Raw genomic sequence first — 56624 nt, forward strand, 5'->3', positions numbered from 1 at the left:
TTGAACACATGCATCGTGCCGTCATCAAGCTTCCAGCAGACAACGCCTTGGCATTGTCCGTCTTCACTCATCACCAAATCAATCGCGAAGTATTCAACATAGAACTCGGCATTGTTTTTCAGCGACTGGCCGTAAAGCGTGTGCAAAATAGCATGGCCTGTACGGTCAGCGGCAGCACAGGTGCGCTGCACAGGAGGGCCATCGCCAAATTCTGTTGTGTGGCCACCGAAAGGCCGCTGGTAGATCTTGCCCTCTTCAGTCCGCGAAAACGGCACGCCGTAGTGCTCAAGCTCGTAAACCGCCTTGGGCGCTTCACGGGCGAGATATTCCATCGCATCCGTATCCCCGAGCCAGTCGGAGCCTTTGACCGTGTCAAACATATGCCACTGCCAGTGGTCGGGGCCCATGTTGCTCAGGCTTGCCGCAATCCCGCCCTGCGCCGCAACGGTGTGTGAACGCGTCGGGAAAACCTTGGTGACACAAGCAGTGCGAAGCCCCTGCTCGGCCATGCCCAATGTGGCACGCAAACCCGCGCCGCCAGCGCCCACGACAACAACGTCATATTCGTGTGTTTCGTATTCGTATTCAGCCATGGTCAAACAGTCCTCAAAGCGCGAGTTTGGCCAGCGCGTAAATCGCGGTCGCCATCATGAGATAGGTAAGAGCCGTCACAAAAATAATCAGCCCTTTGCGGGTCGTGCCCTGCGTGTAATCCTCGATCATAATCTGCGCACCCTTGCGCGCATGATTGAGGCCAACAAACAGTGTCAGCCCGACGATGATCACAACAAAGGGGCTCTGGAATGTGGCCAGCACCTCGGCGTGGCTGCTTCCCAGCGCGCGCCCGATGATGAAGATGAACGCAGGCACAACAAGCGCGAGGCCAACGGCACTCACTTGCATTGACCAGTGGTGCTCGGCTCCGTGATGGGCCGCACCCTTGCCTTCTGCGCGTTTGCGAGCTGTCAAATACCGCATGTCCCGCTCCTTATACTATGATCAAAGTGATTACGGTCAAAACCAGCGAGCCGATCAAACAGCCCCAGCCGAGCTTTTCCGCCGTCCCGATATCAAGCCCGTGGCCTGCATCAAAATAGAGGTGACGCAAGCCAGCAAGGTAATGATACCAGATGCCCAGAACCGAAAGGCTCATCACAAGGTCACCGAACCACGAGGTGAGCACACCGTTGGCAATATCGTAATACCCCGGGCCGGTAGCCGCCGCGAGCAACCACCATACAACCAAAAGCGCTGAAACAATCAGGGCGTTGCCCGTGATCCGCGTGAGGATCGAGGTGATGGATGTGAGTTGCGGTCGGTAGATCGACAAATGCGGTGAAAGCGGGCGCTCTACGGGTTTGCCATTGGCCATGTGAGTAGGTCCTCTTCTCGGATGCGCGCAGGTTCTATAGCCCTGCAAGCGTTACCCCTTTGATAACGGATTTGAAGGCAGAGTCACGCAAAGAGACACCGCTTTCATCTGTTTTTTTGTCGCAAACACCAAGAAAATCCGCTTTGTGATCACAGTTTTACAGAGCGTGATCACAAATCTACTGCAGGCTGGAGAGAACATCCGTAAGCTTCGTGTCAAAGTTCAGCTGGGCAATTTTCCACTCGCCCCTGATCGGAATCGCCAACAAATAGAGCGACATCGGGAAATCTTGGTCCTCTATCGTGAATGTGGTCACTTCCTGCACCAGCCCGCCAATGTCGCGCCGTTGCAGCACCGTGTCACACTGCGTGAACCCGTCAGGAAACAGCGCTTCCATGCGCTCGAAAGGCTTTTCAAGACTTTCCCGCGACGCGCCCATAATCTCGGCGGCAATATCGCCAAAGCGCATATACTCGCCCTTGAGAAACTCGGCTTTCGCCGCTTCCATCACAGGCAAAGGTTCGGCTCCGCGCATTTCACATACAGAGTCTGCCAATGCAGGACTGGCGGCGAAGGCAGCAATCAGAGCAAGTTTCTTCATAGCGGCATCAAAGCCCAGTAATCCAGATCAAGCAAGACATGCGGCAGATATTTTCCGTCCTCGCCCTTGAGCGTAAACGCGTCGCCTCCGCTTACGGCAACCAGCCGCAAACGCACAGCGCCGACACCGGGCGCAGATGTCTCGGCCTTGTCGAGCACCTCAGACCAGGCCTTCACAGTCAGCCCGCTGAAACAGGGGTTCGCATGAGCGCCGCCGTTGAGGCCGACAATCATCTGCGCATTCGCAAGCCCGTTAAAGCTCAGCGCCCGCGCCATAGAGATAATATGCCCGCCATAGATCAGCCGTTGGCCATCGGGGCGGAACGTCGCATCAAAATGCACTTTGGCGGTGTTCTGCCAGAGCCGCGTCGCCAGCATGTGCTCGGCTTCCTCGATGGTCACACCGTCGACATGGTCGATTTTCTCGCCAACAGCATAATCCCCCCAGCGGTGCGGCTCGCCTGCGAGGGCAAAATCATAGCCCGTAAAATCAAGCCCCTCAGGGATCATCAGATCTTCGGGCGCGATCACATCGGCAAGTTCAGGCACGTGGGTCGCTGGCGCTGGTGCCTCCACATTCCCTTTGCGCACCATAACCCAGCGCACATAGCTCAGCACCGGCTCGTCCATCTGGTTAAGCCCCGTGGTGCGCACCCAGACAACCCCTGTTTTGCCGTTCGAGTTCTGTTTGAGGCCAATCACTTCAGAGACAGCGCGCAGCGTATCGCCGGGGTAAACAGGCAAAAGCCAACGCCCTTCGGCATAGCCGAGATTCGCCACCGCATTCAGCGAAATGTCAGGCACAGTCTTGCCAAACACCACATGAAACGCAGCCAAGTCATCAATCGGGCTGCCTTCAAGCCCGCTCTGGGCGGCAAACACATCTGACGAGTAAAGCGCATGACGCGCGGGATAGAGCGCATGGTACAAAGCGCGCTCGCCCTCGCCCACAGTGCGCGGCACAGCGTGCTCGATCACCTGCCCAAGCGTATAATCCTCAAAAAAGCGTCCCGCGTTGGTTTTGCTCATGTTACTGCGCTCCCAGTTTCATATCGGGGTGGTAGTCCCCCTCCACATCCTTCGTCACAGCCTGCCCGCAGCGCATAACGCCCTTGGCCTCGTCAAACGCATAGGTCGGCGAGCCGTATAGCTCCCAGCCCTTACTCAAGGCTTCAGAGACCTTGTGGCAAAAGGCCGATGTGTCTTCTTCAGTCAGCAATCTGTAAAGTTTCATCTTTTCACCCAAACACCGCAGGCCCGACCCATCCGTGGATCAAGGCAATCACACCATAAACCAGCACCGTGCCGACCACAGCCATGATCTCTTTCTTCATCAGAGCAGGCGCAGGCCGCTCCCAGTCAGGCTCCGCACGGTTGATCTTGATCATCTGGAACACAGCCCAGCCCATGAGGCCACCAAAGAGCACAAAGCTCTCCACATCGCCGTTCACCAGCAAGTGCGCCAATGCCCATGTCTTGAAGCCGATCAGCATCGGATGACGCATTTTGCGCGCCAAAGCCGTTTTCATGCCCGAAGCCGCAAAGCAATAGACTGAAAACAGCATCAGCAGGTTGTTAATACCCACAGTCGCAGGGTGACGGCCCCAAAAGACAGAACCATCAGCCATTTTGTAGCCGATCACCATCAACACAACAGAACCAAAGAGAGCCAAGGCTACCAGCCCCTTACCTCGCTCGCCCATCGCGGCGCGCTTTGCAGGTGCCAGCCGCTTGAAAAGATGTGCAGCCGCCCAAAGCGCGACACCGAGTATAAGTATAAGCATAAAAGCCTCCAGTTACTTCGCAGCCACAGCTTCGGCGAGCGCCAAAATCTTGCGTGCCGTTTCAACATGCAGATTCTCAACGATTTTACCATCCACAACCGCAACACCCTGCCCGGAAGCTTCACTTTCCTCAAACGCCGCAATCTGGCGGCGCGCAAGGTCGATCTCGGCCTCCGAGGGCGAAAACGCAGCATTGCAGACTTCAACCTGCGCAGGGTGAATAAGCGTCTTGCCGTCAAACCCCATGTCACGGCCCTGCTCGCATTCCGCGCGCAAGCCGTCATCATCCTTGAACTGGTTGTAAACCCCGTCCACAGCCACAATCCCATGCGCCTTTGCCGCCAGAAGCATCATCGAGAGGCTGGTGATCATCGGCAATCTGTCGGCCCGAAACCGCGAGTTGAGCTCTTTGGCAAGGTCGTTTGTCCCCGCCACAAATCCCTTCATCTGCGGGTGCGCTGCAATCTCCTCGGCGCGCATGACCCCCATGGGCGTCTCGATCATTGCCCAGATGTCCTTGTCCTTGCCAATGATCGCCGCGAGCGCATCAACATCCGCCGCCGAGCCGACTTTCGGCAGCAGAAACGCATCTGCCTCCGCGTCCTTCATTGCCGCCGCATCGTCACGGCCCCAAGCACTCTCAAGCCCGTTCAAACGAATAATCCTGGCACGCGCGCCATAACCACCCGCTTTCAAGGCCGCCTTCAACGTGTCGCGCGCCTCAACCTTGGCGTCAGGCGTCACAGCGTCCTCCAGATCAAAGATGATCGCGTCCACATCAAGGCCGCGTGCTTTGTCCAAAGCGCGCTCTTTCGAGGCAGGAATATAAAGAACCGAGCGGTAAGGGCGGGGCATGTCCATGTGTCTCTCCAGTAATAATCTTGCGCAGATGTCGCATTTTTCGCCCGATTGCTTCAAGCCAAAACGTGCTGCAACGCAGAAATAGGCGCGATTTCAGGCGATCAGCTCGCAATCGCCCCGCAATCGCACGCAGCGTTAACCATTTATTCAGCGATTTTTCGGCATGATTTTCAGGACTCAGAGCAAAAACTCCGCCCCGCCAAAAGAGGACTGACCCGATGAGAAAGGTGAAACCGATGAAACATGCGGGTGCGCATATTGCCCTCGTCCTCGCGGCTCTTATGCCACACGTCCTCCTCGCCCAGTCGGGCCAGAACTGCGCCCCGCGCGACACTGTGCTTGAGCGTTTGGCCCAGCGTTACGGCGAAACGCGCCAATCCGTCGGCCTCGGAGCCAACAATGCCATGGTCGAAGTTTTCGCCAGCCACGAGAGCGGCACATGGACCATCACAGTCACAACGGCTGCCGGCCTCACCTGCCTCGTGGCCAGCGGTCAGGCTTTTGAAACACTCGCGGAGGCCCTGCCCGCCAAAGAGAGTGACGCTTAGGTCAACCCGTCCCAAATCAGCTTCGCGCCCGTCACCGTCAGCAAAACATAGGTGAGCGCAAAAAACACGCGCTCGCCAATCAGAAAATGCGCCTTCACCCCCAGCCACGCGCCAAACAGCGCAAAAGGCGCAAGCATGAGGTCAAGTTTCAGGGTTTCCAGCGTGAATATCCCCATAAAACCATAGGGGATCACCTTCACGATATTGATCAGCCAGAACACAAGCACCGTGCTGGCCTGATACTCGGTCTTGCTCGGCCTCCGCGAGAGCAGATAGACGGCCGCCGCAGGGCCACCCGCATGGCTGATAAAGCTGGTAAACCCCGCCACAAGCCCCGCAATCACCCCGCCCCAAGCGGGGATAGGCCGCTTGGCCGCGCCGATCAGCCCCGCGCGCCCCGCCATTTGCCAGGCCACAAACAAAAGCGCGACGCCGCCGATGATCAGGCGCAACGTGTCGGCATTGGCCCAAGCGTAAAACAGCGCGCCAAGGAGCACACCGGGAATGCCCGCCAGCACCAGAAGCCGCGCATCCTCCCAGCGCCAGCGGCCCCAATAGGGCTTGAGCGTGGCGAAATCGATCAGCATCAGCAAAGGGAGCATGATCCCGAGCGCCAGCCCCGGATCAATCACCAGCGCCAGAATCGCCGCCGCCGCAAAGGCCGCGCCCGAGCCGAAGCCCCCCTTGGAGATGCCCGCAAAGGTAACAGCCGCGCCAGCTATGGCAAAAAATGTGAAATCCAACGCGACCCCTCATAATTTACGTTATCTCAATCGCTTTAGCGCTATCTCTCCCCCTGAAACAAGCAAACCCTCGCACACGCCGCAGCGCAGCACCCTTGCGTTGAGCCAAATAAAAGCCTAGGCCATGCGCCAAATTCAACTCTCATTTGGAGAACCCTCATGGCCAGACCCAAAATTGCCCTCATCGGCTCAGGCATGATCGGCGGCACGCTCGCCCACCTCGCCGCACTCAAAGAGCTTGGTGATATCGTGTTGTTCGACATCGCCGATGGCGTGCCGCAAGGCAAAGCACTTGATATCGCCGAAAGCGGCCCAGTCGAGCGTATCGACGCCGCCATGTCAGGCACAACAGATTACGCCGATATCGCAGGCGCGGATGTGTGCATCGTCACCGCCGGTGTGGCGCGCAAGCCCGGCATGAGCCGTGATGACCTCCTCGGCATCAACCTCAAAGTCATGAAATCCGTAGGCGAAGGCATCGCAGCTCACGCGCCCGACGCGTTCGTGATCTGCATCACCAACCCGCTCGACGCGATGGTCTGGGCGCTTCAGCAGTTCTCGGGCCTGCCCGCCAACAAAGTCTGCGGCATGGCCGGCGTGCTTGATTCTGCCCGCTTCCGTCACTTCCTCTCGGAAGAATTCAACGTCTCCATGCGCGATGTCACAGCCTTCGTGCTCGGCGGCCACGGCGACACAATGGTGCCGCTCACACGCTACTCCACAGTCGGTGGCATCCCGCTCCCTGACCTCGTGGAAATGGGCTGGACAACACAAGAGAAACTCGACGCAATCGTGCAGCGCACCCGTGATGGCGGCGCCGAAATCGTTGGCTTGCTGAAAACCGGCTCTGCATATTACGCACCTGCAGCGTCAGCCATCGAAATGGCTGAAGCCTACCTCAAAGACCAAAAGCGCCTGTTGCCTTGCGCAGCACATGTTGACGGTGCCTACGGCCTCGACGGCTTCTACGTTGGCGTGCCAACAGTGATCGGCGCCGGCGGTGTCGAGCGTGTTGTCGAAATCAGCATGAACAAAGACGAAAAAGCCATGTTCGACAAATCTGTCGACGCGGTCAAAGGCCTCGTCAAAGCCTGTAAAGAGATTGACGGCTCGCTGGCGTAAGCCCCAAAGCACGAAAAGAAAACAAGGCGCGTCCCGACCATACGGGGCGCGCCTTTTTCATTCAGCGGTTGTGCTCCCCTGCCCCCCGCCTAAACTGCCTGCATGTTGCAATAGGTGCCAAGGCGTTTCCCATGTTCAATTTCTTCATCCGCACAGTTACCGCCCTAGCGCTCACAGGCCTCGCGGCCCCTGCTCTGGCCGCACCAAGCTTGCAAGAGCGCCTTGCCAACCCGCCTGCAAACGCCTTTGAACATGGCACATTGCAAGTGCTCCGCGCTGTCGAAACCTCGCTGCAAAGCCGCTATGAATATGGTCTTGGGGATAGCTTCTCGCGCACCCCCGTCATCCGCCTGCCCCTCCCCGGCGGGCCAAACCCGAGCCCGAAACAGGTCGCGCCCGACACCCTCAGCCATATCATCGACACGCTCCTGAGAGATCTCAACGCCGCCCGCGCCACGCTCGCCACTGCCAGCCCCGAGCCTTTCAACATGCCGCTTGCCGACATCTGGCTTGATTCCAACATGAACGGCACGCAAGACAGGGGTGAAAGCGTTGTCGAGCTACTGGGAGAAAGCCTCATGGGCCGCCGCGCCATGCGCGTGTTTTCATCCGACAACGTGGTCTTCAACCCGCCCACAATCCGCTTTGACGAAGCCGATCACGCATGGCTCACCGCCTACACCCACATGATCAGCGGCGCGCTCAACACCTACCGCGCCTATGATCCGGCCCCCGTTATGGCCGATTTGGCCGAAGCCCGCGCAGCCTTGCAAAATGTGCCCGAGCTGCCCGAATACTACGATCTGGATGCGATCCGCGCCAAGTTGGAAACCTTGCGCCCGCAATATAAGGAGGCGCAAGACAAGGCCGCAGAAACCAGCAGCGAGCAACGCGCCGCTTTCGATGCTCTGAACCAGCTCCGCGAAGACATCAAAAAGGTGGAAGCGTCAGATGCGGCTGACAAAGACGCGCGCCTCCTCATGCTCACCAAAGAACAATCACTCCTGGAGAAAACACGCGACATCGCACTCGAAAAATTCCGCGTCGCCAATACGCTACAAAACACCCTGCGCGCCGAAATACGCAGCCTCGAACAACAGCTCCCCGAAACCCGCCGCCGCGGTTTCGACCCGGGCGAGTTCTCTACCCAGATCGACACTGTTTACATCCTTCTCACCGCCCTCGCCCAACAGCCAGATCCGGCACGTATCAAAACGGCTGTCGCCCACTGGCGCCATATGATTGCGCAGAACCGTATCTTCTGGGCGCAGGTCGAGGAAGAAACCGACAATGAAAACGAGTGGATTCCCAACAGCCGCCAAACTTCGGCGCTGCCCTTCGAGGTGACGCCCGACATGGTCGAAACCTGGCAAACCATCCTTGCCGAAGGCGAAGCCCTGCTCGATGGCACACTGCTCGTCCCGCACCCGCTTCTGCCCGAAGGTCACGGCCTCAGCCTCAAGCTTTTCATCGAAGACCCAAGCCCGCTCGAGCTTGTCGGAACGGTGCATGGCCGCTCGCTGTATCGCTATGTTGTCAAAGGCCCGACCATGTCAGGCATCAACTGGTCGCGGTTTGCCCGCCTCACAGGCGGCAATGCGGGCGGCTTTGCGCTGTGGTTCAACTGAGGCTTTCCCAAAGCGCAGTATCCGCCGCGTAAAACACCTCTATCCTGTCTCGCAGCGCATCGCTCAGCGGCACGTCACCGCCCTCGCTCGGCAGCCTGTGCTCAAGCGGCGGGCCTTGTATTTCGCAGATTTTTTCAAGCCAGCTCGTGACAGCCTTCAATCCGTCTTCAAAGCGAAACAGCTTTGTCTGCGGGCGCACAAATTCGGCCTGCGGGCGGATGTGATTATCGAGAAAATAAGCGTTCTCCCCATAAAGCCGCATCGCCCGCTTGGCCCAGCGCTCGAACGGCGGCATCTCGCGTTTGCCTTTCTTTAACACCTGCGCACGGCGGTAGCGGTATTCGCTCACCATCCGCTCCAACGGGTCCCGGATCACCGCAAATTCGGCAACGGGCTCAAGCTCTTCCAAAAGCGGCGCATAAAGCTCGGCCTGCATGTGCTGCGGTGTGCAAAGCATCCCCTCAAGCGGGGTTTTACCGCGCAAAGTCAACTCGCCCACCTCAGCAAGCCAATGCTCAAGGCTGCTGCCTCCTGTCTTCGGAATATGGGCAAAAAACACTGCCCTGTCTTTGATCTGCACCAGCGGCATACCTTGCTCCCTGCTGTTTTGTATGCACATTGCCATCTGCCCCCCTGCGCGGCAAGCCATCGGCCCGCTTGCGACCCATCACATGCCAAATCCGTCATATGTCTGGAAGTGATTCTCCAAGCCCGTGGCACGCTGAATTTGTGATCACACTCACAAATCCTGTGATCACAAATAGCAGAAATATCACCCTCGCCCCGTCAAACAAGCAGAATATTCTTAGGTTTTACGAAACCTTGTGCGAGTAGAGGGCAACAGTAGCAACCAGACGGGACAGCTTTATGAACATCCACGAGTATCAGGCGAAGGCTCTGCTTCGCTCCTACGGCGCACCGGTTTCAGAAGGCCGCGTCGTCCTCAAAGCCGAAAATGCCAAGACAGCCGCAGGCGAAATGGACGGCCCCCTCTGGGTCGTCAAAGCCCAGATTCACGCAGGCGGCCGCGGCAAAGGCAAGTTCAAAGAAGCCGACGCTGGCGAAGCTGGCGGCGTCCGCCTTGCCCGCTCGGTCGAGGAAGCCGCCGAAGAAGCCAAGCGCATGTTGGGCCGCACTCTTGTAACGCACCAAACTGGCCCGGCTGGCAAACAAGTCAACCGTATCTACATCGAAGACGGCTCAGGCATCGAAACCGAACTTTACCTCGCCTTGCTGGTTGATCGCCAGACAAGCCGCATCTCTTTCGTCTGCTCCACCGAAGGCGGCATGGACATCGAGGAAGTGGCCGCTGCCACCCCCGAGAAGATCCTCTCTTTCTCTGTCGATCCCGCTACAGGTTACCAAGCCTTCCACGGTCGCCGCATCGCCTTCTCCCTCGGCCTCACCGGCGCGCAGGTAAAGCAATGCGTGGCGCTCATGGGCCTGCTCTACAAAGCATTCCTCGAGAAAGACATGGAAATGCTCGAGATCAACCCGCTGATCGTCACCGACAAGGGTGATCTGAAAGTGCTCGACGCCAAAGTCAGCTTTGATGGCAACGCAATCTACCGTCACGCCGACATCGCCGAACTGCGCGACACCACAGAAGAAGACCCCAAAGAGCTTGAGGCGTCAAAGTACGACCTCAACTATATCGCCCTCGACGGTGAAATCGGCTGCATGGTCAACGGCGCAGGCCTTGCCATGGCAACGATGGACATCATCAAACTCTACGGCGCAGAGCCTGCCAACTTCCTCGACGTGGGCGGCGGCGCGACCAAGGAGAAGGTGACAGAAGCCTTCAAGATCATCACCTCCGATCCCAACGTCAAAGGCATCCTCGTCAACATCTTCGGCGGCATCATGCGCTGCGATGTCATCGCCGAGGGCGTTGTGGCTGCGGTCAAGGAAGTGGGCCTCAAGGTTCCGCTCGTCGTCCGCCTCGAAGGCACGAATGTTGACGAGGGCAAAGCCATCATCAACAACTCGGGCCTCGATGTCATCGCCGCTGACGACCTCAAAGACGGCGCGCAGAAAATTGTAAAAGCCGTCAAAGGCTAATCGTCGGGTGGGTGCATCCCACCTCCCCAACGACCCTATCTAAGGAGCCAAACACATGGCAGTCCTCGTAAACGAAAACACAAAAGTCATCTGTCAGGGCCTCACCGGCTCGCAGGGCACATTCCACACCGAACAAGCAATCGCTTACGGCACCAAAATGGTCGGCGGCGTGACACCGGGCAAAGGCGGCACCAGCCATCTTGATCTTCCGGTCTTCAACTCCGTCCACGAAGCGATGCACGTCACAGAAGCAAATGCTTCCGTCATCTACGTGCCGCCCCCCTTCGCGGCCGACTCCATTCTCGAGGCGATCGACGCCGAGATGCCGCTCATCGTCTGCATCACCGAGGGCATCCCTGTGCTCGATATGATGCGCGTTCAGCGCGCGCTTGAAGGCAGCAAGAGCCGCCTGATCGGGCCAAACTGCCCCGGTGTCATCACGCCGGGTGCGTGCAAAATCGGCATCATGCCGGGCCACATCCACATGCGCGGCTCGTGCGGCGTTGTCTCGCGCTCGGGCACGCTCACATATGAAGCGGTCAAGCAAACGACAGATCTTGGCCTCGGCCAGTCCTCCGCCGTGGGCATCGGCGGGGATCCCATCAAAGGCACAGAGCATATCGACGTGCTCAACATGTTCCTCGATGACGACGAAACGCACAGCATGATCATGATCGGCGAAATCGGCGGCTCGGCCGAAGAAGAAGCCGCCGAGTTCCTCGCCGCCCAAAAGAAAAAGGGCCGCTGGAAGCCAACAGCCGGCTTCATTGCGGGTCGCACAGCCCCTCCCGGCCGCCGCATGGGCCACGCTGGCGCAATTGTTGCCGGCGGCAAAGGTGGTGCAGAAGACAAGATCGAAGCCATGCGCAAAGCGGGTATCGTTGTTGCCGACAGCCCTGCCACACTTGGCGAAGCCGTGATCGAAGCGATCGGATAAGCCATGCGCAGAGCCCTGCTCCAACTGATCTCTGTCTTTGTTCTCACGGTCGGGCTTGCGCTAAACGCGCAGGCCCAATCGGCAGGCCCCTTGGCTGGCAAAGTCTTTGGGGGCGGTAACGCAGGGCTCGTCGTTGTCTTGCACGGCGATGTTTCAAGCGGCGGCGCAGCCGACTATCACTATGATATTGCGCAAAAAATCGCGTCGCAAAACAAAGGTGTCACCGTTCTGGCCATGCTGCGCCCCGGCTATTCCGACGGCATGGGCCAAAAGTCCAAAGGCTCAAACAACCAGCGCCGTGACCATTACACCAAACAAAACAACAAGCTCGTCGCCCAGACCATTCAGGCGATGGCAAAACAGGTCGGCACCTCCAAAATTGTCGCCATCGGCCATTCAGGCGGAGCAGCCCAACTCGGTGTCATCATCGGAGCCTATCCAAATCTCGTTGACAGCGCCATTCTTGTCAGCTGCCCCTGTGACATCCCGCGCTGGCGCGCAATGAAGGGGCGCAAGAACTGGACAAAAAGCCAGTCACCGCACAAATTTACATCCAAAGTTCCTACCTCAACGCGTGTCATCGCGATTACAGGCAACAAAGACGACAACACCAATCCTGTCTTGGCACAGGATTATGTAGCCGCTCTGCGCGCCAAAGGCGTTCAGGCACAATTCATCTCTGCAAACGGCGCATCACACGGTTTTAACGCTATGGCATCACTGGTGGCCAAATCGGCCAAGCAGTCTCTGCGATAGAATGGGAGCCGGGCTATCGCTCGGGAAGCATCACATGACAGACCAATCCTCAAACGACCAATTCCACGCCTCCTCCTTCATGCAAGGCCACAATGCCGAGTATCTGGAACAGCTCTACGGCCAATACGCCTCCGACCCGAACTCGGTCGATGAAGCTTGGCGCACCTTCTTTGCGCAGCTGGGCGATGCCGAGCTTGACGTGAAAGCCGAGGCCAAAGGCCCAAGCTGGGCCCGCCCCGACTGGCCACCTGTGCCAGCAGACGACCTCACCCAAGCGCTGACAGGCGAGTGGAGCGAGCCCGAGGCCAAGGCAGCGACTGGCAAGATCAAGGCGGGCGCGGCCAAAGCAGGCGTTGACGCCACCGATGCCGCCGTGCGCCAGGCCGTGCTCGACAGCATCCGCGCGCTGATGATCATCCGCGCCTACCGAATTCGCGGCCATCTTGTTGCCAATCTCGACCCCCTCGGCATGGCCGAGCAGACGCCCCACCCCGAGCTTGACCCCAAGTCTTACGGCTTCACCGATGCCGACATGGACCGCCCGATCTTCATCGACAAAGTGCTTGGCCTCGACTTTGCCAACATGCGTCAGATCCTCGATATCGTGCGCCGCACCTATTGTGGCACCTTCGCGCTTCAATACATGCACATTTCCAACCCCGAAGAAGCGGGCTGGCTCAAAGAGCGCATCGAAGGTTACGACAAGGAAATCAAATTCACCCGCGAAGGCCGCAAAGCCATCCTGAACAAGATGGTCGAGGCCGAGGGCTTCGAGAAATTCCTTCATGTGAAATATATGGGCACAAAGCGCTTCGGCCTTGATGGCGGCGAAAGCCTGATCCCCGCGATGGAACAGATCATCAAACGCGGCGGAGCGCTCGGCATCCGCGAAATGGTCATCGGCATGCCCCACCGTGGCCGCCTCAACGTCCTCGCCAACGTGATGGGCAAGCCCTACCGCGCGATCTTCAACGAGTTTCAGGGCGGTAGCTTCAAGCCTGAAGATGTCGACGGCTCGGGGGATGTGAAATATCACCTCGGCGCAAGCTCCGACCGCGCGTTTGATGGCAACTCGGTGCACCTTTCGCTCACGGCCAACCCCTCACACCTCGAGGCGGTAAACCCTGTTGTGCTCGGCAAGGTCCGCGCCAAGCAGGACCAGCTCGGCGACAGCGAGCGCAAGCAGGTTATGGCGATCCTTCTGCACGGTGATGCGGCCTTCGCAGGTCAGGGCGTTGTGGCCGAGGGCTTCGGCCTCTCGGGCCTCAAAGGTCACCGCACAGGCGGCACGATGCACATCGTCGTCAACAACCAGATCGGTTTCACCACCGCGCCGCACTTCTCGCGCTCCTCACCATATCCCACCGATATCGCGCTGATGGTCGAAGCGCCGATTTTCCATGTCAACGGAGATGATCCCGAGGCCGTGGTGCACGCCGCGCGCGTCGCGACAGAGTTCCGCCAGAAGTTCGGCAAGGATGTCGTGCTTGATATCTTCTGCTACCGCAGGTTTGGCCACAACGAGGGCGACGAGCCCATGTTCACCAACCCGCTCATGTATAAAAAGATCAAAAAACAAAAGACCACACTCAGCCTTTACACTGAAACGCTGGTGAAAGACGGCCTCATCCCCGAGGGCGAGATCGAAGATATGAAAGCCGCGTTTCAGGCCCACTTGGGCGAAGAGTTCGAGGCTGGCAAAGATTACAAACCCAACAAAGCCGACTGGCTTGATGGCAAATGGTCTCACCTCAACCGCCGCGATGCCGAATACGAGCGCGGCGAAACCGCGATCAAACCCGAAACTTTCGCTGAAATCGGCCGCGCACTCAGCACAGCCCCCGATAGCTTGCCGATCCACAAGACAGTGGGCCGCCTGCTGGAAAGCAAAGGCCAGATGTTTGAAAGCGGCGAAGGCTTTGACTGGGCCACAGGCGAAGCCCTCGCTTTCGGCTCCCTGCTCACCGAGGGCTACCCCGTGCGCCTCTCGGGGCAAGATGCCACACGCGGCACCTTCTCGCAGCGCCACTCCGGTATCATCAACCAGGAAACCGAAGAGCGCTATTACCCGCTCAACAATATCCGCGCAGGTCAGGCGCAATATGATGTTATCGACAGCATGTTGTCCGAATATGCAGTGCTTGGCTTTGAATACGGCTTCTCGCTGGCCGAGCCAAACGCACTCACCCTCTGGGAGGCCCAGTTCGGTGACTTCGCCAACGGTGCCCAGATCATGTTTGACCAGTTCATCTCATCTGGTGAAAGCAAGTGGCTGCGCATGTCCGGCCTCACAGTGCTTCTGCCCCACGGCTATGAAGGCCAGGGGCCCGAGCACTCCTCGGCCCGCCTTGAGCGCTTCCTGCAAATGTGCGGTCAGGACAACTGGATCGTGGCCAACTGCACCACGCCGGCCAACTACTTCCACATCCTGCGCCGCCAGCTTCACCGCACCTTCCGCAAACCACTCATCCTGATGACGCCGAAGTCGCTTCTGCGCCACAAACTCGCCGTCAGCAAAACCGAGGATTTCACAACCGGCTCAAGCTTTCACCGTATCCTCTGGGATGATGCCCAATACGGCAATTCCGACACCAAACTGAAGGCGGATGACAAAATCAAACGCGTCGTCATGTGCTCGGGCAAAGTCTACTATGACCTGCTCGAAGAGCGCGACGCCCGCGGCATTGATGACATCTACCTCATGCGCGTGGAGCAGTTCTATCCTTTCCCCGCCCAATCTGTCGTCAAGGAGCTCACCCGCTTCAAAAACGCCGATGTAGTCTGGTGTCAGGAAGAGCCGAAAAACCAGGGTGCATGGTCCTTCATCGAGCCCAATATCGAATGGGTTCTGGGCCGTATCAAAGCCAAGCACCAGCGCCCCGCCTATGTCGGCCGCGCCGCGAGCGCTTCGCCCGCCACAGGCCTCGCCTCCGCCCATAAAGCACAACAAGCCGCTCTCGTTGACGAGGCGCTCACACTGAAAAAAGGGAAATAACCCATGACCGAAGTTCGCGTTCCTACACTGGGTGAATCCGTCACCGAAGCCACCGTTGCCACATGGTTCAAAAAGCCGGGCGATGCCGTTCAAGCCGACGAAATGCTCTGTGAGCTTGAGACAGACAAAGTAACAGTCGAAGTGCCCGCGCCCACGGCCGGTACTCTTGGCGAGATCGTCGCCGCAGAGGGCGAAACCGTCGGTGTCGATGCGCTTCTGGCCACAATCAACGCAGGCGAAGCCGCCGAGACAGCCCCCAAGGCCAAAACCAAAGACGAACCCGCCGCGGCCAAAGAAGGCTCGGGCGCCTCCGTCGATGTCATGGTCCCGACACTGGGCGAATCTGTCACCGAAGCAACCGTCTCGACATGGTTCAAGAAGGTCGGTGACACCGTCGCGCAAGACGAAATGCTCTGCGAGCTTGAAACCGATAAAGTCAGCGTCGAAGTGCCTTCCCCCGCCGCTGGCACACTCACAGAAATCCTCGCCGAAGAAGGCGCAACCGTTGACGCATCTGCCAAACTCGGCGTGATTGCTTCCGGCGAAGGTGCAGCCGCCGCTGCCCCCGCCAAGGCCGAAGAGGCACCTGCGAAAGCAGAAGCAACCGGCACAAAAAATGCCCCCGCCGCCGAGAAGATGATGGCCGAAAAAGGCATCAAGGCAGAGGCCGTGACAGGCACAGGCAAAGACGGACGCATCATGAAAGAAGACGTTATGAAAGCCGCAGCCTCAGGTGGCTCAAGTGCCCCTGCTCCCGCAGCGCAAGCGCCCCGTGCCCCCGTCTCGGCCGATGACGCCGCCCGCGAAGAACGCGTCAAGATGACCCGCCTGCGCCAGACCATCGCGCGCCGCCTCAAAGAGGCACAAAACACAGCCGCCATGCTGACAACCTACAACGAAGTCGACATGAGCGCCGTGATGGCCCTGCGCAATCAGTATAAAGACGAATTCGAGAAAAAGCACGGTGCCCGCCTCGGCTTTATGTCTTTCTTCACAAAAGCCTGCGTGCACGCTCTTAAAGAAGTGCCCGAAGTGAATTCGGAAATCGACGGAACCGATGTTGTCTATAAAAACTTCGTCCACATGGGCATTGCCGCAGGCACGCCCACGGGCCTCGTTGTCCCCGTCATCCGCGATGTCGACCAGATGAGCTTTGCGCAAATCGAAAAAGCCATCAGCGAAAAAGGCAAGCGCGCGCGCGACGGCAAACTCTCCATGGCCGAAATGCAGGGCGGCACGTTTACAATCTCCAACGGCGGTGTCTACGGCTCGTTGATGTCTTCACCGATCCTCAACCCGCCACAGTCGGGCATCCTCGGAATGCATAAAATCCAGGACCGCCCCTTTGCCATCAACGGCGAAGTCGTGATCCGCCCGATGATGTATCTGGCCCTCAGCTACGACCACCGCGTGGTCGATGGCAAAGGCGCGGTCACATTCCTCGTCCGTGTCAAGGAAGCTCTGGAAGATCCCCAGCGCTTGCTCATGGATCTGTAAGAAAAGCCCACGTTTTTTTCTTGCTGGAAATATCCCGGGGGTCCGGGGGCAGCGCCCCCGGTCCGCCCTCCAAATCAAGAGCCAAAGCCCTCGCGATGCGCGCACCCAGAGTCATCAAAGCCGCGGCCCTGATCGCGCTCGTTGTCGTCGCCCTCGTCGGCTACACAATGCTCATGGCGCGTATCGCGTCCGGCACACCGCCCGAAACGGCCGCGCCACAAAGCCGGGCCGATGAAATCCTCGTCATAAAAAGCACCCGTGAGCTCCGGCTTCTTAAAGACGGAACACCTTTCAAACGCTACAGCATTTCCCTTGGCGCCGCCCCGTCGGGTCACAAAACCGAAGAGGGCGACGAGCGCACCCCCGAGGGCCGCTACACCATTGACTGGCGCAACGAAAACTCTGTCGCCCACCTCAGCCTGCATATTTCCTATCCCAACGAAGCAGACACAGCCCAGGCCGAAGCCCGCGCGGTCTCGGCAGGTGGAAATATCATGATCCACGGCTTGCCAAACGGCTGGGGCACACTTGGCCGCATGCACCTTCTGCGCGATTGGACAAACGGCTGCATCGCTGTCACCAACGCCGAAATGCGCGAAATCTGGTCTCTCGTGCCCGATGGAACCCCGATCACGATTGTCGATACACTATGAACATCCGGTCCAACCCAATCAGGGATACACAGGTTTGCCCAGCCGCCTAGACAGCCTTAAATCTCAAGATCACCCGCTTCTGCGCCGTGCCGAAGGGCTTGTGTTCCGTGACGGTGTCTTCGCGTTCGGCCTGGCCGCAGCCATGGCAGCACTCTACATCGGCGCGCAGTCCTACATGGGCCAAGGTCTCTCGCTTCCGGCCTTGGCGCTCTTCAGCCTGCTCGCGCTCACCGCGTTGCTTCTGCGCCGTCGCGCCTCGGTTTCTGTGGCGCTTTTATGGCTCTGGTCGCTCGCAACCCTGCTCTGGCTTGCCCGCGCGGCAAAAATCCCTACCGAAAGCGCGCTCGGGCTCCTCCTCGGCTCCCCGCTCATCTGGGTCGCCTTAGGCGTCTTAGCCCTCATCACAACGGCCGCAACATGGCTCTGGCGGCTTGGCCGCTTTCAAAGGGCACTCTGATGAAACCCGCGCCGCACACAGCCCTCGCCTCCGCCATGCGCAACGAAGGCCCGCATCTCATGGAATGGCTCGCCTATCACAGCGTCATCGGCTTTGAACACATCCTCATCATCACCAACGATTGCACCGACGGCTCCGACACCCTGCTCGATGCCCTCGCCGCGCGCGGCCATGTCACCCATATCCGCCAGACAGTGCCCACAGGCACAGCCCCGCAAGACAGCGCCATGCGCCTCGCCTTCCGGCACCTCGCAACGACCAACGCCGAATGGCTCTGCCATATCGACAGCGACGAATTTCTCAACATCCGTCTTGGAGAAGGTCACCTGTCCGATCTGCTCGCCCGCGTTGGCGAGGCCGATGTCATCGCACTGCCGTGGCTCTTCTTCGGCACAAGCGGCCATACCGCGCGCACCCTGCCTGTTCTGCCCGCCTTCACGGCCTGCGCGGCGGGCTTTCCCGAAGACACGACCAAGTTCAAATCCATGTTCCGCTTCGCCAAATTCGGCCATGCCCATGATCATCGCCCGATCGAGCCAAAGCAGGATGATCTCAAAGTCGTCTCCGCCGCAGGCACGCCCCTACGGAACAATCTGGACAGCGCCAAAAAGCGCAAGAAATACTTCCCCCATGCCAAGGCCATCGCCCCCGAAGCCGCCGTGCTCAACCATTACGCCACCCGCGCGGAAGACGATTTTCTGATGAAAAATGCCCGCGGCGATGGTCAGGGCCATGTCTCGAACAAATACCACCTCGGCTCCGCCTGGTTCAAAACCGCCAACCAGAACGCCGCGCAAGACCGCAGCATCCTGCGCCACTGGCCACGCGTCGAAGCGCTCTTGGCCGATTGGCGCAATGATCCCGAAATCGCCGCGCTTGAATCCGCCTGTCTTGCCTCCGATACGGCCCTGCGCCACAAAACCCTCACGCCTGCCACCCGCTTGGGCTGGACCCTGCCGCCCAAGGCTGGCACAAAAGGCACATAGTCAAGGAGCATGCCCATGTCCGCCGAACTTACCGTTCTCGCCCTCGCAGCCCTTTTGCAAGCACTGCAATTCCTGCTCTATGCCGTGCCAGCCAATCTCGAGCTCGGCCCCGGCTACACCATGTCCGCCCGCGACCGCCCGCCAAGCCGCGAAATGTCAGACCGCACAGCCCGCTTGGGCCGCGCGATGAACAACCACTTCGAAGGCCTCATCCTGTTCACAATCGCCGTGCTCGTCGTCACCCTCGGCAATCAGGCCACAGGCTTCACCGCCGCCTGCGCCTGGGCCTATCTCGCCGCGCGCGTGCTCTACATTCCCGCCTATGCCTATAACATGCGCCCATGGCGTAGCCTCGTCTGGGCCGTGGGCTTTTTCGCAACCCTATCCATGATCCTCGCGGCGCTCGTCTAGCCCGCAAGCAACCGACAGAAAAAGGAGCCTCACCATGGCATCATATGACGTAATCATCATCGGCGCAGGCCCCGGCGGCTATGTCTCCGCCATCCGTTGTGCCCAACTCGGCCTCAAAACAGCCGTTGTCGAGGGCCGCGAAACTCTGGGCGGAACCTGCCTCAACATCGGCTGTATCCCTTCCAAAGCCATGCTCCACGCAACCCATATGCTGCACGAAGCCGAGCACAACTTCGCCTCCATGGGCCTCAAGGGCAAAAGCCCTTCGGTCGACTGGAAACAGATGCTCGCCTACAAAGACGATGTCGTCGGACAGAACACAGGCGGCATCGAATTTCTCTTCAAGAAAAACAAGATCGACTGGCTCAAAGGCTGGGCAACCATCCCCGAAGCCGGCAAGGTGAAGGTGGGCGATGAAGTGCATGAAGCCAAAAACATCGTCATCGCCTCAGGCTCCGAACCTGCCTCAATCCCTGGTGTCGAGATCGACGAAAAGACAATCGTCTCCTCCACAGGCGCGCTTGAGCTTGGCAAAGTCCCCAAGAAACTTGTGGTCATCGGCGCAGGCGTCATCGGGCTCGAGCTCGGCTCGGTCTACGCGCGCCTCGGCTCCGAGGTGACGGTGGTTGAATATATGGATGCCATCACCCCCGGAATGGACGCCGACGTGCAGCGCACCTTCAAGCGTATCCTTGAAAAACAAGGGCTGAGTTTTATCATGGGCGCCGCCGTCCAGTCGGCCAAACCCGGAAAAGGCAAGGCCACCGTCACCTACAAAACCAAGAAAAGCGACACCGAAGAGACACTCGACGCCGATATCGTTCTTGTCGCCACAGGCCGCAAACCCTTCGTGGAAGGTCTCGGCCTTGATAAACTCGGCGTCGAAATGACAAAGCGGGGCCAGATCGCAACCGATGAGCACTGGGCCACCAACGTCAAGGGTCTCTACGCCATCGGCGATGTAATCGAAGGGCCGATGCTGGCTCATAAGGCCGAAGACGAAGGCATGGCCGTTGCCGAAGTGCTCGCTGGCAAGCATGGTCACGTCAACTACGGCGTCATCCCCGGCGTGGTCTACACCACCCCCGAGGTTGCCACAGTGGGCAAAACCGAGGCCCAACTCAAAGAAGAAGGCGTCAAAACCAAGGTCGGCAAGTTCATGTTCATGGGCAACGCCCGCGCCAAGGCCGTGCATCAGGGCGAGGGCTTCGTCAAAATCATAACCGATGCCGCAACCGACCGCATCCTCGGCGCCGCCATCATCGGCCCCGCCGCCGGGGATATGATCCACGAGCTTTGTGTTGCCATGGAGTTCGGCGCATCGGCAGAAGACATCGCCCTCACCTGTCACGCCCACCCGACCTACTCGGAAGCCGTGCGCGAAGCCGCCCTCGCCTGTGGCGACGGCGCAATCCACGCCTGAAGAAAACGGGCGGATCAACTCAATCCGCCCGTCCTTTTTCTTGCTAAAAATATCCCGGGGGAGCGCGAGGGGGCAGCGCCCCCTCGCTTTGGTCGGATTTTCGCACAGCGAAAATCCGAAACCGGAACACTCACTCGAAAATCTTGAACAGCTCTTTCTTCAGCTTGTCTTCCACGCCCTTCTTCACCGCATCTTCCACACTCTGCCCCTCGCCCACAGTCACACCAAGCTCTTCCTGCACCTTCTGCTTGATAGCGTCATCCACCTTCTGTTTCACCTCTTCCTTCTTTTCCTTGAAGTTAAGGTCAATCGCAGCGCTCAAATCAGGCAGAATCTTGGGGTTGCTCCAGGGCCCGTATATTTTCACAGGAAATGCCAGATCCTTGCCGCTGTTGGCTTCCAGCGCAACGGGTGTGAAGAGATAGTTTATCGTCCGCGCGCCAAGGCCGACAACGCCCTTACCTGTCGCCGCAATACGCGGCAACGTCATGCTCAGATTGTCATTGCTCAACACACCGCCGGCCATGGTAAAACTCGCCCCGAGCTTGTCAAAAACCGTTGTGCCTTTGGTCCCGTTGCCCGTGCCCATCAACCCGTTAAGGTCAACCCCCGAGATCGTCCCACCCGCCATTGCAATGCCGCCATTGCCTGAAAGCGAGTTCATAATTGCGTTCAGGTTACTGCCGGAGCCAAGAAACTTAACAAATCCGTCCGCCTTCCCCGACAGCCGCGTAACGCCCATCAAGTCGTCCAGAAGCGGGTTCACATCGGCCTGCAACACATTGATATTGCCGCCCACTGACAGCCCGCCGCGGTTGTTCACCACAAACTCACCGGTGATCTGGCCGCCATAGCCGGTGGCATCGGGCATTTTGAACACCATCCGCGAGTTATCCAAACTCACCCCGAGGCTGCTCGCCCCGAGCTTGAGCATTCCCGCATCGAGCGATTGCACCGCAAGGCTCACCTCGGCATCCACAGCGGCCAGCCCGCTTGCATCAATCGTGGTTTTGCTCCAGCCCGTGTCGCTGCTGCTCTCGCTGCCCCCGCTGCCGCCGGACGCCGCGAGCGACGTAAAGTCCAGCGCACCGGCGGCAAGTTTCGCGGTGATCCTGGGCCGCGCCCCGCTCAGGCGAATGTCCGCATCCCCCGTCAACGTGTTCTGATCAAGGTTCAGCGTCATGCCCCGCAGGTTCACCACCTCACCGCCCGAAAACGTGAACGCCGCGTTCATATCAATCGCCTGCCCCATACCGCGCGGCACATCAGCCGCGCCAAGCCCCAGGCTTTGCATAAATTTCGAGGTGTTTGAGGCGCTCACGCTCAACTGCCCCGCCGCCTCCAGTCCGCGGGTCATCCGCCCGTCAAAACGCGCCGAGCCGCCCCCCGTCGAAAAACTCGCCACAACAGGCGTCAGCCGCCCCGCAATCAAATCACGCGCATTGCCTGCCTTTGCATCCACAGACAGCGCCGCACCGCCGCGCACACCGCTTGCCTTAAGCGTGGCTGGCCCCGAAAGCTCGGGGAGGCTCAGCTCCGCATCAAGCCCTGTGATCTGCTCGCGCGTGCCGGCCATACGGTCCTCAATCAGCACAGTGCCGCCCGTCACGCTTGCCCGCGCAAGGCTAAACGGCGTCACACCGGTGCTGCCGCTGTCGCCGTCAACGGCCTCAACGGTTTCGCCAAAAGTCCAGCTCACGCGCCCGTCTTTGGCGGTGATCAGGTTAATCTCGGGGCTCACAAGCTCGATCTGGCGAATATCCACCTCACGCCGCAGCGCCGCCGCTGCTCCCACACCGATGTTCAGCGCCTCGGCCTTCAGCAAGGGGGCATCGTCCCAGTCAGGCCCCGCAACCCGCACAGGCCCCGTCTTCACGCCCAGCACAGGCCAGATGCTCAGCCCGATATCGCCTGTAATCACAACTTCGCGGCCCAATGCCTTGGAAATCTCGGCGCTGGCAACTTTGGCAATGCGCTCCTTGGGCAACAGCATAAGCCCGACAGCGGCAAACGCCACAAACACGACCAACATAAACAAAATACCGCGAATAATGCGCATAAATCAGGCCTCCAAATTATTTGCCCGAACGGTAGGTCACCAACGCTCGCAGCGCAAACAGGTTCCCGCGCGTGGCCCCTTCCCCCAGCGCAATTTGGCCGCTATATGCGGAGCATGTCACAAAATCCTCCCGATCTGCGTCCAGATCTCGCCCGCGCCCAGCTTTCTGAAACACGCCGTGAAGGCCAGCCAACCATTGGCATGGTCTCGCTTGGCTGCCCCAAAGCGCTGGTCGACAGCGAGCGCATCCTCACCCGCCTGCGCGCCGAGGGCTACGGCATCTCGCCCGACTATTCCGGCGCCGATGCGGTCATCGTCAATACCTGCGGTTTCCTTGATTCCGCCAAGGCCGAAAGCCTCGACGCCATCGGTGAAGCGCTGGCCGAGAACGGAAAAGTCATCGTCACAGGCTGCCTCGGGGCCGAGCCCGATTATATCCGCGAGCATCACCCCCGCATCCTCGCCGTGACAGGCCCGCACCAGTATGAGCAAGTGCTCGATGCTGTGCACGCCGTTGTCCCGCCCTCGCCCGACCCGTTCATTGATCTGCTGCCCGCCTCGGGCGTGTCACTCACGCCGCGCCATTACAGCTATCTAAAGATATCAGAAGGCTGCAACCACAAGTGCAAGTTCTGCATTATCCCCGACATGCGCGGAAAGCTCGCCTCAAGGCCCCATAAAGCCGTGCTGCGCGAGGCTGAAAAGCTGGTTGAAAACGGCGTCAAGGAACTGCTCGTCATCTCGCAAGACACCTCCGCCTACGGGACCGATTGGCCAAGCGAGCAGCGCCGCGGCCTCACCGAGCAGCCCATCACAACCCTCGCGCGTGACCTTGGCCAGCTGGGCGCCGGAAGAAATCTCTGGGTGCGCCTACACTACGTCTACCCCTACCCGAACGTGCGCGAGCTTATCCCGCTCATGAGCGAGGGGCTGATCCTGCCTTACCTCGACATTCCCTTCCAGCACGCGCACCCCGAAACACTGCGCCGCATGGCCCGCCCCGCGCACGCCGAGCGCACGCTTGACCGCATCAACGAGTGGCGCGGCCTCTGCCCCGACATCACCCTCAGAAGTACCTTCATCGTCGGCTACCCCGGCGAAACGGAAGAAGAGTTCCAAACTCTGCTCGACTGGATGGATGAAGCCCGGCTCGACCGTGTCGGCTGTTTTAAGTATGAAAACGTCGCCGGCGCCCGCTCAAACGCGCTCCCCGATCATGTCGCGGAAGACGTGAAGCAAGACCGCTGGGAGCGCTTCATGGAAAAGGCACAGGCGATATCAGAATCCAAACTCGCCGCCAAAGTCGGACAGCGTATCGATGTCATCATCGACGACATCGACGAAGACGGCATCGCCACCTGCCGCACAAAAGCCGACGCCCCCGAGATCGACGGGAACCTGTTCATTGATGAAGGCACGGAAGGCCTGAAGGTTGGCCAGATCGTCAGCGTCGAGGTGGACGAGGCTGGGGATTATGATTTGTGGGGCCACCTGTAGGGGTGCGCACTCACTGCGCACCGTAAAACTCTACCCCACCAACCCGCACAAAACCGTGCGGTTTGCGCAGTCATCGGGCACGCGGCCCTCGGCCAGAGCCTCAACACACTCCTGCGTAAACGGGCAGGCACGGCAGCGGGTGATCAGCGCGGCGTGGTCTTTCGCCGAAAGCGCGCCCGAGGCCAGCGCCGTGTTCATGCAAGCGCCAAGGCAGGCCGCGGCAAGCCGTGTCAGCTCAAAGTGCAACGCGGGGTTTCCGAGCGGCGCGCGCAACTGGGGGTGGTGAACCGTCATCAGGCGAATCCTTTTCAAACCATGGTCTGAGGCTAAACCCGCATCTGCCGCATAACTTTGATATAGCGCAAATGCGCCGTGCGCTGCGCCAACCTCCGCTCACAGCCTGTCCACCATGTGTTCACCGTGCGCCCTGTTCACAAACAGACCGGTTTTGCCAAAACCAAAATGCCCGATCAGGCGGTGCACGCAAGGTGCACGGGTTGTGCACGCTTTTCACCCCCCTGGAATCAGGCATAAACCAGAACGTTAACGCCCCCTGATGAAAGCCTCCAGATAGGCTGTCACAGCGTCCTGCACATGGCGAAAACGGTCGCCGCCCAGATGCTTGCCGCCATACCACCGCGTCACCACAACGACATGCCCCAAAAGCTCTTCCCGCTCCAGCATCCGGATGATGACCATACCCGCCCCCGCCTCGCCGTCATCGGCCTTCAGCGGGGTTCCGTCCGGCAAGATCATCGCCCAGGTGTTATGCGTGGCCTTGGCATATTTCTTATTTCTTTTCAGCGCCTTGAGAAGCGCGTCCGCGGCCTCTCTCGTATCGGCCACCCCGCCCGAAACCGAATAGCGCGAGCCCCGGTCACTGATGATATTGTCAAGCTGGTTCACGCGGCCTCAGAGCTGCGATGCGGTCTGGCGAACGGCTTCAATGCGCTGCGCATTAGGCGGATGCGTGCCAAGAAAACGGTCCCCGGGGTCGGGGATACGGCCAAAGAATGCCGCCCCGCGCACAGGGTCATACCCCGCCTTTTTGGTGATCACGGTTCCCAGAACATCCGCTTCGATTTCATAGTCTTTCGAATAGGTCCGCGCGCCGACCTGAGCGCCAATTTCTCCAGCACTTTGAAGGGCTTGCGCGTCAGCTCCAGTCAGTGCGGCAAGCCCTGCAAACACCAAAGCCCCCGTCTGCGCATTGCGTTGCTGGCGGGCAATATGCCCCGCAATATGGTGCGCTGCTTCATGGCTCATCACAAAGGCAAGCTCGTCCGCATTGCGCACATCGGCAATCATCGCAACGGTGAAAGCAATAATAGGCTGCCCCGATTTATCAAGCGTCTGATAGGCGTTCACAGGCTGGCCGGGACGGTCATCAATCACAATGCGGAAATCGCAATTCATCCCCGGCGCCCGCGCGCGGCATTCACGCTCGGCCACAGGCTCGACTGTCTCGACAACTTCAACAAACTGCTTCGCCGCCGCCCGTCCGCTCAACTGCGCTGAAGTGGGCGCTGTTGTCGATGCAGCGGGGCTTGAAGAGCTTGTTTCAACAGGCACATCACACCCTGCCAAGGCCAGCAAAGCCAACACCACAAAACCCTTTTTCATGAATGACATCGCTCTGCCCGTCCTGTTATTGCATTACACAAACATAGCCGCCTGCGGCCTTTCGCGCCAGCCCCATCACACGGGTTTGAAATCGCTTCAAGGCTCCCCCTTGCAAGTGGCGCGCATCCGCTTATTCTAGGCCCATGTTTTCAATCGAACACGAATTTGACAGCACAATCATCACCCTTGTCGATGAGGGTGCCGCTCCCTTGGGTGAAGATATCGTCATCAACGCCTTTGAAAGCTGCGTCACGCTAGAGCAGTTTGACGCCCGCACAGACACCACCCAGAAAATCACACTCACCATCAACCAGCTGCAAGACCTCGCCGCAGCGCTTGATTTGCCCGAAGGTGTTTACTCTCTGGTGCGCGCCGAGAATGATCCCGAAGCGGGCACATAACGCCATCTTCAGCTTTTGTTAAACCTTGGCCGATAAACCTATAGTCGAGCCCTTGCCAATCCTGCGCATCCTTGCCCTAATGCACTTGCAGAAACTGAGGGCAGACACATGAGCACATCGGCAAAAAACACGGGTTTTTATTTTGACGAAAAGTCATTCTGGCACGGCGGCGGTGATTTCGCGCTGACATTTCCTGTGGGCGGCCTTGTGCAGCCCTTGGTTGCCGGTGGCCTCCCCGAAGCCCCCGAAACAAAGCGCCGCTTCAAGAACCTGATGGATGTTACGGGCCTGAGCGAAGAGCTCACCCTAAGTTCCGCCCGCGCCTGCACCGATGAAGAACTCGCCCTCGTGCATCCCGTTGATTTCCTGTCAAAATTCAAAGAATTATCCGATGCAGGCGGTGGTAACCTCGGGTTGCGCACGCCTTTCCTCAAAGGCGGATACGAGCTTGCCGCACTCTCTGCCGGCCTCTCGCGCGCCGCCCTGTCCGATGTGCTCACAGGCAAGCTGCAAAACGCCTACGCCCTCTCCCGTCCGCCGGGGCATCACTGCCTGCCCGAGTGGCCAAACGGTTTCTGCCTCCTTGCCAATGTCGCCATCGCGATCGAGGCCGCCAAAGCCGCGGGAGAAGCCAAGCGCTTCGCCGTGATCGACTGGGATGTCCACCACGGGAACGGGACCGAGCACATCTTCTACAAACGCGATGATGTCCTCACAATCTCGATCCATGAAGAAAACAATTACCCCGTCGATACTGGCGCTCTGGCCGATAAAGGCAAGGGCGTCGGCCTTGGATATAACATGAATATCCCCTTGCCTCCCGGCTCTGGCCACAACACCTATCTTGAGGCGATGGACAAACTCGTCGTGCCCGCTTTCGAACGCTTCAAACCCGATGTCATCATCGTTGCTTGCGGCTATGACGCCGGCACATACGATCCGCTGGGCCACCAGCTTTGCACCGTTGAAACCTTCCGCCAGATGACCCGCCGTGTGCGCGAAGCCGCCGAAAGGCTCTGCGACGGCAAGCTCATGATGGCCCATGAAGGCGGCTACTCCGAAGTCTATGTCCCCTTCTGCGGCCATGCGGTAATGGAGGAAATGTCAGGCAGTTCAACCCGCGCACCAGACCCTATGGCCGAGGTCGTCGCGGCCCGTCAGCCAAACGCGCGTGTCGAGGCGTTTTTCTCAAGCCTGATTGATGAAATGGCGCTAGAGCACTTCGGCTAAAGGCCCACTACCACATGGTCTTTTTGGCTCGTTCGGCCCAGCCGTCATCATAGGCTGCGCCGCCTTCTTCGCCTTGTGTCTGCTCGGCCAGTATCTCGCCAACTGTGGGCAAACCCTCACTTTGGTCGCCCTCGCTCCAAAGGCCCGCACGCATCGGCGCGCGTGCGCATTGCGTATAGATCTCGCCGATTTTGATCACAATCACAGAGCGCGGCAAGCGGCCCTTATCATCAAACCGTTCGCACAAATCGGGGGCAACACTCACCTTCGCCAGCCCGTTCACCCGCACCACAGCGTTGGAGCCAGCCACCATAAACATAAGCGAAATGCGCCCGTCGGCCACAATATTGCGTAGCGTATCCATCCTGTTGTTGCCGCGCCAGTCAGGCATCAAAAGCGTGTGCTTATCAAGCTCGATCATAACAGGGCCGTCGTCACCGCGCGGGCTTCCATCGGTCCCGTCGGGGCCAACAGTTGAAATCACACAAAAGCGCGATCGGCGGACCCACTTGCTGTAAAGCGGCGTCATCTCATAGGCCACTTTGCGGATTGCCGCTGCGCCCGGCGCCCCGTAAAGCGCCTCTAGCTCGCTGATATCATTGATATACTCAGACATCATAACCCGCCTCGCGCAAAAGCGCGTCAGAGCGGGCTTCAACCTCGTCTTCAAGGCGGCGCATAAAATCGGTCTGCCCCAATCCCGCGTCTATCGGCTCTAGAAACTCGACAACAGCAAGCCCCGCTTTGCGCATGATCGTGCCCTTGGGCCAGAACATTCCAGCATTGGTCGCCACGGGCACGCAGGTCTGTTTCATCTGGCTATAGAGCGCATATGTGCCCACCTTATAGGGCCTCTTCTCGCCGGGTTTTACGCGTGTTCCCTGACTATAAATCACCAACTGCCCTGCCGTTGTCAGGCCCGCTTTCACATCATCGAGCATCTTCTTGATGGCCTGCCCGCGCTTGCCGCGGTTCACAGGCACGCAGCCGATGCGGTAGGCATAAAGGCCAATGATTGGCGTCCAGAGGAGTTCGCGTTTCATGATAAATTTCGCAGCCGGGCTGGCATGGAAAATCATCAGAATATCAAGGAAAGACTGGTGCTTGGCCGCGATAAGCATCTCGCCCTCAGGCAGCGCGCCACGCACCTCGGTGCGCAAGCCAAGCATCCAGCGCGCGGTAAAAAACACCCACACGCAATACAGTTTACAGGCCATTCGCGCACCCTTCGGACTGACCAGCGCCCATGGGAAAAACACGATCCCCAAAACCAGCATCGCCAACGCGTTCTGCACCACAAAAACAAGCGAAATCACCCAGCGAATGACAGACATCAGCGCAGCTCCTTCAACGTGCGGCGCGCGGCCGCCTGTGTGGCTCCGAAGGCCACGCCCCCCGCCAAAAGCGGAATAACAAGCGGCCAAAGCCAGCTTGCGCCCTGAAACCCGAGATCACTCAGAAATCCGGCCTCGCCACCACCCGCAGGCATGAGCACAACGGCAATTACCCCGAGAACCATGCCAACAGCCGCGCCCGTCAGCGAGCGCAGCGTAAAGCGGCGCACAAAAGCGCTGGCGATGTAACTGTCCTTCGCCCCCACCAGCCGCATCACCGTAATCACCTTCGCGTTCGCCGCCAGCGCGGCATTGGCTGCCAGCGTAATCATCGCCCCCATAACTGCAAAAATAAGCACAATCGAGAACCACCCGAGGAACGAGAGCCGCCCCGCCGCTGCGGCCAAAGGCTTGCGCCAACGTGAATGGTCATCCAGCACAGCCCCGGGCACCTCGCCCAAAAGGCGCAGGCGCAAAGCCTCCGCATCAAGCCCGACATCGGCCTCGACAATCTCGATCAACTGCGGAATAGGCAGCGCATCCAGCGGCATGTCAGGCCCGAACCACGGCTCCAGAAGCTTGCGCTGTTCCCCGTCACTCAAAACCCGTGCACTGGCAATTCCGGGGGTCGTTTCAAGCACGGCAAGCGCAGCTTCCGTCTGCGCCTGCATTTGTCCTGCGGGCGCCGATATCCGCACCGTGGCCGATTGCGCAAGCTCGTTGGCCCACCGCTCCGAGAGCCGGCCCGCCGAGACCGAAAGCGCCAGCGCAAACACCGCCAGAAACGCCATAACAGCGGCGGCAAACACCGTGAGCCGCGCGGTAAATCCCGTAGGTGGCACGGCCCGCTCGGCCTGCGCATCACCAATGATAAAGCCGGTTATTCTGTTGATATCAAACAAATCCCGCATCATAGATCCGCCCCCGCAAGCTGCACACGGCGGTTCGCAATGCGCAGCACCCGCGCCTGAACCTGTGTCTTGGCCGCCCGTATAAGGCCCATGTCATGCGTCGCAATCACCACGGTTTTGCCCATCTTGTTCAGCTCCACCAACAGCTGCAAAAGCCGTTGTGACATTTCCCAATCAAGGTTGCCTGTTGGCTCGTCTGCCAGAATAATGTCAGGCGACATAATTACAGCCCGCGCCAGCGCAGCTCTCTGCCGCTCGCCTCCCGAAAGCTCGGGGGGAAGCGCACTCGCACGGTCGCGCAAGCCCACCCAGCTCAACAATTCAGACAGGTTCGCCTGCTCACTCGCAATGCTATGCCCCGAAACCGTCAGCGGCAGCGCGATGTTGTCGGCGATCGGGAGATGATCAAGAAACTGGCAATCCTGATGCACCACGCCAATGTGGCGGCGCAACTCGGCAATCCCGTCACGGTCTAGGCTGCGCACGTCCTGATCAAACAGTCGCAAATGCCCCGCCGTTGGCAAAAGCTCTCCGTAACACAGCTTCAAAAGCGTGGTTTTGCCCGCACCCGAAGGCCCCGTTAAAAAATGAAAAGACCCTGCAGGCAGGCTTAGCGTCAGATCGCCCAAAAGCTCTCCGTCGCCGTAGCTATAAGCCACATCATTAAGCTCTATCACCGCTCATCCTCACCATGCCAGACACCCTGCAAAATACCGTTCCCGATACGCGTCAGACCATGCCTGAGCGCAAGCAAAGTTGCAATCGCGTTGGCCCAAAGCGTCTTTGCTCTTTCCGTGTAAGTGGTTAACCCTTATGGTGAATTAAGTTTTAGTTCTGGTTTGGGGATAAAAGGGGGCGAGATGCGGCTGGTTTGCCCGAATTGCGGCGCACAATATGAAGTGCCAGATGAGGTTATCCCGCAGAGCGGGCGTGATGTTCAATGCTCGAACTGTGGCGATACATGGTTCCAGAACCACCCCGACAATGACCCGGAGCTAGCAGAAGAACTCGGCGAGGCGCTCGTTCAGGAAGATAGCGCAGAAGAAGAACAGCCAGAACCTGCTCCAACAGTCGAAGAGCCTCCCGCCCCCCCACTTCAGCGCAAGCGCGAGCTTGATCCCTCGGTCACAGATGTTCTGCGCGAAGAGGCCGCCCGCGAAGCCGAAGCCCGCAAACGCGAAACCGGCCCGCTCGAAGAGCAACCCGATCTCGGCATAGGCGAGCCCGATGATGAAGCCGCCCGCCGCCAGCGTGAAGCAAGCGAGCGTATGTCACGAATGCGCGGTGAAGACCCCCCCCCGGCTAAAGCTTCAGCCGCCATAGCTACGGCTGGGTCGCGCCGTGATGTTCTGCCAGACATCGATGAAATCAACTCGACCCTGCGCAAAGACAGCGAACGCCGTAAAACAGCCACAGAAGTTGCCGCCTCCCGCGAGGCCGAACCCCGGAAAAGCGGTTTCCTGCGCGGCTTCATTATGATGCTGCTCATCGCTGTTGTGCTGGTGCTGCTCTATGTGTTTGCGCCGCAAATCTCGTCCGCCGTGCCCGCGCTTGCGCCTGTGATGGAGAGCTATGTATCGCTCGTAAACGAAGCCCGTACATGGCTTGATGCCACGGTCCGGGGCCTCATGGGCACGCTTGATGGCATGGCCTCCGAAGGTGCAACGCCTGCCGAGACAGTTGGTGAAACACCAGCTCCGAGCGAGTAAAAACAAGGCTTATAGCGCCCCGCCCTTAAAATTGAATCGCCAATACCCTGTCAGGCCGCGCCTTCTCGGGACATTGGCGATACTTTATATATCAGGTTAAAGACGAGACGCTTTAGAAACGGTCCAGCAAGCGCTCCAGATAGCTGCGCTCGGTGTCCGAGCGGCCCGCTTCACCTGTGCGGCGGCGGATCTCGTCGAGCAGTTCGCGCGCGCGGCGATAAACGTCTTCATTCCCCACCATGCTCTCTTCGGTTGAAGAAAAGCCGCGGCGGTTACGTCCCAGAGGGTCGGTGCTGTCGCGCCCTGCTGTCTCGGCGTTTTGCCCGTCCTGGCCCTGCTGGCCCTCGCGAGCCTGCGCCATTGCTTCGCCAAGGTTGTCCATGCCTTCGCGCAGGTTTTCCATCGCCTCGGCCTGACGGTCGATCGCCTCGGCCAAATCGTTCTGGCGCAGCGCCTCCTCTGCCTGCTCCATAGCGCGGCCCGCGTTGTCGAGCGCATCGCGCGCCGCCTCACCGGCCTCACCGCCCATCTGCGGCAAGCCTTGGGCCTGTCGCGAAAGCTCGTCGCGCAAGGCTTGCTGGCGCTCGGCCAATGACTGCTGTTGCTCCTGCCCACCGCCGCCTTCACCCTGGCCTTCTTCCTCGCCCGAGCCGTTCTGCCCCTGCTCGGCGCGGCCTTCGCCCTCGCCCTGGCCCTCGTGCTGTTCACCACGGCCCTGACCGCCGTTGCGGCCTTCGTTCTGGCCGCTCTCGCCCGCGCGTGCGTTCGGGTTGAACTGCTCCTGAAGGTCGCGGAAGGCTTGGTCTGACAGGCCCTGCTGCTCGCGCAGCGTGTCTGCCAGCCCTTCCATCGCCTCTTGCCCTTCACCCTGCCCGCTCTGGTTCTGGGTGACGCGCATGTTCTCCATCATTTCCTGAAACTCGCGCAGCGCCTGCTCGGCTTCAGCCATACGACCCTGCTCCATAAGCTCCTGAATGCGGTCCATCATGTCCTGCAAGTCCTGCTGGGAAAGCTGCATGCTCTCGCCTTGCTCTCCCTGCTCGCCGTCTTGCTCTTGCTGCTGTTGTTGGGCCAGCTGCTGCATATAATCGTCGGTCGCTTCGCGCAGCTCTTGCATCAGCTCCGCAATCTCCTCATCCGAAGCCCCGTTGCGCAGGGCTTCCGCCAACTTGTCCTGCGCCTCGCGCATCCGCTCCAAAGCGTCCGCAAGGTTGCCGTCTTCAAGGTTCAGCGCCAAATCCCACATCGCTCCGGCAAGCTCGCTCACCGTGTCGTCATCGAGACCGCCATAAGCAATCTTGGCTTCCATCCGCCGCAAGATCACCCGCAAGCGCAGGTAATCTGTCTCACGCTTGAAGAGGTCGTCAGGCTGATGCGAAATCGCACGTAAAAGCTGTGCAATGCGTGGCCCGTTCTTGCGGTTCCAAAGCAGATCGCGGCGCAACTCGACAACGGCGGCCGCGACAGGGTTGAAAAACTTGCGCGCCACAAGGCTGATCTCGACAGCCCCGCTCCTGCCCGTCTGCCCCGCTTCGTCTTCGGCCTCGAAATTGATCGTCACCGGCAGGTTCGCCCAGGGATGCTGCGAAAAGTTCTCCATCAACGTCTCGTCAAAATCATCACGTGCACCTGTCACAGGCAAGGGCAGCGGCACAGTGATCGGCGTCTGGCTTTCAGGCTCCAAAGCCAGCCCATAGCGTCGGTCAAGCCGCGCCATATCAAGCGCAATCACAGCTTCGCCGCCTTCTATCCCGTAGTCATCCACCGCTTCAAACGGCATACTAAACGTGCCGCCCGCAGCCGTTTCGGCAGGGCCGATCGGGTCAATACGCGGCGCTTCATCAGGCACCGCAACAATGTCCCAGCTCCGTCCGCCGGCGCCAGAGATATCAAGCTCCCCATCACGCACAATTACAAAGCTTTGCTCGGGAGCAGCAACGGAAGCCACCTCGTTAAGTTGCGCTGAAACCGTCTCGTTCACCGTAAGCGCGCCCGCCGCACCATAGAGCCGCAGCGTCACCTCGCTGCCCTCGGGCAGATTCAGCACATCGGCATCGGTATCATTCAGATAAATAGAGGGCAGCCCCGTATAAAGCGGCGGCTCAGCCCAGCCTTCCCAGCTTGGTCCCATCGCCGCCGCCGCCGCGCCGCCGCCGGGGGCCGCGATCTCGGCAACCGTGCCAAGCCGCCAGACCGAGCCGAACACAAGCGCCACAGCCAGCGCCAGTAGCGCGACATACCGCAACCCGAACGGGTCGGCCCCGGCAAGGCGGATGGTCGGCGGAATCGCGCGTGCGCTGCGGATTTTCTCAATCATACGGCGTTGATATTCACGCCAAAGCGCCTCCGAGGCGGCATCCCCTGCGCCAATCACCTGCCTGTCGCGCACCGCGCGAATAGGTCTGCCTGGAAGGTTCGCATCAATACGCTCCAAGGCCTCTTCACGGCTCGGAGCCACAAAACGGCGCCATGCATACCAAGCACCAAAACCCGCCGACAAAGCAGCCAGAACAATGAAGCCCCAGACAATCTCGAGCGGCAAAACATCATGCAAACCGAGGAAAAAAAAGGCCAGAGTGGCAATAACAGCCGACCAGAGCGGCCAGAATCCCACACAAAGCCGCTCGGCCCAAAGACCGATAAAAGTGAGCATGACCTGATCTTTCAGATCAATCCGCTCTGGCTTTTTTTCTGGGTCTGGCAAGCCGCTTCTCCGCCGATATCAGCACTGATTTGCAGCCAAATCGCGCCTCAGCGGTCCAGCCACTCGGGTATCGTATCGCGCGCGAGCATTTCTTCCAAGCTCGGACGTGGACGAATGACAGCAAATTGATCACCCTTCACCAAAACTTCGGGAATGAGTGGCCGGGAATTGTATTCGCTTGCCATCACCGCGCCATATGCGCCGGCACTGCGAAAAGCGACCAGTTCCCCCTCACGCATCGCGGCCATAGAGCGTGCTTTGGCAAAAGTATCACCGCTTTCGCAGACAGGTCCGACTATATCATAAACCTCAGGCTCGGCCCCTGCCGCAGGCTCCACCACAGGGATAATATCGTGGTAAGCATCATACATCGCAGGGCGGATAAGGTCGTTCATCGCGGCATCCAGAATGAGGAATTGCCGCCCCTCACCCTGCTTCACATAAACGACATCGCTTACAAGAACACCCGCATTTCCTGCAATCAGCCGCCCCGGTTCAATCTCGATCTCGCAGTCAAGCTCACCCAGAACCTCTTTCACCATCCTGCCGTAATCGGTTGGCAAAGGCGGTGCAGTGTTTGAGCGCTCGTAAGGAATGCCAAGCCCGCCGCCAAGATCAAGACGGCGAATCTCATGCCCGTCCTCGCGCAAGGCAAGTGTCAGGTCTTTGACCTTTTCATAAGCCTGGCGAAACGGCTCAAGCTCGGTCAGCTGGCTGCCGATGTGCACATCAATCCCGACAATCTCAAGCCCCTCAAGGCGGGCCGCATGGGCATAAACCGCGCGCGCCTTGGCGATCGGAATACCAAACTTGTTCTCGCTCTTTCCGGTGGCAATCTTGGCGTGGGTTTTAGCGTCTACATCAGGGTTTACGCGGATGGTGATCGGGGCCTTCACTCCCAGCTCAAGCGCAACCGCGTTGAGCCGCTCCATCTCGGGTTCACTCTCGATATTAAACTGGCGGATACCGCCCTCAAGCGCCACGCGCATCTCGTCGCGCGTTTTACCCACACCGGAGAATACGATCTTGTCACCCGAAACACCCGCCGCCTTGGCCCGCGCATATTCACCGCCCGAGACCACATCCATTCCGGCGCCCATATCGGCCAGCACCTTGAGAATCGCAAGGTTTGACGCCGCTTTCATGGCGTAACACACCAAATGGTCCATCCCCTCCAGGGCCTCGTCAAAGAGTCGGAAATGGCGCTCCAGTGTGGCCGTAGAATAGCAGTAAAACGGCGTGCCAACCGCCGCCGCAATCGCGCTCAGCGGCACGTCTTCGGCGTAGAGTTCGCCGTTGTTGTAGAGAAAATGATCCATAGCGCGCCCCTAAGCTGTCTTGCGCCTGCTCTAGCGCACCTTGGCCCGCGCGCCAAGCAGCTTCAATTGTAAATCACACCAACGGTGGCATGGCCCGACACTGTTAGCCCGCCAGCCGGTGCACCTGTCTGAGGCCTTACAGTTTCAGCCTCCGGGCGCACAGGCTTTCCCTCGGCACCGCAGCCCGCCAGCATCATTAGGCTCATGCCCACCACTATAAACCGCGTCATCACAAGTCCTCCTGCACGCACAAGCCTATGCCTTTCGCTCGCGCAAATAAAGATACAGCGGCAAGCCACAGCTCACGCCAATGCAAAATGTCGCGGGAATGGCCAGCAGTCTGGGCCAGTCACGCTTTTGCATTGTCTCATAGATCGCCCAGATCGTCAGGCCGAGCGCGGAAATAATCAAATCCCAGGTCAGCCCCGTGGTCGAGGCATTCACATACCAAGCCTGGCCCAGCCCCACGAGGCCCACACCCTCTTCGCGCATGTATGTCACAAAGTAATACATCGGATGTACGGCACCCCAAAGCGCGAGCGCAAGCCAAACCAGTCTCACGCCAGCAGCTCTTTCCAGCGCGCAATCTGTTTGCGCACCTCAGAGGGCGCCGTGCCGCCATAGCTTGTGCGCGACGCGACAGAGGCTTCCACCGTCAGCACGCTAAACACATCCTCCGTAATCGCCGCGTTGACCGTTTGCATCTCTTCAAGGCTCAGATCAGGCAAGTCACAGCCCTTCGCCTCGGCCATAGCCACAAGGCTTCCCGTCACATGATGCGCATCACGGAAGGGCATCCCTTGCACGCGCACGCACCAGTCAGCCAAATCGGTCGCGGTGGAGAAGCCGCTGCCTGCCGCCGCCGCAAGACTCTCACGGTTGGCGCTCATATCGCGCACCATCCCCTCCATCGCGGCCAGTGCCAGCATCAGGTTGTCGGCGGCATCGAAGACCTGTTCCTTATCTTCCTGCATGTCCTTTGAATAGGCCAGCGGCAGCCCCTTCATAACCATCATCAGAGCCACATTCGCTCCAAAAATCCGTCCGATCTTGGCGCGGATCAGCTCGGCTGCATCAGGGTTTTTCTTTTGCGGCATAATGCTGGAGCCGGTCGAGAAACTGTCGCTCAGCTGCACAAACCGAAACTGCGCCGATGACCAGATCACCAGCTCCTCGGCAAAGCGCGAGAGGTGCATCGCACAAATGCTCGCCGCACTCAGAAACTCCAGCGCAAAGTCACGGTCGCTCACCGCATCCAGCGAATTCGCCGCAGGGCGGTCAAACCCGAGCGCCTCCGCCGTCATATTGCGATCAATCGGAAAGGATGTGCCCGCCAGCGCCGCCGCGCCCAAGGGGCTTTCGTTCATCCGCTTGCGCGCATCTTCAAAGCGCGAGGCATCGCGCCCCAGCATTTCGACATAGGCCATCATATGATGGCCCCATGTCACGGGCTGCGCCGTCTGCAAATGCGTAAACCCGGGCATCACCCAATCAGCCCCGGCCTCGGCCTGCCCCAGAAACGCCAGCTGAAGCGCCTTGATCCCGCTCACCGCTGCGTCCATTTGTCCGCGCACCCAAAGTTTGAAGTCGGTCGCAACCTGGTCGTTGCGCGAGCGCCCCGTGTGCAGACGCCCGGCAGGCTCGCCTATCAAAGCTTTCAGGCGGCTCTCCACATTCATGTGGATGTCTTCAAGCTGCGTCGAAAATTCAAACGTCCCGCCTTCGATCTCTGACAAGACCGTGAGCAGCCCTTCCCTCATCGCCTTGGCATCGCTATCACTCACAATGCCTGTCGCCGCCAACATAGCGGCATGGGCCCTTGAGCCGGCAATGTCTTCGGCCGCCATACGTTGGTCATACCCGATCGAGGCGTTGATCGCCTCCATGATCGCGTCTACGCCAGCCGAAAAGCGGCCGCCCCACATTTGGTTTGAGGTGTCGTTGCTCATAGGTCTTGCCGCCTTCGAAAGGATGAAAATGTCTCGCTCCAAGCTGGTTTATACCGCTCTCGCCGCAATCGCAATCATCGCTGGCCTTTTCGCCTTCGCCCCCTCAACCTCCGTCACAGGCGGGCTGTCCGAAGCCACCCGCGCCGAGGTTCAGGCGCTGCAAACGGGTGACATGAAGAAACTGGTGCTCTACCCCGCGCCCCAAGCTGTCGCAACCGCGCCCTACACAAAGCCCGAGGGTGGCACAGCCACGCTCGCGGAGCACAAAGGCAAAATCGTCCTGCTCAACTTCTGGGCCACATGGTGCGCCCCTTGCCGCAAGGAAATGCCCCTGCTCGCCGAGCTTCAGACCGAGCTTGGCGGCGAAGACTTTGAAGTCGTTACAATCGCCACGGGCAAAAACGACCCTGCCGCCATGGCCCGCTTTTTCTCCGAAATCGGTGTCACTAACCTGCCGCTTCACGCCGATCCAAAATCGGCTGTCGCCCGTGAAATGGGCGTCCTCGGCCTCCCCGCCACAATAATCATCACCCGCGACGGAACAGAAGTCGCCCGCCTTCTGGGCGATGCCGACTGGGCCTCCGACAGCGCAAAAAACATCCTGAAGGCCCTCATCGCCGCCAACGACTAGGTCCGCGGCCCCTATTTAAAAGGAACGCTACAATGCCCCTGAATCGCCGCGCCCTCATCGCCACATCCCTCGCCTTTGCAGCCTCTCCCGCCTTCGCGCGCGCAGGGTTTGAAGCATGGCTCAACACATTCCGCCGGAAAGCAGCCAGCGCAGGTATCTCCGAGCGCACACTCAACGCTGCGCTCAATGGCGTTCAGTTCCTGCCCAAAGTCGTAGCAAATGATTCCCGCCAAGCCGAAGTCGCCAAACCTTTGGAAGACTACCTCGCCTCTGCCGCTTCGGGCGCGCGGCTCTCGGGCGGGCGAAAAGCTCTCAAGCGGTATAACTCTGTGCTCACGAACATCGAGCGCTCCTACGGTGTCGAAAAGGAAGTCATCACCGCCATCTGGGGCATGGAAAGTGCCTATGGTAGTTTTCGCGGCAGCGAGCCTGTGTTTTCCACGCTGAGCACCTTGGCCTTTGAAGGCCGCCGCCGCGATCTTTTTGAGGCGGAACTTCTCGCCGCCCTCCAGATCGTCGAGGCGGGTCACGCCAGCCCGAATGAAATGCGCGGCAGCTTCGCAGGTGCGATGGGCCACACCCAGTTCATGCCCTCAACCTACCATCGCCATGCGCAAGACTATGACAGATCAGGCCATGCCAACATCTGGGGTGATGATCCGACAGACGCGCTCGCCTCCACCGCCCAACTCCTCAAATCCGAAGGCTGGCGCAAAGGTCAGCCGTGGGCCATTGAAGCACAGCTCCCAAGCGGGTTCGACCTTGCCCTGTCAGGCCGCATCTTTCCGCGCCGCACCCGCGCGTGGCAAAAGCTCGGCGTCACAGCCGCAGCCGGCGGTAAGCTGCCCGATCATGGCAACGGCGCACTCATCCTGCCCGCTGGCCCCGAAGGTCCGGTGTTTATGATCTACGACAACTTCCACGTCATCAAAAAATACAACTACGCCGACAGCTACGCCATCGGTGTGGGCCACCTCTCCGACCGCCTCGCAGGGCGCGGCCAGATCCGCTCGGGCTTTCCAAACAATCCGTGGGGCATGAGCACCCGCGAGCGTCAGGCGCTCCAGAAGCGGCTCAACGATCGCGGCTTTGGCGCTGGCAACCCCGATGGGGTGATCGGCGAAAAGGGCCGCGCCGCGATCCGCGCGTATGAGCAGTCCCGTGGGATGCCTGTGACAGGCGTTCCGAGCAAAGCTCTGCTGGCTTCGCTCGGGTAAGCCCTGTCTTTCGTTGTCCATACTGTTGTATATACAACTTGCCCCATAGCCAGACCTACGTCTGCTTCAGAGGTTCCAAAACGCCCGCATCTGTGCTGCACATTCCTTGGGGTGACTGATCGGAGCCATGTGCCCCGCCCCCTCGATAGCGCCCGTCTGCGCCGCAGGTATACGCCGCGCCAACCCCGCGTTAATCGTCTCGACAACATGAGGCGATTGGCTCCCGCGGAGCAAAAGAACCGGCATATCAAGCGCTTGCATGCGCCCCTCTGCGAGCATTCCCGCCGTGTCTTCATATAAAGCAGGGCCAGCATCAATGATAACTTGAATGCGCGAAGCCATGTCATCCTGCGTCTCTTTGGGCATCATGGCCCAAGGCAGCCCGCCGCCCCACTGTCCCAGAAAGGCTTTCGTGGCCGCATGTCGCCCTTCATTCGTCAGGACTTCCTCTAAGGCACTCATATCACTTACAAAATCAGGATCATCCGCAAGAGCCACAGCAAAGAAAACCGGCTCGATCAGCACAAGGCTACGCACCCTCTCGGGCGCGTCCAAAGCCAACCGCAAGGCAACCGTTGCACCAAAAGAATGTCCAACCAAATCAATAGGTTCATCGCTCAGGAAACTCTTCGCAACGGCCGTGCAAGCATCATGATAGCTGCCTTTACCGTCCCACATAGCACTCCGCCCGTGGCTCAGAAAGTCGGGCGCATCAAAGGTGAACTTACCCTCAAACTGCGCCGACAGCCCGCGCCACGCACCACCGTGCGCCAACGAGCAATGCAGCATCAGCCCCTTGCGCGGCCCCGTTCCAAGACTACGCGACCAGACGCTATATCCAGCGCGTTCTTGCAGGCTCACAGATCACCTGCAAGATGCGCAGCCATGTCATCAAGGCGGTCCTGGCCCCAGAATTTCTCACCGTTTTCAAGGATATAGAAAGGCGATCCGAAAACACCGCGCTCGACAGCTTCTTCCAGATTTCGCGCATAAGTCTCCGCACCGACAAGCATCCCGCTCATCGTGAGACCACGGTCAAAGCCTGCAGCCTCAAGGCAATCCTGTACCACAGCCTCCTCGCCAATATCTTTTTCTTCCGCCCAGGTGGCCCGCAGGATGCTGTGGGTCAACTTGCCGACATCCCCTCCACCGGCTTCCTGAGCAGCAATAATAGCGTAGCTGGAAGGCGCCGGATTGGTCGGCCAAAACATCGGCTTGGGAAACGTCATCGGTAATCCTGCCTTTTTGACCTGACGACGCAGTTCCTGATTACGGTAATCCATCCGCGCAGGGTGTCTGTCAGCGGGCGCCGTGCCACCGGTGCGCGCGAAAAGGGCCATTATATCCAGAGGCTTATACACCACAGTCAGCCCGTGTCTGGCTGCAATTTCTTCGGCACGCAGCCCTGCCAGATAGGCCCAAGGGCTCAACGTGGTGAAATAGTAGTCAATCGTCGCCATGATGTTTGCCTTCTCATTTTTTCGCGTACCTTTGGCCAATGCGGCCATGTGCACCTTTGCCAGACATGAGTTAGATGCTAAGCGGTGTCAACGTCACGATTCTGTCATGAATTACTCAAGCCGGGGACCGCGCCACATGTCACTCACCAAAGAACCCAAACTCATCGCCGGCAATGCCAACATGCCCCTCGCCAAAGCCATCGCGCGCCGCATGTCGCTACATCGCGGTGTGAGCCAAGGGCTGGTCGAAGCACGGGTCGAGCGGTTCAACGACGGTGAAATCTTTGTCGAAGTATTTGACAATGTGCGCGGCGAGGACATGTTCATCATCCAGAGCACATCCAACCCCGCCAACGACAACCTAATGGAACTGCTCATCATGGCCGATGCTCTGCGCCGCTCCTCGGCCCAGCGGATTACGGCGGTCATTCCCTATTTCGGCTATGCCCGTCAGGACCGCCGCTCAAAGGCCCGCACCCCCATTTCAGCCAAGCTCGTGGCCAACATGCTTGTCGGTACAGGCATCGAGCGGGTTCTGACAATGGACCTTCACGCCGCCCAAATTCAGGGCTTTTTCGATATCCCCGTAGACAACCTCTACGCATCGCCCATCTTCGCGCTCGACATCAAGCACCAGTTTAAAGATGATCTCGACGATATCATGGTTGTTTCCCCCGATGTTGGCGGTGTGGCCCGCGCCCGCGAGCTTGCCAAACGGATCAATGCCCCGCTTTCCATCGTGGACAAGCGCCGCGAAAAGGCCGGGGAAGTTGCCGAGATGACAGTGATTGGCGATGTTTCCGGTAAGAAATGCTTCATCGTCGACGACATGGTCGACACAGCCGGCACACTCTGCAAAGCGGCCGAAGTGCTGATGCAGAACGGAGCATCCGAAGTTCACGCCTACATCACACACGGCGTTCTCTCGGGCCCGGCCTGTGAGCGGATTTCCAAATCAGTCATGAAATCGCTCGTCATCACAGACACTATCTCCGCGTCGGAAGAAGCCAAGAAAACCCCGAACATCCGCGTTGTGCCGACCGCGCCGATGTTTGCTCAGGCGATCCTCAATATCTGGAACGGAACCTCTGTCAGTTCTCTGTTTGATACCGAAATGCTTGAGCCGATTTACGAAGGTATGTTCTAAGGCGCCCGTAGGGTAGGTGCCAACCCACCACTCTCAATGCCTTAATAAAGCTCCCAGTCGTCTTCGCTCCGGACAGGTCCGATGGCCATCCAGCCCGCTCGAATACGGGCGATCTTTGTGTCTCCCCAAGTGCGGAAGACAAGGTCAAATCCCGCTGCCGTTATGTTCTCGGCCTCGATATCTGCGCGCACATTTGTATCGCTGTCCACATCCCAAAGCGTCAGCGAACAATGTACACTGGGGCTGGCGTTAAACGCTTCGCGGAAAGTGATGGGCTTGCGCATCTCGCGGTTGCCCGAGCCCGTCCACATCTCGCCACCATCTTGAAAATGCTCAAAAATAACGTCATTGCCCTGCGTTATACCGATAGAGCCGGTAAATTTTTTCATGATGTTCCTGTCAGTTTCCAAAGCGTAAATCCAACACCAAAAACCATAGACAAAAAAAATGCCCCAACTCTGAATGAGTTGAGGCATATCACTTTTATTTAAGACTGCACAACGTCAGACCATGTTTTGCATAAGCTCTTCAAGGTCCGCCAGCAGAAGTTCGGCCATATCGCGGTTTTCAGGAACAGCATTCGCTGCCGCTTCTTTCGCCGCAGCCACAACGGGCTCCAGATCAGCCGCTTTGGCATCGGCCAAAGGAATGGCTTTCTCTGCCAAAACAGACAGCCCCTCGGGGTTGATCTCGGCAAAACCGCCAGTGACAGCATATGAGACATTGCCCTCAGGGCCGCTCACAGCCAGAACACCGGGCCGCAACGTGGTGATTACAGGCGCATGGTTCGGCATAGCCGTCATTTGCCCGTCTGCACCCGGGATCTGCACCGATGTCACTTGCATGGAAGCAAGGTTGCGCTCGGGGCTTACCAGATCAAATTGCATTGTCTCGGCCATTAGTGCCTCCTTTAAGCAGCGTCAGCTGCCATTTTCTCGGCTTTGGCAATCACGTCCGCGATGCCACCCACCATGTAGAAAGCGCCTTCCGGAAGGTGATCGTATTCACCCGCCACAACGGCTTTGAACGACGAGATCGTTTCTTCGAGCTGAACCTGAACACCGTCAGAGCCAGTGAAGACTTTGGCAACGTCAAATGGCTGGCTGAGGAAGCGCTCGATCTTACGCGCACGGGCAACCGTCATTTTGTCTTCTTCTGACAATTCGTCCATGCCGAGGATCGCGATGATGTCTTGCAGTGACTTATAGCGCTGCAGGATTTGCTGAACATCTGTCGCAACCTTGTAGTGCTCTTCACCGATGATCTGCGGATCGAGAAGGCGTGATGTCGAACCAAGCGGATCAACAGCAGGGTAGATGCCTTTTTCCGAGATCGCACGGTCAAGAACCGTTGTCGCGTCAAGGTGGGCAAATGATGTTGCAGGTGCAGGGTCGGTCAAGTCATCCGCAGGAACGTATACGGCCTGAACCGATGTAATCGAACCGTTCTTGGTGGATGAGATGCGCTCTTGCATCTGGCCCATGTCCGTCGCCAGTGTTGGCTGATAGCCAACCGCTGAAGGAATACGGCCGAGCAGAGCCGAAACTTCCGAACCCGCTTGTGTAAAGCGGAAGATGTTGTCCACAAAGAACAGAACGTCTGAACCTGAGTCATCACGGAACTGTTCTGCAAGCGAAAGGCCTGTCAAAGCAACACGCATACGCGCACCGGGAGGCTCGTTCATCTGGCCATAAACCAGAGCAATTTTTGAATCGACCAGATTATCAGGAACGATAACGCCGGATTCAATCATCTCGTGGTAAAGGTCGTTGCCTTCACGTGTCCGCTCACCAACACCCGCGAACACTGATACACCCGAGTGCACTTTCGCGATGTTGTTGATCAGTTCCATGATCAAAACTGTTTTGCCAACACCGGCACCGCCGAAGAGACCAATTTTACCACCCTTGGTATAAGGCGCCAGAAGGTCGATAACTTTGATACCTGTTGTCAGGATCTCGGTTGCTGTTGACTGCTCTTCAAAAGAAGGTGCATCGCCGTGAATAGAGCGGCGGTCTTTCGCATCAACAGGGCCTTTTTCGTCAACAGGATCGCCTGTCACGTTCAGGATGCGGCCCAATGTGCCAGGACCAACAGGAACCGAAATCGGCTCGCCCAGGTCGGTTACAGCCTGACCGCGCACCAGACCTTCGGTCGCATCCATCGCGATGGTGCGCACGGTGCTCTCGCCGAGGTGCTGCGCAACCTCGAGAATGAGGCGCTTGCCGTTGTTGTCTGTTTCAAGGGCGTTCAGAATTTCGGGCAGCGCGTCTTCGAACTGCACGTCCACAACAGCGCCGATCACCTGGGTGATTTTGCCTTTTGCATTAGCCATTTATTCGTCTCCGGTTTCTTAGAGCGCCTCAGCGCCCGAGATAATCTCGATAAGCTCGTTCGTAATCACAGCCTGACGCGAGCGGTTATACTCAACAGTCAGATCGTCGATCATGTCGCCAGCGTTGCGGGTTGCGTTGTCCATAGCAGACATCCGCGCGCCTTGTTCGCTTGCGCCGTTTTCCAGCAGCGCCGCAAATATCTGCGTCGCAACACCGCGCGGCAAGAGGTCTGCCAGAATCTGGTCCTGGTCAGGCTCGTAGTCATAATCCGCACTCACGCCAGCAGCATCGCCCTCTGGCGCGTCATAGCTGGCCGGAATGACCTGCAACGCTGTCGGGATCTGGCTGATAACAGACTGGAACTGGGCGTAAAAAATCGTCGCGACGTCGAACTCTCCCGCTTCAAAGCGCGAGAGAAGATCGGTCGCGATATCCTTGGCATTGTCATAGCCAAGTTTTTTCACTTCGCTCAGATCCACATGGGATACCATGTGAGACTGATAATCCCGCTTCAGCTGCTCGCGGCCTTTTTTGCCCACGGTCAGAATTTTCACGGTCTTGCCTTCGCCCAGAAGCTTCTGGGCCTGCTGCTTTGCAAGCTTCACGATGTTCGTGTTGAAGCCGCCGCAAAGCCCGCGCTCCGAGGTCATGACAACGAGCAGATGCACCTTGTCGTCACCCGTGCCGCGCAGCAAAAGCGGCGCGCCGTCAGATGTTCCCACGGAAGCAGCCAACCCACCCAGAACCGCGTTAAAGCGCTCTGTATAGGGCCGTGAGGCTTCGGCAGCTTCCTGTGCCCGCCGCAGTTTTGCGGCGGCCACCATTTGCATGGCCTTCGTGATCTTACGGGTCGATTTGACCGACGAGATCCGGTTCTTAAGGTCCTTGAGATTTGGCATTGCCCTATCTCCCCCTTATGCGAAGTCAGCGGCGAATGCGTCCAGCGCTGCTTTCAAACGGTCCGCGGCTTCGCCTTTGATCTTGGGATCGTCTTTGGTGATCCACTCGATGATATCAGCGTGCTTTGAGTGCAGGTGCTTGAGAAGCCCCGCTTCGAAGCGAGCCACATCGCTCACCGCAATTTTGTCGAGGTAGCCGTTTGTACCAGCAAAGATAACACAAACAATCTCGGCGTTCGTCAGCGGTGAATACTGCGGCTGCTTCATAAGCTCTGTAAGGCGTGCGCCACGGTTCAGAAGCTGCTGCGTTGCCGCATCAAGGTCCGAGCCGAACTGGGCAAAAGCCGCCATCTCGCGGTATTGAGCGAGTGAAAGCTTAACAGGGCCAGCCACTGAGGACATCGCCGATGTTTGCGCCGAAGAGCCAACCCGTGAAACCGAAAGACCTGTGTTCACAGCAGGGCGGATGCCTTGGTAAAACAGTTCTGTCTCAAGGAAGATCTGGCCATCCGTAATCGAAATCACGTTGGTCGGAATAAACGCCGAAACGTCACCACCTTGGGTTTCAATGATCGGCAGAGCTGTCAAAGAGCCCGAACCGTGATCGGCGTTGAGCTTGGATGAGCGCTCAAGCAGACGTGAGTGAAGATAGAAAACGTCACCAGGATAAGCTTCGCGGCCGGGTGGACGACGGAGCAGAAGTGACATCTGGCGATAAGACACGGCTTGCTTTGAAAGGTCATCATATACGATGAGAGCGTGCTTGCCGTTGTCGCGGAAGTATTCCGCCATCGCTGTCGCCGCATAAGGCGCAAGGAACTGCAAAGGTGCAGGGTCCGATGCTGTCGCCGCAACAACGATTGAATATTCAAGCGCGCCGCTTTCTTCGAGACGTTTCACCAACTGCGCAACAGTCGAGCGCTTCTGGCCGATCGCAACATAGACGCAATAAAGCTTCTTGCTTTCGTCGTCGCCTGCGGCTTCGTTGTATGACTTCTGGTTAAGGATCGCATCCAGAGCAACGGCAGTTTTGCCTGTCTGACGGTCACCAATGATCAACTCGCGCTGGCCACGGCCAATCGGGATCATCGCATCCACAGATTTGAGGCCTGTCGCCATCGGTTCGTGAACCGACTGACGCGGGATAATGCCCGGCGCCTTGCTGTCCGCGATTGCGCGGTTTTTCGTTTTGATCGGGCCTTTGCCGTCAATCGGGTTGCCGAGGCCGTCAACCACGCGCCCAAGAAGCTCGGGGCCTGCAGGAACGTCAACGATCGCCTTCGTGCGCTTGACTGTGTCACCTTCTTTGATGTCACGGTCGGAGCCGAAGATAACAACACCCACGTTGTCGGTTTCGAGGTTGAGGGCCATGCCCATGATCCCGCCAGGGAATTCAACCATCTCACCCGCCTGGATGTTGTCCAGACCATAAACGCGCGCGATACCATCGCCTACGCTGAGAACTTGCCCGACTTCAGCAACTTCGGCTTCTTTACCGAAGTTCTTGATCTGGTCTTTCAGGATCGCAGAAATTTCTGCTGCTTGGATACCCATTTATCCGACCTCTTTCATTGAATTCTGGAGGGAGCTGAACTTCGAGCGGATCGACGTGTCGATCATTTTCGAGCCCACCTTAACGACAAGACCGCCAATGAGGCTTTCATCAACGGTCGCATTGATAGTTACAGTCTTACCGAAACGCTCTTTCAGCGTCTTGGCAAGCTTGTCCGATTGTGCCTTTGTCAGAGCTTTTGCGCTCACAACTTCGGCAGCGACTTCACCCTTATCTTCCGCAATCGCCGCGCGCAGGGCACGCACCAACTGTGGCAAGACAAACAAACGGCGCTTGGAAGCCATAAGGCTCAGCGTGTTTGCAATCATGGGAGAAAGTTTCATCTTCTTGGCGAGAGCCGCGATAGCAGCCCCCTGCTCGTCCCGGCTGTAGACCGGACTCATGATGAGATTGTTAAAATCAGCGCTGTCAGCCAGCACCTCTTCCAAGCTGTCAAGGTCACCCTCAACGGCTTTGAGCTTTTTCGTTTCCTTGGCCAAAGAGAATACGGCCGTGGCATAGCGCGCAGCAATGCCGGAAGATATCGAAGCTGGTTCGGACACGTCCACCCTTTCGATTTTCTGGCCCCGTGCTCTGCAATGCGCCGACTTATGCGCATAGCTCACTTGGGGGCGTTTTCACCCTGAGAATTCTCAAAGCAGCTAAATCGAGGCGGGTGTAGCAGAGCATTCCGGTTGCGGCAACCTGCTACAGCATTTTTCGACATGGCCTAAAATCAATACTTTACAACAGCTTAGCCAAAGTGCGACGGATTGCGCGCCCAAATACCAGCTTTTCGATCACGTTTTTCGTGATTCACCTCGCAAAAGTTAACGCTATCAAGGCAGAATCCCCCCAAAAGGGGCGTTACGCAGGCAGCCCGTCCGGCACAGGCTGGATCACATATGAAGGCTTGCGCACGCGCTGCCCAAGCCCGGGCCGCTTTGGTGCGGGGATCTGCTTGGTCACTTCAACCATCAACACGCCACCCCCTGCAACAAGCGGCATTCCATGGCCGAGTTTTTCCCAGAAACCGGCAGTCTTGCGCCAGAAGCGGCGCTCGCTCGGGGGCTGGTAAAGCGCGGTCTGGCTGTGCTCGGTCTTAAAGCCCCACAGCTTGAGCTGTTTGTCCAGCTGGCCCATCGTAAAGGGCCGCCCGAAGCCGAATGGCGTGCGGTCATTGCGGCTCCACAGCCCTGCGCGGTTCGGCACAATAAAAAGCGCCCGCCCGCCGGGGCCAAGCACACGGTAGCATTCTTCCAGCACGGCCTCGGACCACTCGCTGGTTTCCAGCCCGTGCATCACAACAAGCTTGTCCACATGCCCCGTTTCAATCGGCCAGTGGGTCTCTTCACAAAGCACACTCACATTGGGCTGCCCCGCAGGCCAAGGCATAACCCCCTGTGGCCCGGGCATCAGGCAGGTCACCCGCCTCGCCTGTTTCAGATAAGGCCGCAGAAGCGGCGCAGCAAAACCGAATCCCAGCACCGTCTGGCCCTTGGCTTCCGGCCATATCTCGAGCATTTGGTCACGGATGACCTTCTGCGCCGCGCGGCCCAGTGTGCTGCGGTAATAGAAGTTTCGCAGATCTTTCACATCAAGATGCATGGACGCCACCGCTTTGATCAGTCAGTCTAATGCCAACATAACCATGATCAAAGGAAAAGCCATGCCTCTTGAGCTTGTTACCATTCCCTGCCTATCCGACAACTACGCTTTCCTGCTGGTGAACGATCAGGGCGAAGCCGCCCTTGTCGATGCGCCCGAGGCTGCGCCCGTCAATGCCGAACTTGCCAAGCGTGGCCTCACACTCACAACCGTGCTGCTCACCCATCACCACGATGATCACATTCAAGGCCTCGCAGGCCTCAACACAGCGCCCGTCCAGCGCGTGATCGGCGCGGCGGCAGACGCCCACCGCCTCCCGCCTCTCACAGAAAAGGTGAGCGAAGGCGACCACATCACTGTGCTTGGGGAAGACGTCGTCATCTTCGATGTCTCGGGCCACACCGTCGGCCACATCGCCTTTCACTTCCCCGCCTCCGGCTATGTCTTCACGGGTGACAGCCTCATGGCCTTTGGTTGCGGACGCCTCTTTGAAGGCACACCCGGGCAGATGTATCAAAGCCTTTCAAAGCTTGCCGCCCTGCCCGATGACACGCTTGTCTGTTCGGGCCATGAATACACTGCCGCCAACGGACGCTTTGCCGTCACCATGGCTCCGAATGACCCGGCGGTAGCTGCCCGCAACGCCGAAACAGACCGCCTCCGCAGCGCAGGCGCGTTCACGGTGCCCTCGACACTGGCTCTAGAGAAAGCAACAAACCCCTTCCTGCGCGCACCGGATTGCGCCAGCTTCACCAAACTACGCATCGCAAAGGACCGTTTTTAAGCGTATCACCGCAACGTGACACGAAATGTGATACTATTTTTCAAGAAAAGCCTTGAAGCTGGGGCAATATCGACCAAACTTTAACCTAATAAAGCGAAGGTTCCGTATAAAGCCTCAGAGACGTTGGTGAACTCAAGTCAAAAGGAGCACGAGAGCAGTGCCATCATTTTCAAACACACTCGAGCAAGCCATCCATGCCGCGCTGGCCACAGCCAATTCCAAGCGCCATGAGTTTGCCACGCTCGAACACCTGCTGCTCGCCCTTCTGGACGAGCCTGACGCCGTGCGCGTTCTCAAAGCCTGCTCGGTTGATCCTGAGGATCTGCGCCAAACCCTGATGGAATTCATCGACGAAGACCTGAGCAACCTTGTGACCGATATCGAAGGCTCCGAGGCCGTGCCGACAGCCGCCTTCCAGCGCGTCATCCAGCGCGCGGCCATTCATGTGCAAAGCTCCGGCCGCACCGAAGTGACGGGCGCAAACGTCCTCGTTGCCATCTTTGCGGAGCGCGAGAGCAACGCCGCCTACTTCCTGCAAGAACAAGAAATGACCCGCTATGACGCGGTCAATTTCATCGCCCATGGCGTCGCCAAAGACCCCGCTTTTGGGGAGGCCCGCCCACTTACAGGTGCAGAAGACGAGCAAACACATCAATCTGCCCCTGAGGCCGAAGCAGGTGAAGAAAGCGCGCTCAGCAAATACTGCGTCGATCTCAACGCAAAAGCGCGCAAAGGCGAAATTGATCCGCTCATCGGCCGCGACTCTGAGGTCGAGCGCTGTATTCAGGTGCTTTGCCGCCGCCGCAAGAACAACCCGCTCCTTGTGGGTGATCCCGGTGTCGGCAAAACAGCCATCGCAGAGGGGCTCGCCAACCAGATCGTAAAGGGGGAAACCCCCGAAATCCTCGCCAACACGACGATCTACTCGCTCGATATGGGCGCCCTCCTCGCCGGCACACGCTACCGTGGCGATTTTGAGGAGCGCCTCAAAGCTGTCGTGAAAGAGCTCGAAGAGCATGACGATGCTGTGCTCTTCATCGACGAAATTCACACTGTCATCGGCGCAGGTGCCACATCAGGCGGCGCGATGGATGCTTCCAATCTGCTCAAACCCGCCCTCGCGGGCGGCAAGCTGCGCACCATGGGCTCCACTACCTACAAAGAGTTCCGCCAGCATTTCGAGAAAGACCGCGCCCTTGCGCGCCGGTTCCAGAAGATCGACGTGAACGAGCCATCTGTCGAGGATGCCGTCAAAATCCTGCGTGGCATCAAGCCCTATTTCGAGGAGCACCACGGCGTCAAATACACCAATGACGCGATCAAAACTTCAGTGGAACTGGCCGCGCGCTACATCAATGATCGTAAACTGCCCGACAGCGCGATTGACGTGATCGACGAGGCAGGCGCAGCCCAGCACCTGCTCAAATCGGCCAAGCGCCGCAAAACCATCGGCACAAAAGAGGTAGAGGCTGTTGTCGCCAAAATCGCGCGCATCCCGCCAAAGAATGTCTCCAAAGACGATGGCGCCGTGCTCAAAGACCTCGAAAAATCGCTCAAGCGCGTGGTCTTTGGCCAGGATCAGGCCATTACCGCACTGTCCTCCGCGATCAAACTTTCACGCGCTGGTCTGCGCGAACCGGAAAAGCCCATCGGCAACTACCTCTTCGCAGGGCCAACAGGTGTGGGCAAAACCGAAGTCGCCAAACAACTCGCCGATGTGCTCGGCGTGGAGCTTCTGCGCTTTGATATGTCCGAATACATGGAGAAACACGCCGTCTCCCGCCTCATTGGCGCCCCTCCCGGCTATGTCGGCTTCGATCAGGGCGGCCTTCTCACCGATGGCGTTGATCAACATCCGCACTGCGTCCTCTTGCTTGACGAGATGGAAAAAGCCCATCCCGATGTTTACAACATCCTCTTGCAAGTCATGGACAACGGCGAGCTCACCGACCACAACGGGCGCACTGTCAGCTTCCGCAATGTCGTTCTGATCATGACATCCAACGCAGGCGCCTCCGAGCAAGCCAAAGAGGCTGTCGGCTTTGGCCGCGACCGCCGCACAGGAGAAGACACTGCCGCGATCGAGCGCACCTTCACGCCCGAGTTCCGCAACCGCCTCGATGCGGTGATCAGCTTCGCACCGCTCGGCAAAGAAGTGATCCTGCAAGTTGTCGAAAAGTTCGTGCTCCAGCTTGAGGCCCAGCTGATGGACCGCAACGTGACGTTTGAGCTCACACGGGCTGCCGCCGAATGGCTTGCCGACAAGGGCTATGACGACAAGATGGGCGCCCGCCCCCTTGGCCGTGTCATTCAGGAGTATATCAAGAAACCGCTGGCCGAGGAGCTGCTCTTTGGCAAACTTGCCAAAGGTGGTATCGTCAAGGTCGGCATCAAGGATGGCAAGATCGACCTACGCCTTGAAGGCCCCGACAGGCCACGCCTCTCAGGCTCCAAGCCGCCGCTTCTCACGGCTGAATAACCCATGTGGCGGCGCGGTTCTCTTGTAGGCCTCGCCGCCTTTTTTGCATCCTCGGCCATGGCGGAGCCTCCGCGCTTTATCCAGCCGCTCGACTGCACCCTTGGCGAAACCTGCTATATTCAAAACTATGTCGATACCCTCGCCGCCGAGGGGCGCATCGCCGATTATGCCTGCGGCACACTCAGCTACGATGGCCACAAAGGCACCGACTTTGCCCTGCGCACCCGCGCTGAGATGGAGGCTGGTGTCACTGTCCTCGCCGCCGCCGCAGGCGTTGTGCGCGGGACACGCGACGAGATGCCCGACACGGGCCTCACCGCCGAAACCGAAGCGAATATTCAGACCCGCGAGTGCGGCAATGGTCTCGTGATTGATCATGGCGATGGCTGGGTCAGCCAGTATTGTCACATGAAGCTCGGTTCAATTTCAGTGACCAAAGGCCAAAGCGTCAGCGCGGGTGACCCGCTCGGTCAAGTCGGCCTTTCGGGGCGCACCGAATTTCCACATCTGCACTTCACCGTGCGGCAGCGCGAGCGGGTGATTGATCCGTTTGATCCCTTCGAGGCCGCCACCTGCGGCGCTGCCGATGAAACCCTCTGGGCCGAGCCACCCGCCTATCAAGCCGGTGGTCTCATCGGAATAGGCTTCGCCAGTGCTGTGCCCGAATTTAGCGCTGTAAAAGCAGGCACAGCCCATGCCGCCACCCTTAGGCCCGAAGCACCTGCCCTCGTCCTCTGGGGCTACACATTCGGAACCCGCGAGGACGATATTATCCGCCTTGAGATCGACGGCCCCGAGGGCTTCCGCTTTGCGCACGATAGCCGCCTCGAAAAAACCCAAGCTCTCGGCTTTCGCGCCGCAGGCAAGAAACTCACCCAGTCTGTGTGGCCCCAAGGCACATATCAGGGCCAGGTAACGCTTATACGCAAGGGGCAGGAGCTTGGACGCGAAGCGATCACTCTTAGCATTGCGCCCTAAACTGTCAGTGTGAAAAACATCCGGCGGAACGGAAACAACACCGTGCCGTCCTCGCCGCGCGGATAGGCCTTCTCCATAATCTGCTCATAGCGCTTGATCAGGGCCGCCTGCTCGTCTTCAGCCAGCGCATCGAGGATGGGCCGCGCATAGGTGCTTTCTGTAAAACGGCGCACAGGGTGGCCCGTCTCATCCGCGCCAAGCACCTGATAGTACTCTGTCTCCCAGATCGCCAAAGCACCAAGTGAAGCGAGCGCCGCATAATATTGCGACGGCATCAAAACCGCAGGTCCGGCCTCGAAATCAATCCGCTTCGGGAAAAGCTCTTCAGCAAGACTGCGCCACATACGGTGCGAGGGGGCGTTGTTCTGGTGTGGCATCTGCACAGCCAGTGTGCCACCCTTGCTGAGCATTCTTGCAAGCCGTGGCATCAGATCTTCATGGTTCTTCAGCCAGTGCAGCGCCGCATTGCTGTAAATAAGTCCGGCACCCTCGATCTGCCAACTGGCGATATCGGCTTCGCTCAAGCTGTCATAAGCCTGCGTTTCACGTGCCTTTTCCAACATGGCAGGAGAGCCATCAACACCAAGGATTTTGTGTCCCGCAAACCGCTCTTTCAGCCGCGCGCCCATCGCTCCGTTGCCGCAGCCAAGGTCGATCACATCACCCCCGCCCACCGAGCGGACTGCAAGCAAAAGGTCAAGCGCAGGGCGCAAGCGCAAATCCCGAAACCTTGAATAGGCCTCGGGATTCCAGTCACGTTTTAAGGGGGGCACCGTCATGCGGAGGGCTCGGGCTCCATATCGCCCTCACCGCCCTTGGATTTGGGCTTGGCGCGTGGCTTGGTCTTCGGAATCGCAGTGATAGAAGCGGGCTCACCCTTGGAGTCATCCTCATCATCGCCCTTGTGAGGTGGTTCTCCGCGCATCACACGTTCAATCTCGGCACCGGTGAGCGTTTCATACTCAAGCAGGCCTTCCGCAAGAGCTTCCCAGCCTTTCTTGTTGTCCATGATAATCTTGTGAGCGTCTTCATACCCTTGGTCGATGATGCGCTTCACCTCTTCCTCGATCAGCTCTTTCGTATGCGCCGAAATCGAGAAACCGCCTGCACCTCCGCCGCCACGGAACGCTTCTGCCGCTTCCTGATAATCAATGTTACCGACCTTATCGGACATGCCCCAGCGCATCACCATCGCCCGCGCCAAAGCAGAGGCCTGCATAATGTCGCCAGATGGCCCGTTCGAAACGGCGTTGTCACCATACTTGATAATTTCAGCCGCTTTGCCGGCCATCGTCATGGCAATTTTCTGGGTCAACTCGTCCTTGAAATAGTTAAGCTGGTCCATCTCGGGCAAGCTCATCACCATGCCAAGTGCTTGTCCGCGCGGAATGATCGTTGCCTTGTAGACAGGGTCACATTTGGGCAGCGTCATGCCGACAATGGCATGGCCTGCTTCGTGGTAAGCGGTCATTTCCTTCTGCGCAGGCGTCATAACCATTGAGCGGCGCTCCGCTCCCATCATGATCTTGTCTTTCGCCTGCTCGAAGTCGGCCATCGCAACAAACCTGCGCCCGACACGCGCCGCCATGAGCGCTGCCTCGTTCACAAGGTTGGCCAGGTCAGCACCCGAAAATCCGGGTGTCCCGCGCGCGATAATGCGCAGGTCGACATCGGGGCCAAGCGGGCTTTTGCGCGCATGCACACCGAGGATCTTCTCGCGACCCTTGATGTCAGGGTTGGGCACAGTCACCGTGCGGTCAAAACGGCCGGGGCGCAGCAGGGCAGGGTCAAGCACGTCTTTACGGTTGGTCGCCGCAAGAATGATCACGCCTTCGTTGGCCTCAAAGCCGTCCATCTCGACAAGCAGCTGGTTGAGCGTTTGTTCGCGCTCGTCGTTGCCCCCGCCATAACCCGCGCCACGGTGGCGGCCAACGGCATCAATCTCGTCGATAAACACGATACAAGGCGCGTTCTTTTTGGCTTGGTCAAACATATCGCGCACGCGGCTCGCGCCTACGCCGACGAACATTTCAACAAAATCAGAGCCTGAAATCGTGAAGAACGGAACCCCCGCCTCACCCGCAATGGCGCGCGCCAGAAGCGTCTTACCCGTGCCGGGAGGGCCGACAAGCAAAGCGCCTTTGGGGATCTTACCGCCGAGGCGCGAGAATTTCTGCGGGTTGCGTAGAAATTCAACAATCTCTTCAAGCTCTTCCTTGGCTTCGTCAATGCCCGCAACATCATCAAATGTCACACGCCCCGACTTTTCCGTCAGCATCTTGGCCTTTGATTTGCCAAAGCCCATCGCGCCGCCTTTGCCGCCGCCCTGCATACGGTTCATGAAATATATCCAGACACCGATGAGCAGCAAAAACGGCAACAGGCTCAGAAGGAACGACTGGAAGCCAGAGGTTTCTTGCGGCTTGGCTGTGAGCGGCACATTGTTGTCTATGAGCAGATCGGTAACGCCTGCATCTTCGGGCTTGATCGTCACATAGCTTTTGTTGTCCGAAGCGATAAAGCGCACATTCTCGCCATCAATCGTGGCCTGTTGCACCGTGCCGTCCTGCACAGCCTGAACAAACTCGCTATATGAACGCGCTTCGCTTGGCTGGTTCGTGCCGGCCCCGCTGAACAGATTGAACAGCATAAGGATCATAACGAATAGAATGACCCAAAAAGCGATGTTTTTTGTATTGCCCAAGGAAAGGCCTCCTGAATGAGTTGGCGCGCATGTCTCACGCCGCGTTACAAACTAAAATAGAGATCAACGCAACATCTTCAACGGCATAAGCCGAATAAGAGCTGCAAAAGATCATGCAAAATCATGTCAACCTGGCATATAGGGCGGTTCTACCTCGAATTTCAGGGTAAATTCAGCTCCGAACCCAACCGAAGGAGCGGCGAAAAGCCGCGCGCCAAGCCAGATCGCAGGGGCCGCCAACTGCGCGGCACGCGGCAAGCCCGCCGTCCGCCAGTCAGTCACCTCCCGCAATCCTGCTTCGCCCAAAGCGCCAAGGGTGGCTCCCTCAGGCCAATCTCCCTCCAGGGTAAGTGCATCCCATGCCTGCAGTCCCTCTACCGTGTCAGGGGCCGCTTTCGCCTCGCGTGCGATGATAACGCGGCCCTTATGCCCGATCGTGACACAGCCGTTGAGTGTGCTGCCCTGCCCGTTCAGCGCCCGGTCTGTCGCTTCGGCCAAAGCACTGTGCCTTGGTGGATATTGTGTGCGCCCCTGCCATGCACACCACGCACTCATGAGACGATGCCGGATTTCGTCCGGCAAAGCCGCAAGGCCCGCAGCCTCAATCACAATATTGCGCCCCTGTAGCTGCGCCAGCTGCCCTGCCGCGGCATGGGCCATCGTCTCCAAAGCCGCATCCGCCTGCGCCAGCCGCTCCGCGGTTTCGGCAATCCGCGCCGCATCAAGCCCTGTTTTTGCTAGTGCGGCTCGTATGGAAACCCGCTTATACCGCGTATCAGCGTTTGAAGCATCTTCTGCCCAAACCTGCCCCTGCTCATTCAGAAAGTCCCGCAATTCGCCGCGCGACATCTGCAAAAGTGGCCGCCGCCATTGCAGCCCGTCGGCCTCCCAAGCCGCACTCATCTTTGCCAGCCCCTTCACGCCAGAGCCGCGCGCCATCCGCATCAGAAATGTCTCCGCCACATCATCCTGCGTGTGGCCAAGCAGCACTGTGCCAACCCCACGTTCGCGCGCCCAAGCCTTGAGAGCCGCATAACGCCCTGCGCGGGCCTCGGCCTGCAAGTTGCCGTCCCCGTTCCAGCGCCAGTCCAGAATATCATGCGTCACACCGAGTTCGGCGCAAACCTGCGCCACCATTGCACATTCGCCTGCCGCTTCCTCGCGGAGGCCGTGGTTTACAGTTGCACAAAACAGCGGCCCCCTCGCCGCCTCGGCGACCAGCCGCAGCAACGCAAGCGAGTCGCTCCCGCCTGAAACGG

58 protein-coding genes (2 of these 58 only partly in view) are annotated in these 56624 nt (G+C 58.8%); 23 read left to right on the top strand and 35 right to left on the bottom strand.

Annotation, left to right across the window (positions count from 1 at the left end; all coding sequences use genetic code 11):
- From sdhA to OE750_RS13355, 8 genes are all read right to left on the bottom strand, one after another.
- Positions 1-593, bottom strand: the beginning of a protein-coding gene (gene sdhA / locus OE750_RS13320; RefSeq protein WP_263764752.1) for a succinate dehydrogenase flavoprotein subunit. 1213 nt of this gene lie to the left of the window's left edge; 593 of the gene's 1806 nt are visible here — the first part of the coding sequence; it begins with the start codon at positions 591-593; its stop codon lies off the left edge, out of view.
- A gap of 13 nt (positions 594-606) precedes the next feature.
- Positions 607-978, bottom strand: a complete 372-nt coding sequence (sdhD, locus tag OE750_RS13325) for a succinate dehydrogenase, hydrophobic membrane anchor protein (protein WP_263764753.1) — start codon at positions 976-978, stop codon at positions 607-609.
- Positions 979-988: 10 nt separating this feature from the next.
- Positions 989-1372: a succinate dehydrogenase, cytochrome b556 subunit gene (sdhC, locus tag OE750_RS13330; RefSeq protein WP_263764754.1), complete on the bottom strand. Its 384-nt coding sequence runs from the start codon at positions 1370-1372 to the stop codon at positions 989-991.
- A 178-nt stretch (positions 1373-1550) separates the two neighbouring features.
- Positions 1551-1973: a hypothetical protein gene (locus OE750_RS13335; RefSeq protein WP_263764755.1), complete on the bottom strand. Its 423-nt coding sequence runs from the start codon at positions 1971-1973 to the stop codon at positions 1551-1553.
- Complete coding sequence (locus OE750_RS13340) at positions 1970-3001, bottom strand: MaoC family dehydratase (protein WP_263764756.1); 1032 nt, start codon at positions 2999-3001, stop codon at positions 1970-1972. The genes OE750_RS13335 and OE750_RS13340 overlap by 4 nt, the downstream gene beginning before the upstream one ends.
- A 1-nt stretch (position 3002) precedes the next feature.
- Positions 3003-3206, bottom strand: a complete 204-nt coding sequence (locus OE750_RS13345; protein WP_263764757.1) for a DUF1737 domain-containing protein — start codon at positions 3204-3206, stop codon at positions 3003-3005.
- Between the two features lie 4 nt (positions 3207-3210).
- Positions 3211-3756 carry an NnrU family protein gene (locus OE750_RS13350; protein WP_263764758.1) on the bottom strand — a complete coding sequence of 182 codons (546 nt, stop codon included), beginning with the start codon at positions 3754-3756 and terminating at the stop codon, positions 3211-3213.
- Positions 3757-3768: 12 nt separating this feature from the next.
- Positions 3769-4617, bottom strand: coding sequence for an HpcH/HpaI aldolase/citrate lyase family protein (locus tag OE750_RS13355; RefSeq protein ID WP_263764759.1), 849 nt, complete (start codon positions 4615-4617; stop codon positions 3769-3771).
- 281 nt (positions 4618-4898) lie between these two features.
- Between OE750_RS13355 and OE750_RS13360 the strand changes: the two genes are divergently transcribed.
- Entirely contained in the window at positions 4899-5165 is a 267-nt protein-coding gene (locus OE750_RS13360; protein WP_263764864.1) for a hypothetical protein, read from the top strand.
- On the opposite strand, the gene OE750_RS13365 is transcribed toward OE750_RS13360, so the two are convergent.
- Positions 5162-5908 carry a sulfite exporter TauE/SafE family protein gene (locus tag OE750_RS13365; protein WP_263764760.1) on the bottom strand — a complete coding sequence of 249 codons (747 nt, stop codon included), beginning with the start codon at positions 5906-5908 and terminating at the stop codon, positions 5162-5164. The genes OE750_RS13360 and OE750_RS13365 overlap by 4 nt on opposite strands.
- A gap of 159 nt (positions 5909-6067) precedes the next feature.
- On the opposite strand from OE750_RS13365, the gene mdh reads away from it, so the two are divergent.
- Both mdh and OE750_RS13375 read left to right on the top strand, forming a co-directional pair.
- Positions 6068-7030 carry a malate dehydrogenase gene (gene mdh, locus OE750_RS13370; RefSeq protein ID WP_263764761.1) on the top strand — a complete coding sequence of 321 codons (963 nt, stop codon included), beginning with the start codon at positions 6068-6070 and terminating at the stop codon, positions 7028-7030.
- 131 nt (positions 7031-7161) lie between these two features.
- Complete coding sequence (locus OE750_RS13375) at positions 7162-8658, top strand: hypothetical protein (protein ID WP_263764762.1); 1497 nt, start codon at positions 7162-7164, stop codon at positions 8656-8658.
- On the opposite strand, the gene OE750_RS13380 is transcribed toward OE750_RS13375, so the two are convergent.
- Positions 8651-9247, bottom strand: a complete 597-nt coding sequence (locus OE750_RS13380; protein WP_263764763.1) for a sulfotransferase family protein — start codon at positions 9245-9247, stop codon at positions 8651-8653. The genes OE750_RS13375 and OE750_RS13380 overlap by 8 nt on opposite strands.
- A gap of 278 nt (positions 9248-9525) precedes the next feature.
- Between OE750_RS13380 and sucC the strand changes: the two genes are divergently transcribed.
- From sucC to lpdA, 10 genes are all read left to right on the top strand, one after another.
- Entirely contained in the window at positions 9526-10719 is a 1194-nt protein-coding gene (gene sucC, locus OE750_RS13385) for an ADP-forming succinate--CoA ligase subunit beta (protein WP_263764764.1), read from the top strand.
- A gap of 55 nt (positions 10720-10774) precedes the next feature.
- On the top strand, positions 10775-11656 hold the full coding sequence (sucD, locus tag OE750_RS13390) for a succinate--CoA ligase subunit alpha (RefSeq protein WP_263764765.1): 882 nt from the start codon (positions 10775-10777) through the stop codon (positions 11654-11656).
- A 3-nt stretch (positions 11657-11659) separates the two neighbouring features.
- The gene (locus OE750_RS13395) at positions 11660-12412 is read left to right on the top strand and encodes an alpha/beta hydrolase family protein (protein ID WP_263764766.1); all 753 of its coding nucleotides are present in this window, start codon (positions 11660-11662) and stop codon (positions 12410-12412) included.
- 34 nt (positions 12413-12446) lie between these two features.
- Entirely contained in the window at positions 12447-15407 is a 2961-nt protein-coding gene (locus OE750_RS13400; RefSeq protein WP_263764767.1) for a 2-oxoglutarate dehydrogenase E1 component, read from the top strand.
- 3 nt (positions 15408-15410) lie between these two features.
- On the top strand, positions 15411-16904 hold the full coding sequence (gene odhB, locus OE750_RS13405) for a 2-oxoglutarate dehydrogenase complex dihydrolipoyllysine-residue succinyltransferase (protein WP_263764769.1): 1494 nt from the start codon (positions 15411-15413) through the stop codon (positions 16902-16904).
- A gap of 95 nt (positions 16905-16999) precedes the next feature.
- The gene (locus OE750_RS13410) at positions 17000-17557 is read left to right on the top strand and encodes a L,D-transpeptidase family protein (protein WP_263764770.1); all 558 of its coding nucleotides are present in this window, start codon (positions 17000-17002) and stop codon (positions 17555-17557) included.
- 34 nt (positions 17558-17591) lie between these two features.
- A complete protein-coding gene (locus OE750_RS13415; protein WP_263764771.1) occupies positions 17592-18014 on the top strand; it encodes a hypothetical protein in 423 nt (140 codons plus the stop codon).
- On the top strand, positions 18014-19000 hold the full coding sequence (locus tag OE750_RS13420; protein WP_263764772.1) for a glycosyltransferase family 2 protein: 987 nt from the start codon (positions 18014-18016) through the stop codon (positions 18998-19000). The genes OE750_RS13415 and OE750_RS13420 overlap by 1 nt, the downstream gene beginning before the upstream one ends.
- Positions 19001-19015: 15 nt before the next feature.
- On the top strand, positions 19016-19411 hold the full coding sequence (locus OE750_RS13425; RefSeq protein ID WP_263764773.1) for an MAPEG family protein: 396 nt from the start codon (positions 19016-19018) through the stop codon (positions 19409-19411).
- 34 nt (positions 19412-19445) lie between these two features.
- A complete protein-coding gene (lpdA, locus tag OE750_RS13430; RefSeq protein WP_263764774.1) occupies positions 19446-20834 on the top strand; it encodes a dihydrolipoyl dehydrogenase in 1389 nt (462 codons plus the stop codon).
- A gap of 130 nt (positions 20835-20964) precedes the next feature.
- Here lpdA and OE750_RS13435 read toward each other — a convergent pair whose 3' ends face one another.
- Positions 20965-22893: an AsmA family protein gene (locus OE750_RS13435; protein ID WP_263764775.1), complete on the bottom strand. Its 1929-nt coding sequence runs from the start codon at positions 22891-22893 to the stop codon at positions 20965-20967.
- Between the two features lie 114 nt (positions 22894-23007).
- Here OE750_RS13435 and rimO point away from each other — a divergent pair, with 114 nt between their 5' ends.
- On the top strand, positions 23008-24390 hold the full coding sequence (rimO, locus tag OE750_RS13440; RefSeq protein WP_263764776.1) for a 30S ribosomal protein S12 methylthiotransferase RimO: 1383 nt from the start codon (positions 23008-23010) through the stop codon (positions 24388-24390).
- A 30-nt stretch (positions 24391-24420) separates the two neighbouring features.
- On the opposite strand, the gene OE750_RS13445 is transcribed toward rimO, so the two are convergent.
- From OE750_RS13445 to OE750_RS13455, 3 genes are all read right to left on the bottom strand, one after another.
- Positions 24421-24684 (bottom strand): DUF6455 family protein, encoded by a 264-nt coding sequence (locus OE750_RS13445; RefSeq protein ID WP_263764777.1) that lies wholly within the window; start codon positions 24682-24684, stop codon positions 24421-24423.
- Between the two features lie 249 nt (positions 24685-24933).
- A complete protein-coding gene (locus OE750_RS13450) occupies positions 24934-25296 on the bottom strand; it encodes a YigZ family protein (RefSeq protein ID WP_263764778.1) in 363 nt (120 codons plus the stop codon).
- Positions 25297-25302: 6 nt separating this feature from the next.
- A complete protein-coding gene (locus OE750_RS13455; protein ID WP_263764779.1) occupies positions 25303-26013 on the bottom strand; it encodes a M48 family metallopeptidase in 711 nt (236 codons plus the stop codon).
- Between the two features lie 143 nt (positions 26014-26156).
- On the opposite strand from OE750_RS13455, the gene OE750_RS13460 reads away from it, so the two are divergent.
- Together OE750_RS13460 and OE750_RS13465 are read left to right on the top strand one after the other, a co-directional pair.
- Positions 26157-26414, top strand: coding sequence for a hypothetical protein (locus tag OE750_RS13460; protein WP_263764780.1), 258 nt, complete (start codon positions 26157-26159; stop codon positions 26412-26414).
- A 108-nt stretch (positions 26415-26522) separates the two neighbouring features.
- A complete protein-coding gene (locus OE750_RS13465; protein ID WP_263764781.1) occupies positions 26523-27644 on the top strand; it encodes a class II histone deacetylase in 1122 nt (373 codons plus the stop codon).
- Positions 27645-27651: 7 nt separating this feature from the next.
- Here the strand turns inward: OE750_RS13465 and OE750_RS13470 are convergent, their stop codons facing one another.
- Genes OE750_RS13470 through OE750_RS13485 form a run of 4 tightly spaced genes read right to left on the bottom strand, consistent with a single transcriptional unit; the run spans position 27652 to position 30566 of the window.
- Entirely contained in the window at positions 27652-28260 is a 609-nt protein-coding gene (locus OE750_RS13470; protein WP_263764782.1) for a pyridoxamine 5'-phosphate oxidase family protein, read from the bottom strand.
- Positions 28253-28978: a lysophospholipid acyltransferase family protein gene (locus OE750_RS13475; RefSeq protein ID WP_412176229.1), complete on the bottom strand. Its 726-nt coding sequence runs from the start codon at positions 28976-28978 to the stop codon at positions 28253-28255. The genes OE750_RS13470 and OE750_RS13475 overlap by 8 nt, the downstream gene beginning before the upstream one ends.
- A complete protein-coding gene (locus OE750_RS13480; RefSeq protein ID WP_263764866.1) occupies positions 28978-29889 on the bottom strand; it encodes a cell division protein FtsX in 912 nt (303 codons plus the stop codon). Before OE750_RS13480 ends, OE750_RS13475 begins: the two co-directional genes overlap by 1 nt.
- Positions 29889-30566 carry a cell division ATP-binding protein FtsE gene (locus OE750_RS13485; RefSeq protein ID WP_263764783.1) on the bottom strand — a complete coding sequence of 226 codons (678 nt, stop codon included), beginning with the start codon at positions 30564-30566 and terminating at the stop codon, positions 29889-29891. Before OE750_RS13485 ends, OE750_RS13480 begins: the two co-directional genes overlap by 1 nt.
- A 183-nt stretch (positions 30567-30749) precedes the next feature.
- Here OE750_RS13485 and OE750_RS13490 point away from each other — a divergent pair, with 183 nt between their 5' ends.
- Positions 30750-31598, top strand: a complete 849-nt coding sequence (locus tag OE750_RS13490; RefSeq protein WP_263764785.1) for a zinc-ribbon domain-containing protein — start codon at positions 30750-30752, stop codon at positions 31596-31598.
- Positions 31599-31710: 112 nt separating this feature from the next.
- On the opposite strand, the gene OE750_RS13495 is transcribed toward OE750_RS13490, so the two are convergent.
- The 5 genes from OE750_RS13495 to argH form a co-directional block, all read right to left on the bottom strand.
- Complete coding sequence (locus OE750_RS13495) at positions 31711-34302, bottom strand: TIGR02302 family protein (RefSeq protein ID WP_318528001.1); 2592 nt, start codon at positions 34300-34302, stop codon at positions 31711-31713.
- Between the two features lie 47 nt (positions 34303-34349).
- On the bottom strand, positions 34350-35621 hold the full coding sequence (lysA, locus tag OE750_RS13500) for a diaminopimelate decarboxylase (RefSeq protein ID WP_263764786.1): 1272 nt from the start codon (positions 35619-35621) through the stop codon (positions 34350-34352).
- A 62-nt stretch (positions 35622-35683) separates the two neighbouring features.
- A complete protein-coding gene (locus tag OE750_RS13505) occupies positions 35684-35851 on the bottom strand; it encodes an argininosuccinate lyase (RefSeq protein WP_263764787.1) in 168 nt (55 codons plus the stop codon).
- 25 nt (positions 35852-35876) lie between these two features.
- A complete protein-coding gene (locus tag OE750_RS13510) occupies positions 35877-36182 on the bottom strand; it encodes a DUF2834 domain-containing protein (protein ID WP_263764788.1) in 306 nt (101 codons plus the stop codon).
- Entirely contained in the window at positions 36179-37570 is a 1392-nt protein-coding gene (argH, locus tag OE750_RS13515; protein ID WP_263764789.1) for an argininosuccinate lyase, read from the bottom strand. The genes OE750_RS13510 and argH overlap by 4 nt, the downstream gene beginning before the upstream one ends.
- Positions 37571-37592: 22 nt before the next feature.
- On the opposite strand from argH, the gene OE750_RS13520 reads away from it, so the two are divergent.
- Positions 37593-38201, top strand: a complete 609-nt coding sequence (locus OE750_RS13520) for a TlpA family protein disulfide reductase (protein WP_263764790.1) — start codon at positions 37593-37595, stop codon at positions 38199-38201.
- A 32-nt stretch (positions 38202-38233) separates the two neighbouring features.
- Complete coding sequence (locus OE750_RS13525) at positions 38234-39418, top strand: lytic murein transglycosylase (RefSeq protein WP_263764791.1); 1185 nt, start codon at positions 38234-38236, stop codon at positions 39416-39418.
- Between the two features lie 66 nt (positions 39419-39484).
- On the opposite strand, the gene OE750_RS13530 is transcribed toward OE750_RS13525, so the two are convergent.
- The gene (locus OE750_RS13530; RefSeq protein ID WP_263764792.1) at positions 39485-40279 is read right to left on the bottom strand and encodes an alpha/beta fold hydrolase; all 795 of its coding nucleotides are present in this window, start codon (positions 40277-40279) and stop codon (positions 39485-39487) included.
- Positions 40276-40878 (bottom strand): 2-hydroxychromene-2-carboxylate isomerase, encoded by a 603-nt coding sequence (locus OE750_RS13535; RefSeq protein ID WP_263764793.1) that lies wholly within the window; start codon positions 40876-40878, stop codon positions 40276-40278. Before OE750_RS13535 ends, OE750_RS13530 begins: the two co-directional genes overlap by 4 nt.
- Positions 40879-41014: 136 nt before the next feature.
- Between OE750_RS13535 and OE750_RS13540 the strand changes: the two genes are divergently transcribed.
- Entirely contained in the window at positions 41015-42025 is a 1011-nt protein-coding gene (locus OE750_RS13540) for a ribose-phosphate pyrophosphokinase (protein ID WP_263764794.1), read from the top strand.
- Positions 42026-42066: 41 nt separating this feature from the next.
- Here OE750_RS13540 and OE750_RS13545 read toward each other — a convergent pair whose 3' ends face one another.
- From OE750_RS13545 to OE750_RS13575, 7 genes are all read right to left on the bottom strand, one after another.
- On the bottom strand, positions 42067-42414 hold the full coding sequence (locus OE750_RS13545; RefSeq protein ID WP_263764795.1) for an H-type lectin domain-containing protein: 348 nt from the start codon (positions 42412-42414) through the stop codon (positions 42067-42069).
- A 114-nt stretch (positions 42415-42528) separates the two neighbouring features.
- On the bottom strand, positions 42529-42924 hold the full coding sequence (locus tag OE750_RS13550) for a F0F1 ATP synthase subunit epsilon (protein WP_263764796.1): 396 nt from the start codon (positions 42922-42924) through the stop codon (positions 42529-42531).
- Positions 42925-42935: 11 nt separating this feature from the next.
- Complete coding sequence (gene atpD, locus OE750_RS13555) at positions 42936-44360, bottom strand: F0F1 ATP synthase subunit beta (RefSeq protein ID WP_263764797.1); 1425 nt, start codon at positions 44358-44360, stop codon at positions 42936-42938.
- An 18-nt stretch (positions 44361-44378) separates the two neighbouring features.
- Positions 44379-45260 carry a F0F1 ATP synthase subunit gamma gene (locus OE750_RS13560; RefSeq protein WP_263764798.1) on the bottom strand — a complete coding sequence of 294 codons (882 nt, stop codon included), beginning with the start codon at positions 45258-45260 and terminating at the stop codon, positions 44379-44381.
- A gap of 15 nt (positions 45261-45275) precedes the next feature.
- Positions 45276-46814 (bottom strand): F0F1 ATP synthase subunit alpha, encoded by a 1539-nt coding sequence (gene atpA, locus OE750_RS13565; protein ID WP_263764799.1) that lies wholly within the window; start codon positions 46812-46814, stop codon positions 45276-45278.
- Entirely contained in the window at positions 46815-47375 is a 561-nt protein-coding gene (locus OE750_RS13570) for a F0F1 ATP synthase subunit delta (protein WP_263764801.1), read from the bottom strand.
- A 304-nt stretch (positions 47376-47679) separates the two neighbouring features.
- Positions 47680-48420: a class I SAM-dependent methyltransferase gene (locus OE750_RS13575; protein ID WP_263764802.1), complete on the bottom strand. Its 741-nt coding sequence runs from the start codon at positions 48418-48420 to the stop codon at positions 47680-47682.
- Positions 48421-48481: 61 nt separating this feature from the next.
- On the opposite strand from OE750_RS13575, the gene gloB reads away from it, so the two are divergent.
- From gloB to OE750_RS13590, 3 genes are all read left to right on the top strand, one after another.
- On the top strand, positions 48482-49204 hold the full coding sequence (gene gloB, locus OE750_RS13580) for a hydroxyacylglutathione hydrolase (protein WP_263764869.1): 723 nt from the start codon (positions 48482-48484) through the stop codon (positions 49202-49204).
- 157 nt (positions 49205-49361) lie between these two features.
- Positions 49362-51683: an ATP-dependent Clp protease ATP-binding subunit ClpA gene (gene clpA / locus OE750_RS13585; protein ID WP_263764803.1), complete on the top strand. Its 2322-nt coding sequence runs from the start codon at positions 49362-49364 to the stop codon at positions 51681-51683.
- A gap of 57 nt (positions 51684-51740) precedes the next feature.
- Entirely contained in the window at positions 51741-52661 is a 921-nt protein-coding gene (locus OE750_RS13590) for a M23 family metallopeptidase (protein WP_263764804.1), read from the top strand.
- Here OE750_RS13590 and OE750_RS13595 read toward each other — a convergent pair.
- From OE750_RS13595 to tilS, 3 genes are all read right to left on the bottom strand, one after another.
- Positions 52658-53440 (bottom strand): methyltransferase domain-containing protein, encoded by a 783-nt coding sequence (locus OE750_RS13595; RefSeq protein ID WP_263764805.1) that lies wholly within the window; start codon positions 53438-53440, stop codon positions 52658-52660. The two genes, OE750_RS13590 and OE750_RS13595, sit on opposite strands and share 4 nt — an antisense overlap.
- Positions 53437-55365: an ATP-dependent zinc metalloprotease FtsH gene (gene ftsH, locus OE750_RS13600; protein WP_263764806.1), complete on the bottom strand. Its 1929-nt coding sequence runs from the start codon at positions 55363-55365 to the stop codon at positions 53437-53439. The genes OE750_RS13595 and ftsH overlap by 4 nt, the downstream gene beginning before the upstream one ends.
- A gap of 126 nt (positions 55366-55491) precedes the next feature.
- Positions 55492-56624: the 3' portion of a tRNA lysidine(34) synthetase TilS gene (tilS, locus tag OE750_RS13605; protein WP_263764807.1), read on the bottom strand. The gene runs 61 nt beyond the window's last position; 1133 of the gene's 1194 nt are visible here — the last part of the coding sequence; its start codon lies beyond the right edge, outside the window; it ends in the stop codon at positions 55492-55494.

This window comes from Lentibacter sp. XHP0401 (genome assembly GCF_025751535.1).
Classification (GTDB): Bacteria; Pseudomonadota; Alphaproteobacteria; order Rhodobacterales; family Rhodobacteraceae; genus Lentibacter.

Excerpts from the sequence above, each read along its gene's own strand:
- OE750_RS13595 (WP_263764805.1), bottom strand. The coding sequence starts at position 53,440 with ATGACGGTGCCCCCCTTAAAACGTGACTGGAATCCCGAGGCCTATTCA.
- OE750_RS13475 (WP_412176229.1), bottom strand. The coding sequence starts at position 28,978 with ATGTCTGTCATTCGCTGGGTGATTTCGCTTGTTTTTGTGGTGCAGAAC.
- OE750_RS13590 (WP_263764804.1), top strand. The coding sequence starts at position 51,741 with ATGGCGGAGCCTCCGCGCTTTATCCAGCCGCTCGACTGCACCCTTGGC.
- lpdA (WP_263764774.1), top strand. The coding sequence starts at position 19,446 with ATGGCATCATATGACGTAATCATCATCGGCGCAGGCCCCGGCGGCTAT.
- gloB (WP_263764869.1), top strand. The coding sequence starts at position 48,482 with ATGCCTCTTGAGCTTGTTACCATTCCCTGCCTATCCGACAACTACGCT.
- argH (WP_263764789.1), bottom strand. The coding sequence starts at position 37,570 with ATGAGCAACGACACCTCAAACCAAATGTGGGGCGGCCGCTTTTCGGCT.
- OE750_RS13360 (WP_263764864.1), top strand. The coding sequence starts at position 4,899 with ATGCCACACGTCCTCCTCGCCCAGTCGGGCCAGAACTGCGCCCCGCGC.
- OE750_RS13520 (WP_263764790.1), top strand. The coding sequence starts at position 37,593 with ATGAAAATGTCTCGCTCCAAGCTGGTTTATACCGCTCTCGCCGCAATC.
- OE750_RS13460 (WP_263764780.1), top strand. The coding sequence starts at position 26,157 with ATGTTTTCAATCGAACACGAATTTGACAGCACAATCATCACCCTTGTC.
- OE750_RS13350 (WP_263764758.1), bottom strand. The coding sequence starts at position 3,756 with ATGCTTATACTTATACTCGGTGTCGCGCTTTGGGCGGCTGCACATCTT.
- OE750_RS13465 (WP_263764781.1), top strand. The coding sequence starts at position 26,523 with ATGAGCACATCGGCAAAAAACACGGGTTTTTATTTTGACGAAAAGTCA.
- OE750_RS13410 (WP_263764770.1), top strand. The coding sequence starts at position 17,000 with ATGCGCGCACCCAGAGTCATCAAAGCCGCGGCCCTGATCGCGCTCGTT.
- OE750_RS13575 (WP_263764802.1), bottom strand. The coding sequence starts at position 48,420 with ATGCATCTTGATGTGAAAGATCTGCGAAACTTCTATTACCGCAGCACA.
- OE750_RS13490 (WP_263764785.1), top strand. The coding sequence starts at position 30,750 with ATGCGGCTGGTTTGCCCGAATTGCGGCGCACAATATGAAGTGCCAGAT.
- sucC (WP_263764764.1), top strand. The coding sequence starts at position 9,526 with ATGAACATCCACGAGTATCAGGCGAAGGCTCTGCTTCGCTCCTACGGC.
- atpA (WP_263764799.1), bottom strand. The coding sequence starts at position 46,814 with ATGGGTATCCAAGCAGCAGAAATTTCTGCGATCCTGAAAGACCAGATC.
- mdh (WP_263764761.1), top strand. The coding sequence starts at position 6,068 with ATGGCCAGACCCAAAATTGCCCTCATCGGCTCAGGCATGATCGGCGGC.
- OE750_RS13340 (WP_263764756.1), bottom strand. The coding sequence starts at position 3,001 with ATGAGCAAAACCAACGCGGGACGCTTTTTTGAGGATTATACGCTTGGG.
- lysA (WP_263764786.1), bottom strand. The coding sequence starts at position 35,621 with ATGGATCATTTTCTCTACAACAACGGCGAACTCTACGCCGAAGACGTG.
- OE750_RS13535 (WP_263764793.1), bottom strand. The coding sequence starts at position 40,878 with ATGGCGACGATTGACTACTATTTCACCACGTTGAGCCCTTGGGCCTAT.
- OE750_RS13435 (WP_263764775.1), bottom strand. The coding sequence starts at position 22,893 with ATGCGCATTATTCGCGGTATTTTGTTTATGTTGGTCGTGTTTGTGGCG.
- OE750_RS13470 (WP_263764782.1), bottom strand. The coding sequence starts at position 28,260 with ATGTCTGAGTATATCAATGATATCAGCGAGCTAGAGGCGCTTTACGGG.
- OE750_RS13335 (WP_263764755.1), bottom strand. The coding sequence starts at position 1,973 with ATGAAGAAACTTGCTCTGATTGCTGCCTTCGCCGCCAGTCCTGCATTG.
- OE750_RS13505 (WP_263764787.1), bottom strand. The coding sequence starts at position 35,851 with ATGACGCGGTTTATAGTGGTGGGCATGAGCCTAATGATGCTGGCGGGC.
- OE750_RS13375 (WP_263764762.1), top strand. The coding sequence starts at position 7,162 with ATGTTCAATTTCTTCATCCGCACAGTTACCGCCCTAGCGCTCACAGGC.
- sdhD (WP_263764753.1), bottom strand. The coding sequence starts at position 978 with ATGCGGTATTTGACAGCTCGCAAACGCGCAGAAGGCAAGGGTGCGGCC.
- sucD (WP_263764765.1), top strand. The coding sequence starts at position 10,775 with ATGGCAGTCCTCGTAAACGAAAACACAAAAGTCATCTGTCAGGGCCTC.
- odhB (WP_263764769.1), top strand. The coding sequence starts at position 15,411 with ATGACCGAAGTTCGCGTTCCTACACTGGGTGAATCCGTCACCGAAGCC.
- OE750_RS13380 (WP_263764763.1), bottom strand. The coding sequence starts at position 9,247 with ATGCCGCTGGTGCAGATCAAAGACAGGGCAGTGTTTTTTGCCCATATT.
- sdhC (WP_263764754.1), bottom strand. The coding sequence starts at position 1,372 with ATGGCCAATGGCAAACCCGTAGAGCGCCCGCTTTCACCGCATTTGTCG.
- OE750_RS13355 (WP_263764759.1), bottom strand. The coding sequence starts at position 4,617 with ATGGACATGCCCCGCCCTTACCGCTCGGTTCTTTATATTCCTGCCTCG.
- OE750_RS13540 (WP_263764794.1), top strand. The coding sequence starts at position 41,015 with ATGTCACTCACCAAAGAACCCAAACTCATCGCCGGCAATGCCAACATG.
- OE750_RS13525 (WP_263764791.1), top strand. The coding sequence starts at position 38,234 with ATGCCCCTGAATCGCCGCGCCCTCATCGCCACATCCCTCGCCTTTGCA.
- OE750_RS13345 (WP_263764757.1), bottom strand. The coding sequence starts at position 3,206 with ATGAAACTTTACAGATTGCTGACTGAAGAAGACACATCGGCCTTTTGC.
- OE750_RS13400 (WP_263764767.1), top strand. The coding sequence starts at position 12,447 with ATGACAGACCAATCCTCAAACGACCAATTCCACGCCTCCTCCTTCATG.
- OE750_RS13425 (WP_263764773.1), top strand. The coding sequence starts at position 19,016 with ATGTCCGCCGAACTTACCGTTCTCGCCCTCGCAGCCCTTTTGCAAGCA.
- OE750_RS13395 (WP_263764766.1), top strand. The coding sequence starts at position 11,660 with ATGCGCAGAGCCCTGCTCCAACTGATCTCTGTCTTTGTTCTCACGGTC.
- OE750_RS13420 (WP_263764772.1), top strand. The coding sequence starts at position 18,014 with ATGAAACCCGCGCCGCACACAGCCCTCGCCTCCGCCATGCGCAACGAA.
- OE750_RS13550 (WP_263764796.1), bottom strand. The coding sequence starts at position 42,924 with ATGGCCGAGACAATGCAATTTGATCTGGTAAGCCCCGAGCGCAACCTT.
- atpD (WP_263764797.1), bottom strand. The coding sequence starts at position 44,360 with ATGGCTAATGCAAAAGGCAAAATCACCCAGGTGATCGGCGCTGTTGTG.
- OE750_RS13545 (WP_263764795.1), bottom strand. The coding sequence starts at position 42,414 with ATGAAAAAATTTACCGGCTCTATCGGTATAACGCAGGGCAATGACGTT.
- rimO (WP_263764776.1), top strand. The coding sequence starts at position 23,008 with ATGTCACAAAATCCTCCCGATCTGCGTCCAGATCTCGCCCGCGCCCAG.
- OE750_RS13455 (WP_263764779.1), bottom strand. The coding sequence starts at position 26,013 with ATGAAAAAGGGTTTTGTGGTGTTGGCTTTGCTGGCCTTGGCAGGGTGT.
- OE750_RS13560 (WP_263764798.1), bottom strand. The coding sequence starts at position 45,260 with ATGCCAAATCTCAAGGACCTTAAGAACCGGATCTCGTCGGTCAAATCG.
- OE750_RS13480 (WP_263764866.1), bottom strand. The coding sequence starts at position 29,889 with ATGCGGGATTTGTTTGATATCAACAGAATAACCGGCTTTATCATTGGT.
- OE750_RS13445 (WP_263764777.1), bottom strand. The coding sequence starts at position 24,684 with ATGACGGTTCACCACCCCCAGTTGCGCGCGCCGCTCGGAAACCCCGCG.